The organism is Microbacterium paludicola, from assembly GCF_039529675.1.
GTDB classification, from domain to species: domain Bacteria; phylum Actinomycetota; class Actinomycetes; order Actinomycetales; family Microbacteriaceae; genus Microbacterium; species Microbacterium paludicola.
Genome location: NZ_BAAANG010000001.1, coordinates 110945 through 167946 on the forward strand (window position 1 = coordinate 110945; position 57002 = coordinate 167946).

Sequence of the window (57002 nt, forward strand, 5' to 3'; positions counted from 1 at the left end):
ATCGACTCGACGCCGCCGGTCAGGATGATCCGGTGATCGCCCGCCTCGATCGCGCGGGATCCCTGGATGACCGCCTCGACGGACGATCCGCAGAGCCGGTTGACGGTCACGCCGGGAACCGTGACCGGGAACCCGGCGAGCAGCGCGCCGAAACGCGCCACGTTGCGGTTGTCCTCGCCCGCCTGGTTGGCGTCGCCGAAGATCACGTCCTCGATGAGCGCGGGGTCGAGCCCGGTGCGCTCGACCGCGGCGCGCATCACCGTGGCGGCGAGGTCGTCGGGCCGCACGCCCGACAGCGCGCCGGCGGCCTTGCCGAACGGGGTGCGGACGGCGTCGTAGATGAATGTGCTTGTCATTGCTCTTCTCCTCTCCCCTCGTTCGTTGAGCGAGGGAGGAACGACCGAGTCGAAACGGCCCGGACTGCCTACGGTGTGGAAGTCGTTCGCGAGTGCTGCGTTTCGATACTTCGGCTCGCTCCGCTCGCTCAGAACGGCGCTCGCCTCTTCGCTCGCTCAACGACCGGTGGGGTGAGGGTCAGGCCGGTGAGCTGCTCGAGCCCGTCGACAGTGTTGTCGCCGAACAGCTCGCGCACGCGGAAGCCGTTCTCGGTCACGTCGAAGACGGCGTGATCCGTGTAGACGCGCGTCACGCATCCGACTCCCGTGAGCGGATACGTGCACTCGGCAACGAGCTTCGACTCGCCCTGCTTCGTGAGCAGGTCGGTCATGACGAACACCTGCTTCGCGCCGATGGCGAGGTCCATCGCCCCGCCGACGGCCGGGATCGCCCCGGGCGCGCCCGTCGACCAGTTCGCCAGGTCGCCGCCCTGCGACACCTGGAACGCGCCGAGCACACACACGTCGAGGTGACCGCCGCGCATCATCGCGAACGAGTCGGCGTGGTGGAAGTACGCCGCTCCCGGCTGTGCGGTGACGGGCTGCTTGCCGGCGTTGATGAGATCCGGATCGATGCGGTCGGGCTCCGGAGCCTGTCCCATCCCGAGCAGGCCGTTCTCGGTGTGCAGGATGATCTCCTGGTCGGCGGGAAGGAAGTTCGCGACAAGGGTCGGGGCGCCGATGCCGAGGTTCACGTACGACCCCTCGGGGATGTCGGCGGCGATGCGCGCCGCGAGGTCGTCGCGGCTGATCCGGGTGGACATGCTGCTCACGCCTCCTGCGTCTCGAGCGGGCGGCCCTCGATGTCGACGCCGCCGACGAAGGCGCCGTCACGCAGCCAGCGGCGCTGTCCGACCGCGACCACGCGGTCGACGAAGATCCCGGGCGTGATGACGGCCTCGGGGTCGAGCGCACCGAGCTCGACCGTCTCGTCGACCTGCACGATCGTGGTGGCGGCCGCGGTCGCCATGATCGGGCCGAAGTTGCGCGCGGTCTCGCGGTAGACGAGGTTGCCCCAGCGGTCGCCCTTGAGGGCGCTGATCAGCGCGTAGTCGGCGCGGATCGGATACTCGAGCACGTAGCGCCGGCCGTCGATCTCGCGCTCCTCCTTGCCCTCGGCGAGCTGTGTGCCCACACCCGTCGGCGAGAAGAACGCGCCGATGCCGGCCCCGGCGGCGCGGATGCGCTCGGCGAGGTTGCCCTGCGGCACGAGCTCGAGCTCGATCTCCCCCGCCCGGTACAGGCCGTCGAACACCCACGAGTCGCTCTGCCGCGGGAACGAGCAGATGATCCTGCGCACGCGCTTCGCCGCGAGCAGCGCCGCGAGGCCCGTGTCGCCGTTGCCGGCGTTGTTGTTCACGATGGTGAGGTCGGATGCGCCGTGCGCGATGAGTGCGTCGATCAGCTCGACGGGCTGCCCGGCCCGTCCGAACCCGCCGATCATGATCGTCGAGCCGTCCTCGATCCCCGCGACCGCGTCCTCGACGCTCGCGACGGTCTTGTCGATCATCCGGCTCCCTTGCTGGTTTCGCGTTGTTCGCTTTGCGAACACTCGTGCGCGTGACGCACACAGCGTAGCCCGCAAGGCCGGGGACGCGCCAGGGCGGGTCGCGTCGCACATTGTCAAGGCGGTTCCGGATGACACCGGGTCCGGATGGAATGCAGGGACACGCGATGCATCGAGCGAACGGAGTGAGCCGAAGTGACCAACGAGCCGACCACCGAACCCCTGACCTTCCAGCCGGGCACGGCGATCGTGACCGCATCCGACTCGGGCATCGGCCGGGCGACGGCCGTGGCCCTCGCCCGTGCGGGCCTCGACGTGGGCGTCACGTGGCACTCCGACGAGGAGGGCGCCCGCGAGACCGCCCGCCTCGTCGAGGCCGAGGGCCGCAAGGCCGTCGTGGCGCAGCTCGACCTGAGGAACGTCCCCGGCTGCGGCGACGTGATCGACCGGCTGGCCGAGGAGCTCGGCGGGGTCGACGTCTTCGTCAACAACGCCGGCACCGGCGACAGCGTGCCGTTCCTCGACGTGGACCTCGAGGGATGGCGCCGCGTCGTGACGACCGACCTCGAGGGCGCGTTCGTCGTCATGCAGCGCGCCGCGCGGCTGATGGTCTCGAAGGGCCGCGGCGGACGGATCATCGGCGTCACGAGCGTGCACGAGCACCAGCCGCTGATGGGATCCTCGGCCTACGACGCCGCCAAGCACGGCCTCGGCGGCCTGCTCAAGACCATGGCGATCGAGCTCGCCGAGCACGGGATCACCGTCAACGCCGTCGCACCGGGGCTCGTCGCCACGCCGATGACCGACATCGACCCGGCGCAGGCCGCGCAGACGCATCGCCCCGGCATCCCGCTCGGCCGCCCCGGCGTGCCCGAGGAGATCGCCGCCGTGATCGCGTTCCTGGCCTCGCCGGCCTCGTCCTATGTCACCGGCGCATCCTGGCCCGTCGACGGCGGCATGCTGCAGATGGGGCCGATGGCGGGCGCGGCCCTGGAGAGCGACGACTGGCGCCGGATCTGAGGCTCTACGCTGGCGGGCATGGCCATCCTGCACACCGTCGTCTTCACGCTCGCCCACGCCGCCGGTTCGCCCGAGGAGGCGCGCTTCCTGGAGGACGGACGGCGCATCCTGACCGGGATCCCCGGCGTGGAGGACTTCACGGTGCGCGAGCAGGTCAGCCCGAAGAGCGACCTGCGCTGGCAGTTCAGCATGCGGTTCGCCGACCGGGCCGCTTATGACGCCTACAACGCCTACCCCGCGCACGTCGGGTTCGTCGAGCAGCGGTGGACGACCGAGGTGGCGCGGTTCCAGGAGTACGACTTCGTCGACCACGCCTGACCGCACCGGCGGTCCCGGCGCGCCAGTGCCCGTGAGGCCGCCGCGACGCGGCTCATAGACTCGACGGAGGGCGCGCACCCGAGCGCCGGATCGGAGAGCGCCCCGACGGTGACAGCCCGCCCGACCCGCAGGTGGCAGCACCTGGCCGCACTCAGCTGGTGGCATCCGGCCGTCACCGGCTGGATCCGCCTGACCATCGCGGCGATCTGCGTGGTCGCGCTCGTGCACCGGCTGTTCTGGGGGCTGAGCTCCAACACGATCGCAGGAGCGAACTTCCTCGCCTACCTGACGATGGAGTCGAACATCCTGTTCGCGTGCGTCTGGATCATCTCGGGCGTCGACGCGCTGCACCGGATGACGGATCCGCCGTGGCTGACGATGGCCCGCACGATCGCCCTCAGCTGGACGACCACGGCGGGGATCGTGTTCGGGTTCCTCGTGTGGCAGGCGGGGGAACGCGCCATCCGGATCGACGTGCCCTGGTCGGACCAGCTGCTTCATTTCTGGGTGCCCGCGCTGGCCCTCGTCGACTGGGCCTTCGCCGCGGGTAGGCGTCCCGCGCCGTGGCGGGTGGTGCCGATCGTGCTGACGTATCCGGTGCTCTGGGGCGCGTTGACGATGTGGCGCGGCTCGGTGATCGGCTGGTACCCGTACTACTTCCTCGATCTGCGCCAGGTGAGCGGGCCTCCCGAGTTCCTGCTCACGAGCGGGGCCGCCCTCGGCGTCTTCGCGATCGTCTCGGTGACGCTCGTGCTGCTCAGCCGGCGCCACCATGCGCGGCGAAGGCGACGGGCCGCGGCAGGATCAGGCCGGGGGGCGGAACAGCTCGAGTGACGCGACCGCCCGCGCCACCGCATCCTCGTCGGACAGCTCCGCGAACTCGCGTGCCGCGGCCCCGCCGATCCGGCCGACGAGGATGTTCTCGCCGGTCGCGGGCTTCAGATTGATCCAGGTGCGGATGGCGGCGTCGCCGTCGACGACGTGCCAGAGCGCGGCGTCGGTCTGCCAGAAGTCCTCGTCGAACCGCAGCCAGATGGTCTCGATGTCGCCCATGCCGAGCGCCGCGATCGCCCCGCGGTGCGAGAACGGCAGCGGCGGCTCGAACTCGATCCCCTCGTCCTGCAGCACGCCGAGCGGCACGGTCAGCACGACCCGGTCGACGGAGATGGCCTCGCCCGTGCCGAGCCGCAGGCTCACACCCGAGTCGTCGTAGACGACGCCCACGACCGTGGTCGAGCGCGCGACCTGGATGTCCTGGACGAGCGACTCGATCAGGGCCGCGGCGTCGGACGTGATCGCGGTCGGCTCCCGGGCGGGAAGCTCGGGCGGGAACCAACTCGAGAGGTCAGCCGCATCGGCTCCGGTGGTCGCGGCGAGCAGCGCCAGGAAGGCGGCGGTGGCCGGCGCCTCGGGATCCGCCCCCGACTCGACGAGCGCCTCCGCGAGCGCGGGATCGGCGGCCCGCGGCTGCGCCCACGCGATCGCGGCCTCGACAGGACCCGCCGGCGGCGCGTCCACCTCTCCGTCGCCCGACATCGCCGCCTCCCCCTCGAGGGGCTCGGTCTCGATCTCGAGCGCCGCGAGCCTCGACGCGAGCTCGCCGTCCTCGTCGGTGAGCAGCCATCCGCCGAGCTGCGGGGGCACGGGCCAGGAGTCGTCGGCGAGCGCGTGGAGCCGGCCGCCCACCCGGCCGCGCGCCTCGATCACGCTCACCTCGAACCCGGACTGCACAAGACGGCGCGCGGCGACCGCGCCCGCGAGGCCCGCCCCGACCACGGCGATGCGCTCGCCCTCCGAGGCGGCCGCCCGCACGTCGTCGGCCACGCGCTCGCCCGAGCGCAGGGCCGCCGACAGCGTGCCGGGCTGGTGCCAGGTCGCCTCACCGGCGAAGAACACGCGGTCGGCCACGGGCTCGGCGAGCGTCGCGCGATCGTCGGTGCTCGCGCCGTGCGGCGTGAAGCTCGCCGCTCCGCGCGCGTACGGGTCGGCCGCCCACGCGCTGCGCGCGAACGCCGCCGGCACAAGCGGTGCGGCCGTCGGGATGGCGGAGCCCGTGGGCGTCGGCGCGGTCGTCGGGGGCGCGGACGAGGGCGGCGGCGCGGGCGTCTCGCCCGTGCAGGATGCGAGCAGGACGGCGACGGCACCGGCGCCGGCGCCGACGAAGAAGGTGCGTCGCGAGATCCCCATCGTCACGCCACCCTATCCGCAGGTCGCGCGCATGGCGCCCGGCCTCACCGGCTCAGCCCGCGCGCCTCCCGAGGCGCAGGAACCGGTCGCGGTGGCGATCTCGGCGGGACGAGGCGTGCTCCGCGGGCCCGGTGGGCCCCGCCACCCGCAGGATGGCGCGCGCGAGCACCGCATCCGGATCCACTCCCGTCCAGCGCAGCGAGCGGCGCGCGCTGTCGTCGGCGCGCATCTCCACGAGCGCGGCGACCTCGCTCTCGGCGCGGGCGGCGATCGGGAACCAGGGCAGCGCGTCGCGCCACGCCTTGAACGCGACGAGCAGCACCTCGTGACGCTGTTCGACGTGCGCCCGCTCGTGGGCGATGACGGCGGCGAGCTCGTCCTGATCCAGCCCGTCGAGCAGCCCCTGCGAGAGCACGGTGACGGATCCGATCCCGCGCGGAAGGCAGTACGCGACGGGGGCGGCGTCATCCAGCACGCGCGTGCGCGCCTGCGTGGGATGCGGCGCCGACAGCAGGTTCAGCAGCGCGAGGTGGCGACGGCGCTGGCGCTCGAACTGCACGACGGTGATCACGAGGTGCACGAGCAGGTACGCGGCGAGCGCGGCGGGCAGGATGTACGCCGCCCAGTCACACGGCAGCAGCGCCCCGCCGAGGAACAGCAGGGCGCCGATCATCGACAGGCCACCGGCGAGGGCGATCACCTGCCACAGCAGCAGCGCCCAGCCCGGCGCCCGGGCCGGCCACGCGGCGCGCGAGAGCAGGATCGGCACGGGCCAGGCGAGCAGGACGGCGATCGCCGCGGCCAGCAGCGCGATCAGCAGCACGGCGTCGATCTCGAAGGCCGCCGGCACGACGTCTCCGCCGACGAGGGGCCGGCGCCCGAGACCTGCCGTCATGCCATCAGGCTGCGCCGGCGAGGAGGCGCCGCAGCACTTCGGCATCCTCGGGCGTGACCCCGCCGACGAAGCGCGCGAGCACGGCGCTGCGGTCGCCGGCGTCGCCGAGCACCTCGTGCATCAGCTCGGCCACGTGGTCGACGCGGCTGGCGGTGGCGCGGTAGCGGTGCGGGCGGGCCGAGCGGTCGGAGGCGACGAAGCCCTTCTTCTCGAGGCGCGACAGCACGGTCAGCAGCGTGGTCGCCGCCAGCTGCCGGCCCTGCTCGCGCTCGAGGTGCTCCTGCACGTCGTACGCGGTGAGCGCGGCCTCGTCGCTGTCCCAGAGGACGTCCATGACGGAGCGCTCGAGTTCACCCAGACTGCTCATCCGCACCTCCACCCGCCGTTCGAGTCCTCTCCCAGGGTACGGGACTTCGCTGCGGCGTAGAACTAGTTCGACATCGAGACGAACTGATTCGACCCCCTGTAGAACTACTTCTACGGTTTGTAGAATCGCTTCGCCGGAGTAGCGTCGGCAACAGGCCGGGACCTCACTGCTCTCCCCCCATTCAGCCGAGGTCCTCGTGACAGGAAGGCTCCCGTGGATCCGCTCGACATCGCCCGCTGGCAGTTCGGCATCACCACCGTCTATCACTTCCTTTTGGTTCCCCTCACCCTCGGCCTCGGCGTCGGGGTCGCGCTCATGCAGACGGCCTGGGTGCGCACGGGCGACGAGCGCTGGCTCCGGATGACCAAGTTCTGGGGAAAGCTGTACCTGATCAACTTCATCCTCGGCGTGGCCACCGGCCTCGTGCAGGAGTTCCAGTTCGGGATGGCCTGGAGCGAGTACTCGCGCTTCGTCGGCGACGTGTTCGGCGCCCCGCTCGCCATGGAGGGCCTGCTCGCGTTCTTCGCCGAGTCGACCTTCCTCGGCGTCTGGATCTTCGGCTGGGGGCGCCTGCGCAAGGGCGTGCACCTCGCGGCGCTCTGGCTCGCCGTCACCGGATCCTGGTTCTCGGCGTACTTCATCATCGTCGCGAACTCGTGGATGCAGCATCCGGTCGGCGTCGAGCTCGACGCCGACGGCCGCCCCGTCATGACCGACATCTGGGCGGTGCTCGGCAACAACACCGCGATCGCCGCGTTCGCCCACGTGATCGCCGGGGCGCTGATGGTCGGCGGGATGTTCCTGCTCGGCATCGCCTGGTACCACCTGTGGCGCCGTCGCCACGACGGCATCGACACGGTGGGCAAGGATGGCCGCGTCGTCGTCGGATCGCATCCGGACATCGCCGGGCGCGACGAGAAGGACCATGGCGTGTGGCTGCGCTCGCTCCGGATCGGCGCGCTCGTCGCGATCGTCGGCTTCGGGGCGGTCGCCATCACGGGCGACATCCAGGGCAAGCTCATGTACGAGCAGCAGCCGATGAAGATGGCGGCCGCGGAGGCGGCGTGCCACACCGGCTCATCCTTCTCCGTGCTCTCGATCGGCGACCCGGGAGCCGTCGACTGCGCAGACGTGCAGACCCTGATCGAGGTGCCCGGCGTGCTGGGCTGGCTCGCCAAGGGAGACTTCGGGGCCGAGATGCCCGGCATCCAGGACCTCGAGCCGCAGTACGTCGAGAACTTCGGCGCTCAGCTTCCCGACGACCCGCGGCTCGGCGACCAGGCCGGCCGCGACATCGAGTACGTGCCGCTGATGTGGGTGACGTACTGGGGCTTCCGGCTGATGATCGGGCTGGGCGCGATCCCGGCCGGCGCGGCGGTGGTGGCGCTCTGGCTGACCCGCAAGGGCACGGTCCCCGCCTCGAAGTGGATCATGCGGCTCGCGCTGCTGGGCATCCTCGCCCCGTTCGCCGCGAACATCGCCGGCTGGATCTTCACCGAGCTCGGCCGGCAGCCGTTCGTCGTCGCCCCGAACCCCGACTACTGGGGGACCGGCGACGCGGTGTTCATGTTCACCGCCGCGGCGGTCTCGCCGGGCACCACCGTGGGCGAGCTGCTCTTCTCGGTGATCTCGCTGACCGCGGTGTACGGCATCCTGCTCGTCGTGCTGATCGGCCTGATGGTCAAGTACACGCGCGGCGGCGTCGCCGGGGCGATGCCCGACATGGAGCACGGGATCGAGCGGACCGACCGCGGACCGGATGAGCATCCGGACGACGACAGGTCTGATGATCGGCAGCCTCCGGCTTCCGATGGCGACAAGAAGAACGACGTCCTGTCGTTCGCCTACTGATCGCGAAGGAGAGTCGGAAATGGAACCTCTGGCAATCGTCTGGTTCATCGCGATCGGCCTGCTCTGGATCGGCTTCCTCGTGCTCGAGGGCTTCGACCTGGGCGTCGGGATGCACATGATCCTCCGCGCGAAGGACGACAAGGACCGCCGGGTCATGCTGAACACGATCGGGCCGGTGTGGGACGGCAACGAGGTGTGGCTCATCACCGCCGGCGCCGCCCTGTTCGCGGCGTTCCCCATGTGGTACGCCTCGCTGTTCTCGGCCCTCTACGTGCCGCTCACGATCGCGCTGCTCGGGCTCATCCTGCGCGCGGTCAGCATCGAGTACCGCGGCAAGGTGGCCGACCCGCGCTGGGCGCGGTTCTGGACGTGGACGCTCGGGATCGGATCGGCCGTCGTCGCGTTCTGCGTCGGCGCCGCGCTCGCCATCACGTCGACGGGTCTGCCGCTCGACGAGTACGGCGACCGCGTCGGGCATCCGTTCGTCTGGCTGACCGTCCCCGCGGTGATCGGCGGGCTCGCGCTCGTCGGGTTCGCGCTCACCCACGGCGCGACGTTCCTCGCACTCAAGAGCGACGGCCCGGTGCGCGAGCGGGCCGCCGCCTTCGCGGCGACCTGGGGACCGCTGGGCCTCCTTCCCGCCGCAGTGTGGGCGCTGTGGGTGCAGTTCCAGCACGGCGGGAACATCCTGTCGTGGGCCTTGGTCGTGCTCGCCGTCGCGGCCGCGGCGTTCGGCTGGTGGAACGCCCGCGCCCGGCGCGAGGGCTTCGCGTTCACGGGATACGCCGCGTTTATGGTGTTCGGCGCGGGATCGATCTTCGCCGGGATGTTCCCGTACGTGCTTCCCTCCACGCTCGACCCGGCCCACGGCCTCACGGTCGCGAACGCCTCCAACAGCCCCTACACGCTGGGAGTGATGACGGTCGTCGCGGCGATCGGCCTGCCGATCGTCATCGCCTATCAGGCGTGGTCGTACTGGGTGTTCCGCAAGCGCGTCGGCCCCGGCGCGATCCCCGAGGCGCACAGCTTCGTCCCCGCCATCCTGCGCGCCAAGTGATCGCGCAGGCTGGCCCCGCGGCTCCGGTGTCCGACGCGGTGTCCGACGCGGTGTCGAACGCGGTGTCGAACGACCCGTGGGAGATCGAGGCCGCGCGCCCGAAGCCGCCCGCCCGGCGGCCCGAGCTCGGCCCGGTGCGGCCGGTCGCGGTGCTGGGCCTCGGGCTGCTCGCGGCCCTGCGCGCCCTGGGTCTTGTCCTCGTCGCGGGCGCCGTCGCCGCCGGTATCGCGGGGCTGCAGCGGGGCGAGGTCGACGCGGGCGGCATCCTGCTGCTCGGCGCGAGCGGGGCGCTGCTGCGATCCGGATCGGGATGGGCGACGGACGTCGTCGCGCGGCGGGTCGCGATCACCGTCAAGCGCACGCTGCGCCGCGACCTGTGGCGCAGGATCGCCGACGGCGACCCCGGCGAGCGCGAGGGCGGGATCGCGGTGCTCGCCACGGACGGGCTCGAGGACCTCGACGACTACTACGTGCGCAGCCTTCCCGCCATGATCGCGGCAGTGGTCGTGCCGGCGATCGTTGGCCTGCGCATCCTCGGCGCCGACTGGCTGAGCGCCGCGATCATCGTGGTGACCGTTCCCCTCATCCCCTTCTTCATGGTGCTGATCGGGCGACACACGCAGGCCCGCACCGACGAGGCCCTCCGGGCGCTTGCCCGGCTCGCCGACCACCTCACCGAGCTCGCGCGCGGCCTTCCCGTGCTCGTGGGCCTCGGCCGTGTGGCCGAGCAGTCCCGCGCGCTCGACGACATCCAGCACGGCTACCGCACCCGCACACAGGAGACGCTGCGCTGGGCGTTCCTCTCCGCGCTCGCGCTCGAGCTGATCGCGACGATCTCGGTCGCGCTCGTCGCGGTCGTCCTGGGCCTGCGCCTGATGCACGGCACGGTCGGCCTGGAGGCGGCGCTGCTCGTGCTGATCCTCGCGCCCGAGTGCTACGCGGTGCTGCGCGATGTGGGCACCGCGTTCCACTCGTCGCAGAACGGCCTCTCGGCGCTCGAGCGCGTGCGGGCGATCCTGGGACGCGGAGAAGTGCCCGAGGCGAGGAGGAATGCGCCCGAATCCTCCTCGTCTCGCGGAGATCTCCTTGTCTCGGTGCGTGGCCTCACGGTCCGGTACGCCGATCGCGAGACCCCCACGCTCGTCGGCGTCGACGCGCGGCTCGAGGGGATCACCGCGATCACGGGCCCCAGCGGCGTCGGCAAGTCGACGCTGCTCGCCGCGCTCGCCGGCACCCTCCCGGCCGATGCGGAGGTGTCCGGATCCATCGAGGGGACGGATCCGGATCACGTCGCGTACGCCCCGCAGGCACCGCGCGGGTTCACCGACACCCCACGCGAGGAGCTCGCGCTGTTCGGCGCGCCGGATCCGGTCGCGGCGCTCGCCGAGCTCGGCCTCGCGCACGTCGCCGATTCGCGCATCGCCGAGCTGAGCCCCGGAGAGCTGCGGCGCCTGGCGGTGGCACGGACGCTCGCGCGGGTCGACCTCGGCGCGACGCTGCTGGTGCTGGACGAGCCGACCGCGCACCTCGACGCCGCCTCGGCCGAGCGCGTGCGCGGCGCGATCCGGGCCCGCGCCTCCCGCGCGACGGTGGTGCTGGCGACCCACGAGCCGGAGACCCTCGCCCTCGCGACCCGAAGGGTGGCGGTCGGGGCGGAGGGGCGTCCGGGCGGTTTCGACTCCCTCGCTGCGCTCGGTCGCTCAACCAGCAACAACGCCCCGATCGAAGCGCAGTCACTCCCGGTCGTTGAGCGGAGCGAAGCGGAGTCGAAACGGGTTGAGCGAGCGAAGCGAGTCGAAACCGACACCTCCCCCACCCCCACCCCCACGGCCCCGTGGCTCATCGGCATCGTGCTCGCGTTCCTCGCAGTGGGGCTCGGGCTCTCGCTCAGCGCCGTGTCGGGCTGGCTGATCGTGCGCGCGAGCGTCGAGGAGTACATCATGTACCTGCTCGTCGCGATCGTCGGCGTGCGGTTCTTCGGCATCGGGCGGTCGATCGCGCGGTATGCCGAGCGGCTGTTCACCCACGAGGCCGCGTTCCGGATGGTCGACGCGCTGCGTCTGCGACTGTGGCACGCGATCGCCGCGCGCGGGGCCGGGTCGCGCCGCCTGCTCGAGGGCGGATCGCCCGTCGACTACCTCGTTGTGCTCGCCGACGAGCTGCGCGACCTGCTGCCGCGCGTGATCCCGCCGCTCGTCGTCGGCGTGCTGTCGATCGTCGGCGTGACGATCACCACGGCCTTCGTCCTTCCACAGCTCGTTGTGCCGGTGCTCGCGACCCTCGTCGCCGCCGCGGGGATCGGCGCGGCCCTCGCGATCGGCGCCGCACGCAGCGCCCAGCGGACGAGGATCACCCAGCGCTCGGCGCTGGTGCGCGGTACGGCCGCCCTGAGCGCCGCGGCCGATGACCTGCGCGCGAACGGGGTCGCCGACCGCGCGCTGGCCGTGCTCGCCGACGCCGATGCGCGCCTCGCCCGCGCGGAGCGCCGTGTCTCGTGGGGCGCCGGCCTCGGGACGGCCGTCGTTGTCCTCGCCACCACGCTGCTCGCCATCGCGACACCGCTGCTGTCCGGGGGATCTCCCGCCGAGCTCGCCTGCGTCATCGCGCTGCTCGCCCTGGCGGCCCTCGAGCCGCTCGCCGACCTCGTCGCCGCCGCGCACCGCCTGCCGGCGCTCGGCGCCGTGCGGAGCCGGATCGCTCCCCTGCTCGAGGAGCCGCCCGTCGCGGTCTCGGGCACGGCGGTGCCGGCAGACCCGATCCGCGAGCTCGCACTGGACGGCCTCGCGGCCCGGTACGGGGAGACGGACGTGTTCGCCGGGCTCGACGGCGTCGCGCGCGCCGGCGAGTGGCTGGTGGTCGAGGGGCCGAGCGGATCCGGCAAATCGACGCTGCTGTCGATCGTGATGGGCGCGCTGCCGGCGGCGGGCGGCTCCGTCCGCGTCGACGGCGTCCCGCTCACCGAACTCGACGCCGCGGCCTGGCGCACCCGCATCGCGTGGTGCCCGCAGGACGCGTACGTGTTCGACTCGACGCTGCGCGGCAACCTGCTGCTGGCCCGCCCGCGCACCGACCGCCCCTCCGACGCGGAGATGACCGAGGTGCTGGAACGCGTCGGCCTCGGCCCGCTGCTGCGCACCCTCCCGCGCGGGCTCGACACCCGCGTCGGCGCGGGCGGGTCGGCGCTGTCCGGTGGCGAGCGCCAGCGCCTCGCGGTCGCGCGTGCCCTGCTGACGCGGGCTCAGGTCATCCTGCTCGACGAGCCGACGGCGCACCTCGACGCGCCGACCGCCGCCGCGATGATGGCCGACATCCGCCGCGCCACGACCGACCGCATCGTGCTGCTCGTCTCGCACCGCGCCGACGACCGGCGCCCCGGCGACCGCGTGCTCGCGCTGCGCTGAGCGAGCCGGAGCAGGCCGGCGCGCAAGCCGGAATCCCGCCGAGCGGGACGCGTAGAGGTACCCATGCCGGCGCGCACCCGGAGGCATAGCCTCCGGGCAAGTGCCGTCCCCCGGCCTTCGACGAAGAAGGGCAACGCATGACCATCTCCCCCACCTCACGACGCCGCGCGGGCATCGCCCTCGCCTCCACCATCGCCCTCGGGATCCCGCTCGCGGCCGGCGCCCCCGCGGTCGCCGATGCGACGTTCCCCTCCCCCGAGGGCCAGACCAACACGTCCGCGATCCTCACCTACGCCGACCTGATCGCCGCGCTCGACCGGATCGAGCGCACGTCGCGCTTCGGCGTCGACGTGACCACCCTCGCCGAGGTCGGCACCGCCGTGTCGACGTCCGAGCAGGGGCGCGACCTCTACGTCGCCACCGTCGGCGAAGGTGCCGAGCACGTGTGGCTGCAGGGACGCATCCACGGCAACGAGCCCTACGGCGTCGACTCGCTGCTCGCCGTGCTCAAGGAGCTGAGCTCCAACGGCTCGGCCGACTGGCAGCTGCTGCGCGAGAAGTACACGTTCCACGTCATCCCGATGTACAACCCCGACGGATCCGAGCTGAACATCCGGCACACGATCATCGAGGACGGCAGCCGGATCGACCTCAACCGCGACTGGCAGGAGGGCGACTTCCTCGCCGCCGAGTCGGAGGCGTTCTACGAGTACTGGACGATGGTCGATCCGGCGTTCGCGATCGACATCCACCATCAGGGCCTGAAGACCGAGTACGGGACGGGCGACCCGGTGACCATGTCGCTCGGCATCTCGCTCGCGCCGGGCGGCCCGACCCTTCCCGGCCTCGAGGGCGGCGCGTACGACGTGCTCACGCGCCAGATGCACGTGCACGCGTACGACGAGCTCGAGGAGGTCGGCTACACCAACGTCGACCGGTACCAGGTGGGCGGCAGCCTCGAGATCGACATCCACGGCGGCGTGGTGTCGGCGATGATGCTCGGCCTGAACCACGACGGTCTGAACCCCGAGGGGCACACCAACCCGGCGATCTTCTTCGAGACCAGCGGCAACACGAGCGAGGGCAGCCTCGGCCAGAAGGCCCGCGGCAAGTCGATCCAGCAGAACGTCCGGGCCATCGAGGCCGTGCTCGTCGGCATGGCCACCGGCGAGGTGCAGCAGGAGGACCCGGAGCGCTGGGACGACATCCCCCACGCCCCCACCACCGGCTACCAGACCGACGACGGGGTCGTGCCGATCGGGTACTGATCACCTCCGGGTCGTCGAGGTGTCGAAGCGGTCACGTCGCCCCGCGGGCCCGACCCGCGGCAGCGCGTGGCCGTTTCGACTCCTCGCTTCGCTCGTCGCTCAACGAACAAGGGGGGATGACGCTGGTCGCTCCATTGCTCGTTGAGCGAGCGAAGCGAGTCGAAACGACCCGGACGCACCGCGGGTCAGACCCGAGGCGGCGCGTGGCCGTTTCGACTCCTCGCTTCGCTCGTCGCTCAACGACCGGAGGGAAGCTCGCCGAAGACCTCGGTCGCGATGCGGAAGGCCGTGTTCGCGGCGGGGACGCCCGAGTAGATCGCCGACTGCAGGATGACCTCGCGGATCTCGTCCACGGTGAGGCCGTTGCGCAGGGCCGCGCGCAGGTGCATCGCGAGCTCCTCGTGGTGCCCGTGCGCGATGAGCGACGACAGCACCGCGACCGAACGCGAGCGGCGGTCGAGGCCGGGACGCGACCAGACATCGCCCCACGCGACGCGCGTGATGAAGTCCTGGAAGTCGGCCGTCAGCTCGGTCTGGTTCGCGGTGGCGCGGTCGACGTGCGCGTCCGAGAGCACCTCGCGGCGCACGGCCATCCCCTGGTCGTAGCGCTCCTCATCCGACAGGCCGGATCCGGCGGGCCTGGTCATCGCGCGCTCCGGAAGAAGTCGCCGAGCACGGCCGCCACCTCGTCGGGGTACTCGGCGGGCGCGAGGTGCGAGGCCCCGTCGATCCGCGCGATCCTGCCGTCGCGGACGCCGTCGGCGATCGTCCGTGCGTGCTCCTCGGGCGAGACGCCGTCGCGCTCGCCGTAGACCGCGAGCACGGGCGTCGCGATCTCCCCGAGCCGGGCCGTCACGTCGTAGGCGGCGAGCGCGTCGCAGCACAGCGCGTAGCTGGCGTCGTCGGCGTCGCGCAGCGCGTGGAGCAGGCGGCCGGTGAGCACCGGGCGTCGCTCGATCGATCCGGGGGCGAACCAGCGCTGGGCCGATCCGACGACCAGCGACGCGGTTCCCTGCGTGCGCACCTGCGCGGCGCGCTCGGCCCACGCCTGCGGCTCGCCGAACTTCGGCGAGGCGCACACGATCGCGGCCGCCGAGACGACATCCGGATGCCTCAGCAGCAGCTCGAGACCCGTCGCGCCGCCGAGCGAGACACCGGCGTAGAGGGCGGGCGCGCCGAGCTCGCGGATGGCCGCGGCGAGCGCGTCGGCGAGCTCGCCGATCGTGAACGGCTCCGTCGCGGGCTTCGCGGCGCCGTGGCCGGGGAGGTCCCAGGTCACCACCCGGAAGCTCTCGGCGAGGTCGGGGACGACGTCCTCCCACAGGATCGTGGAGGTGCCGAGGGAGGGACCGAGGACGAGAAGGGGCGCGCCGTCGGGTCCCACCGGGGCCGTGAACGCAAGCGTCGGCGTTGTCACGTGTCTTCCTCTCCCGAGCTGAAGTGGTCGGCGAACGGATCGAACCCGCGCGGCCGGGGCGGGGGCAGGCGCGAGCCGTCGTCGAACGGATCGTACGGCCCCGGAACGTCGTGCGACACCGGTGCGGTCGGATCGACGACCTCGACGTGCGGCGGGTCGCCGAGGTCGCCGTCGACGAGGCGGGCGGCGAGGCCCGTGTACGCGGCGGGGTCGAGCAGCTCGTCGAGCCCCGTGGGCAGGGCGGTGTTCGCGTCGTTGAGTGCGCTGTGGACGAGCAGCGCCAGGTCGCCACCGAGGGCGGCGCTCCGGACGATGTCCGCAACGCGCTCGGCACCGAGGATCGGCCCGAGGACGATCGAGAGCCGCTCGGAGACGACGAGACCGCGGGTCGACGCGAGGTTGCGGGCGATCGCGCTCGAATCGGCGTGCAGGCCGCCGGCGAGGTCGGCCGCGTGCGCCGCGGCGCCCAGGGCGAGGCGCAGCAGTTCGCGCAGCGTCGGCCATTCGGCGTGCCAGGCGCCGTCGGGGCGCTCGTCGACGGCGAGCGCCGCGGCGGTGTGCAGCGCGGCGCCGAGGTGCGGGGCGCGGATCGCGGCCGAGCGGATCAGCACCGAGCGCGCGGGATTCTGCTTGTGCGGCATCGCCGACGATCCGCCGCCGGACGACTCCGCGAGCTCGCCGATCTCGGTGCGCGACAGGGTGGCGACGTCCGCGGCGAGCACGCCGAGCGCATCCAGCGCCTGCACGAGCGCGTCGCCGAGCTCGGTGACGGGCCAGCGGGACGTGTGCCACGGTGCGTCGGGCGCGGCGAGGCCCGTCGCGTCGGCGAACGCGCCGGGCAGGCTCGCCGCGCGGTCGGGGCCGAGGATCTCCACGAAGGACGCGAGCGTGCCGCCGGCACCGCCGAGCTGCGCGGGAAGGGAGTCGCGCGCGCCGGCGAGGCGCCCGCGGGCGCGACGGATGCCCCGCAGCCAGTTGGTCGCGCGCAGGCCGGTCGTGGTCGGCACGGCGTGCTGGGTGAGGGTGCGGGCCGCGGCGACCTCGTCGCGGTGCTCGCGCGCGAACCGCTCGAGCGCATCGGCCGTGGCGTCGAGCCCCGCGAGCACGTGGCCCGCGGCATCCTTCGCGACGATCATCAGCGCGGTGTCGAGGATGTCCTGGCTCGTCGCACCGCGATGCACCCACGGCTTGGCGAGCGGCCCCGCGATGCGACGCAGCTGCGTCACGAGCGGGATGACCGGGTTGCCGCCGGCCACCGCGGCGAGCGCGAGCGCCCGCACCAGCGCCGCGTTCTCCGGAGATGCCGCGTTCTCCGGAGCGGATCCGCGATCCAGGTCCGGCGAAGCCGGCATCTCCGTCGAAGCCGTACGCAGCCCGCGCGCCTGGTCGAGCAGCGCGGCGCGGTCGGGCGCATGATCGAGGCCCCCGACGGCGCCGTACGCCTCGATCAGCGCGACCTCGGCGGTCACCAGCGCGGCGAGCACCGCGGCGTCCGTGATGGGTCCCTCGTGTCCGGCTGTCACCGGCGAGAGAAGCCCCAGATCGAGGTCGCCGGCGGCGGGCACGTCAGAACTCAAGGAACACGGTCTCCTTCTCACCCTGCAGGTGGATGTCGTGGCGAAGGTACCCGTCGGAGGTGCGCGTGGCGGTGAGCGACGCGCGCTCCGCCTCGCTCAGGCCGGAGAGGAACGGATCCGCGGCACGCAGTTCGTCGTGCTCGGGAAGGTAGATGCGCGTGTGCAGCTTGTCGGGAAGGCCGCGGGCGAACACGACGGCCGCGATGAACGGCGCCCTGCCGGCGATCGGCCCGGGGTTGCGCGTCCAGAAGTGGTAGCGCCCGTCGTCGGTGGTCATCGTGCGCCCGAAGCCGGTGAACGAGAAGCCGTCGCGCTTCAGCGAGCCGCGTGCATCCGGGATCGACCCGTCGACGTCGGCGCCGAAGATCTCGATCACCGCGTCGGGGATCGGGGCGCCCGCCCCGTCGTACACGGTGCCCGACAGGACGATCGCGCCGGGGCTGTGCGGGAACGCGACCTCGTTCATCCGCTCGTACTCGAGACCGAACGCGAAGAACGGGCCGACGGTCTGGCCGGCCGTGGGCTCCAGGACCTTCTCACCGCGCGGCATCAGTGCTCTCCCTCTTCCGGCTCGAACCAGGTGGCATCCGGACCGTCGACGACGATGTCCCAGCGGTAGCCCATCGAGAACTCGGGCACCGTCAGGTCGTGGTCGTAGGCCGCGATCATCCGCTCGCGGTCCTTCGGATCCCGGATCGTGTTGTAGATCGGATCGAGCGGGAACAGCGGATCTCCCGGGAAGTACATCTGCGTGATGATGCGCTGGGTGAAGCCCGAGCCGAAGACGGAGAAGTGGATGTGGGCGGGGCGCCACGCGTTGACGTGGTTCTTCCACGGGTACGCGCCGGGCTTGATCGTCGTGAAGTGATACTCGCCCGCGTCGTTCGTGATTGTGCGGCCGGCGCCGGTGAAGTTCGGGTCGAGCGGGGCCGGGTGCTGATCGCGCTGATGGATGTAGCGGCCCGCCGCGTTCGCCTGCCAGATCTCGATGAGCTGGTTGCGGATGGGGCGTCCCCAGCTGTCGAGGAGGCGGCCGGAGATCGTCATCCGCTCGCCCTGGGGCTCGCCCGAGTGCTGAAGCGTGAGGTCGGACTCGATCGCCGCGACGTCGCGCTGGCCGAACGCCGGCGAGTACAGCTCGATGGTCTCGGGGTCGACGAGCTTCGGGTTCTTGGTGGGATGGCGCAGGATGCTCGACCGGTAGGGAGCGAAATCGCGGATCGTCTTGGGCAGGGTCTCGCCGTCGGCGACGCGCTGCCCGTACTGCGCGTGGAAGTCCTGGATCTCGCGGGTGATCTGGGCCTGGGGCGGGAAGTCGGCCGAGCGCAGAAGCGACTCGGGCGCGGCCGCCTCGGAGGCGGTGTCGGTCATGACGTCTCCTTCGACGAGAGGTCGTCTCAGGGTGACATCGGGCACGAATGCCCTCCCGCGTCATTCCCATTCAGTGGGACACTTTGGTCTGTTTCTTCCACGGAGCGAGAGCCTTCCGGAAGGGCTCAGAAGGCGCGCAGCGCACGGCCCAGGTCGGCCGCCGTCTGCGTCACGAGGGCTCCGAGGCGACGGGTGTCGGCCCCGTCGATCCGCGTCACCACACCCAGCGCCGTGGGAGGCAGGCCGGCCACCGAGCCGACCGGCGCGGCGACCGAGACGTTGCCGAGGGTCATCTCCTCGCGCGTCGTCGCGTAGCCCCGAGCGCGGGCGCGGTCGACCTCGGCGCGCACCGCCTCGGGCTCGGTGATGGAGTGCATGGTCTCGCGCTCCAGCGGCTGCGACAGGAACCTGTCGAGCCAGTCGCCGGTCTGCGTGGCGAGCAGCGCCTTGCCCACGCCCGTGGTGTGAAGCGGCTGGCGGCCGCCCATCCTGCTCAGCGTCGGGATCGACGAGCGTCCCGTGAGGCGCCCGACGTACAGCGCCGTCGCCCGCTCGGGCGCCGGCGCATCCAGCACGGCGAGGTGCACGTTCTCGCCCGTCGCCTCGTACAGCCGCGACATGTACGGCAACGCGGTCTCGCGCAGACGCAGCGAGAGCGGCGACAGCTCGCCGAGCTCCCACAGGCGGGCGCCCACGGCGTAGCGGCGCCCGGGGGTGCGCGAGAGCAGACCGAGCTCCAGCATCTGCGCCAGGATCCGGTGCAGCGTCGAGGAGGACAGCCCGGTCAGCGCACCGAGGCGCGAGGCGGAGAGCTCCGGCTCGTCCGCGGTGAAGCAGCTCAGGATCCGCATGGTTCGCGCGAGCATCCCGTCGGCATCGACAGCCGTCGGCGCGATCTGAATGGTGTCAGTAATCGTGACGGTCGACATGGAGTAACCGTAGCCAGGGCCCATCCGATCCCAGCAGGGGGTTGACGTTTGGCACTTGCCCCGCAAGCCGGTATCTCGGTGTGCGGGACTCCGGACCGCGGTCCGCGACCCCTCGGGACGCCGCCGGAATGCCGCCGATCCGCGTCAGAACAGGGATCGCGGGGCCATCCGGCTACGATCGACGGATGCGGATCGACGGCTTCACCGACCACGCCTGCCTGATCGTCTCCGGGCCCGACAAGGAGGGGATCGTCGCGGCCGTGACGGCCCTGCTCGCCCGCCACGGCGGCAACATCGTCTCGCTCGACCAGCACTCCACCGACCCGATCGGCGGCGACTTCTTCCAGCGCGTCGTCTTCCACCGCGAGGGCCTCGGCGAGAGCCTCGGCGAGCTCGAGGCCGACCTGGCGAGCACCCTCGAGCCGCTCGGGATGACCTGGATCCTGCGCGACGTGTCCATCCCGAAGCGGATGGCCATCCTCGCCTCGATCGAAGACCACTGCCTGCTCGATCTGCTCTGGCGCCACCGTCGCGGGTCGCTGCCCGTGGAGATCCCGCTCGTCATCTCGAACCACACCCACACGGCCGAGGACGTTGCCGCATTCGGCGTTCCGTTCGTCCACGTGCCGTCGCAGAAGGGTCCGGACAAGAGCGAGTCGGAGGCAGAGATCCTGCGCCACCTCGCCGAGGCCGATGTCGACTTCGTTGTGCTCGCCCGCTACATGCAGATCCTGTCGGGCGATTTCCTGCAGAAGGTCGGCGTGCCGGTGATCAACATCCACCACTCGTTCCTGCCGGCCTTCATCGGCGCCAACCCGTACCAGAAGGCGAAGGACCGGGGCGTGAAGCTGATCGGCGCGACCGCCCACTACGTGACCGAGGACCTGGATGAGGGCCCGATCATCGAGCAGGACGTCGTGCGCGTCACCCACGCCGACAGCACCCCCGAGCTGCGCCGCCGCGGCGCCGACGTCGAGCGCGCCGTGCTCTCGCGCGCCGTGCTCTGGCACGCGCAGGACCGGGTGATCCGCAGCGGCAACCACACGATCGTTTTTTAGGAGAGGCTCGCACGCTCGCGCCGACGCTCCGCGCCGGCACTCTCGAGCGAGGCGCTGTCGCTGACGCTCCATCGCGGCGTGCGCTCCGCGCCCGCGTGGTCGCTTCGCTCCACGCTCCCTTCGGTCGCAGCGCTTCGCGCTCCTCGGGACCTCTGAACCTCGATTCGCCGCAATGAGGCTCGGGCGACGGCTTCGACTCGTCGCTGCGCTCCTCGCTCACCCCGTTTCGACTGCGTTCGCAAGCTCACTCCGCTCAACGACCGGTGAGGTGTCACCCCCCACCCGGTCGTTGAGCGAGCGCCAGCGAGTCGAAACGGTACAAGCGTCCCGGCGGCCTGCACCGGATCAGCGCGCGGGCTGCAGCTCCGCCTCGGCGAGCGGCGTCTCCACGAGCACCTCGGTCGCGGCGCTCGCGGCCGGGCGCGACATCAGCGCGATGACGGCGGCGACCGCGGCGAGCACCGCCAGCACCAGGAAGCCGGTGGTGTAGCCCTGCTCGCTGGGCTGACCGCCGTCGGCCCCCGCCGATCCGGTGATGATCGCGGTCGTGAGCGCGGTGCCCACGGCCGAGCCGATCGTCCGCAGGTTGGTGATCATGCCACCAGCGACCCCGGTCTGGTGCGCGGGGACGCTGCCGATGACGAGATTCGTCAGCGCGGCGAAGGTGACACCGAGGCCCAGGCCGAACACCGCGGCCTCGATGGTGAGCAGGGCGAGGCTGCCGTGAAGCAGCGCGATGCCCGCGGTCGCCAGCGAGATGAGCGCCGTGCCGGCGACGAGCTGCGCGCGCAGCGACAGGATGCGCGTGAGCGGTCCGGTCAGGAACCCGGCGACGGCCATCAGCACGAGCATCGGGAGCATCACGAGGCCGGCGGTCGTGACCGTGCCGCCGAAGCCGTAGCCGGTCGAGACCGGCTCCTGGATGAACCGGGCGAAGAAGGCCCACACGCCGAACATCGCCGCGCCGACGAGGATCGCGGCCACGTTCGCGTTCCAGACGCCCGGCAGACGCATCATCCGGACGTCCACGAGCGGTTCGGCGGCGCGCAGTTCGACGGTGATCCAGGCGGCGAGCAGCACGGCGGCCAGGGCGAACAGGCCGATCACCAGCGGCGACCCCCAGCCCCAGGCCGAGCCGGTGCTGAGCGGCAGCAGCAGCGCGACGAGCCAGCCGGACAGCAGGATCGCGGAGGGCACGTTGATCCGTCCGACCCCCACGCGGTCGGCGGCGGGAACCCCGCGCAGCAAGAGGATCGCTCCGATCGTCACGCCGGCGAGCGGCACGATGAACAGCCCGCGCCAGCCGATGGCGGTCGCGAGGGGGCCGGCGAACACCGTGCCGATGCCGGAGCCGACCGCGAGCAGGGCCGACAGGATGCCGATTCCACTCGCGACGCGCTCGCGAGGCAGGACGTCGCGCACGAGCCCGAAACCGAGCGGGAACATCGCGCCGCCGATTCCCTGGAGCGCGCGGCCGACGAGCAGCGTTCCGAGGTTCGGGGCGAGGGCGGCGACGATGCTTCCGACCGCGACGCCCGCGAGGGCGACGAGGAAGATGCGGCGCTTTCCGTGCAGGTCGCCGGCGCGGCCCAGCAGCGGAGTGGCCACCGCGGCGACGATGAGCCAGGTGGTGAGGGCCCACGTGACGCCGACGGCGTCGGTGCGGAGGTCGGTCTGCATGATCGGCAGGACCGGGACGAGCAGCGACTGCAGGGAGGCGAAGGAGCCGATGGAGACGCCGAGCGCGGTGAGCGCCTGGCGGGGCGTGGTCGTGCGGGGTTCGGCCGCGCGGCGGCGGGCGACGCGGCCGGATCGCGACTTCGATGCGCTCCTCAGCGCCGGACGGGACGCGTTCGCCGAGCACGGCCCCGGCGCCTCGCTCGAGGACATCGCGCGGCGCGCGGGCGTCGGCATCGGCACGCTGTACCGCAACTTCCCCACGCGCGACGCGCTGATCGGGGCCGTCTACGTGGCCGAGGTCGAGAAGCTCGTCGCCGCGGCCGACGACGTCGCCGGCCTCGAGCCGTGGTCGGCGATCGAGCAGTGGGTGCAGCACTTCATCGGCTTCATCGGCACCAAGAAGGCCCTGATCACGAGCCTCAACCGCGAGTCGGATGCGCTCATCAGCTGCCGCGGCGCGATGTACAGCGCCGGCGCTCCCCTGCTCGTCCGCGCGCAGGATGCGGGCATCGTCCGCGACGACGTCTCGATCGAGGACGTCATCCGGCTGATCTCGGGCGTCGCCGGGGTCGCGTACGCCGACGAGGCGCAGCGCGCCCGCGTCACCGGCCTCGCGCTCGACGGCCTTCGCACGCGCTGATGCACCCGAGACCGCACGATAGAGTCGCGGCTCGTGGGCGATGACGCGCGGACCGTGGCCGAGGAGCGCACCGAGCGCCGCGTCTCGCTCGGCTTCCTGCTGCTGACGCTCTGCCTGATCGCCGTCAACATGCGCGCGACGATCACCGGGATCGGCCCGCTGCTCGAGCAGCTGACGGCCGACACGGGGGCGCACCTGGCCACGCTGAGCGCGCTGACCTCGGTGCCGCTCGTCGCATGGGCGCTGTGCTCGCCGCTCGCGCACACCGCAGCGCAGCGGTGGGGCCTCAACCGGGTGCTGACCGTCTCGCTCGTCCTGCTCACGGCGGGCACGGTCATCCGGTCGCTGCCCTTCGTGTCCGCCGAGGGCTGGCCGGTCGCGACGCTCTGGATCGGCACGGCCCTCATCGGCGTGGCGCTCGCGGCCGCGAACGTGCTGCTTCCGGCGGTCGTGAAGCAGTCGTTCGGCACGCGCGTGCCTCTGGTCACCGCGATCTACACGGCGCTGCTCGCGGGCTGCGGCGCGCTCGCGTCCGGCCTCGTCGTTCCGATCTCGCACGTCGAGACCGGTGGATCGCCGTGGGGCTGGCGGATCGCCCTGATCGCCGTGTGCGCGACGCTGCCTGTCGCCGCCGCGCTCTGGATGATCCACCACCGGCGGGCAGGGCACGGTCGCGGCGAGAGCCGCGCGGCCGGATCCTCGCGCGGACCCAGCGTCTGGGGCGACAGTGTGGCGTGGCAGGTGGGCGCGTACTTCGGCGTGCAGGCGTCGCTGTTCTATGTGCTGCTGACGTGGATCGCACCGATGGCCATCTCGTACGGCCGGGGCGAGGCGCAGGCGGGCGTGGACACCATGATGTTCCAGCTGACGGGCGTGATCAGCTCGCTCGCGCTGCCCGTGGCGCTGCGGGGGCGCCTGGAGCGCTGGGTGCCGGCACTGCTGCCGGCACTCGCCCTCGTCGCCGTCGCGGGGATGATCCTGGTCCCCGGCGGCATCCTGTGGTGGGGGCTCGCGGGACTCACCAGCGGATCCTCGCTCGCCATGTCGCTGACGCTCATGGCGTCGCGCGCCCGCGACCACCACACGGCATCGGCCCTGTCGGGAATGGGTCAGTCGGTGGGCTACGCGTTCGCGGCGTTCCCGCCGATCGTGTTCGGCCTGCTTCACACCGCCGTCGGCGGCTGGGTCGCGCCCCTCGCGTTCAGCGGCCTGCTCCTGGTCGCCCAGGTGCTGCTTGGCCTCCTGGTCGGCCGCGACCGCTACGTGCTCGACCGCTGAGGGCGTCCGCGGCCCCGCCACATACCTGGGCCGCGCGTGTATCAGGATCGCGGCCGGGTGCTCTGACACCTCGAGACCCGCCGTCGCCGCCGGGTGCCATCCCATCCCCCGGAGGTGCCATGCGACGCGATGCGCCGATCGAGTTCGCCTCCCGGCGGCGGCGGCCCGGTCATTCGAGCTCGGCCATGACGCTCCTCGTGGTGATCGCCACGATCGGCATCGTCGCGTACGCGGGCTTCCTGCTCGATCCCCGTCACCGCGGCGACTGGATCCCGTACATCCTCGTGATCGCGGCCGAGACGATCCTCATCTGCCACGCGCTGCTGTCGATGTGGACGATCCTCGCGGGCGGCGGGGATCCGCGCGACTTCGCGTACCACGTGGCGCAGGGCCGGCTGCTGACGCGCGAGTCCCGGGGCGACGACACCATCCGGCTGCACGGGAAGGAGGTGCTCGTCGACGTCTTCGTGACGGTCTACGGCGAGGACCTCGACACCGTGCGGCGCACGGTGACCGCGGCCGTCGCGCTGCGGGGCAGGCACCGCACGTGGGTGCTCGATGACGGCCACTCGGATGAGGTGCGCGCGATGGCCGCCGAGACCGGGGCCTGGTACGTGCGGCGACTGACCTCGACCGGCGCGAAGGCGGGCAACATCAACCACGCCCTGTCCCTCGCGAAGGGCGACTTCTTCGTCATCTTCGACGCCGACTTCGTGCCGTCGCGGCAGTTCCTGTTCGAGACGCTGCCGTTCTTCGCCGACGAGTCAGTCGCCTTCGTGCAGACGCCGCAGGCCTACGGCAACCTCCACACGGTCATCGCCCGGGGCGCGGCCTACATGCAGACGGTCTTCTACCGCTTCATCCAACCCGGCCGCAATCGCTTCAACGCGGCGATGTGCGTGGGCACGAACGTGGTGTTCCGTCGCACCGCGATCAACGAGATCGGCGGGATGCACACCGACTCAAAGTCGGAGGACGTGTGGACCTCGATCCTTCTCCACGAGCGCGGCTGGCGCTCGGTGTTCCTGCGCGACGTGCTCGCCATCGGCGAGGCGCCCGAGACGATCGAGGCCTACAGCAGGCAGCAGCTGCGCTGGGCGACCGGCGGCTTCGAGATCCTGTTTCAGCACAACCCGCTGAGCCCACGCCGGCGCCTCACGGTGGATCAGCGGATCCAGTACTTCGTCACCGCGACGTTCTACCTCACGGGCATCTGCCCGCTCCTGCTGCTGGTGGTGCCGCCGCTCGAGATCTACTTCGAGCTGCGCCCGATGCACCTCGACATCACGGTGCTGACGTGGTTGCTCTACTACGCCGGCTTCTACGTGCTGCAGATCGGACTCGCGTGGTTCGCGGTCGGATCCTTCCGGTGGGAGACGCTCACCCTCGCGACCGTGTCGTTCCCGATCTACACGAAGGCCCTCGTCAACGTGATCGCCGGACGCGACGAGGGGTGGCACGTGACCGGCCGGTCGACGACACGCTCGCCCTTCAACTTCATCATCCCGCAGACGCTCTTCCTGGTCTTCCTCGCGCTCACGACCCTGGTGGGCATCTGGCGCGACATCGACAACGGCACGCCCACCCTCGCGACCGCCTGGAACGCGACGAACACCGTCATCCTCGCGGCGTTCATCGCGACCGCCTGGCACGAGGCGCGCGCCGGCATCCGGCGCACCGGCGTCGTCGCGATCGAGGCCGAGACCGAATCGGCGCCGCTGACCGTGATCGCGCGCCCGCCGGCACCGGAGCCCGTGCGCTCCGCGGCCGCCTCCGTGTCGCCCGCGGAGTCCCCGCTGCGGGTCGGGGCGGCCGCGCCGATGGCGGCCGCGACCCCGGTCGACCCCCGGAGACTGAGCCGCGCCGACATCAGAGCCAAGCGGCGAGCGCTGGGAGGCAGGACATGACCTGGGCCAACCGACTCCGGCTGCTGCTGGGCCTGATCGTCACGCTGGCGATCGTCGCCGCATGCACGTACGTCTTCACGCAGCGCCAGCAGAGCGCCGTGAGCACCACCGCGACGATCATCGCGCAGGAGTACCCCGTGGGCACCGACTACGGCGGTCTCGTGGTGAAGGAGCACGTGCAGGAGGGCGACGTCGTGCGGGCGGGCGACGCGCTGTTCGACGTGCAGAGCCTGCAGCTGCAGCGCGATGTGGCCGCGGGGATCGTCGCGGGCACCACCGGCTCGGAGCGCGTGACGCCCGAGGGAGTGTCGACCGTGGTGGCGAGCGTCGACGGCATCGTCGCCGACGTCGGCGTCGCGCAGGGCGGCTACGCCCAGGCCGGCGGGCTGCTGGCGGTGATCCACCGCGCCGACTCGCTGCGCGTCGAGGCCTCGTTCGTGCTCACCCCGCGCGACTACGCCCGCATCGCGGCGGGAAGCCCCGCGGAGATCCGGCTGCCGGATCAGACCACAATGCCGGGCACCGTCACCCACATCGACGTCGCCACCCTCGACGGCCAGGCGCTCACGAAGGTGCAGATCGTCAGCGCCGCGCTCGGGGACGGGCCCGCCACGGGCCTGCGCCAGCCGGGAACCCCGCTCTCGGTCACCGTCACGCTGCGGGACGACGGCCCGCTGGCCGGCGTGGTGGTCGCGGTCGAAGACCTGCTGCGCCGGATCGGGCTCTGATGCGCACTCCCCGTCGCCCGACCGCCGCGGCGGCGCTGCTGCCGCTGCTCGCCCTCTCCGCCTGCGTCGGAGGGCAGCCGGTGGCCGCGGACCCCGAGGACGGGCCGGCGACGGCCGACTGGGCCGCCCCGGACGCGATCGGGCACGCCCCCGAGTTGCCGGTGCAGAGGATCTCGGACGTCGCTCCGTCGCGCCTGGCCGACGGCCTGCTGCCGCCGACGAACCGGTGGTTCTCGGGGCTGGTGTTCGGCGCCGAGCCGCAGACGGTCCATCCGTATCCCCTCGCCTTCCGCCTCACCGACTCGGGCTTCGCGTTCGACCTGCCGGACGTCGTCGCCTCGGCGGACGCGATCCTCGCGCCCTTCGACGGCGGGATCACCGTCGACGCCGGCGCGACCGGTGCCGAGGTGGTGCGCTACGACGAGGTGTCGGTGACGATCCGGCTGTCGGACGACGACGGCGCGATCGGCGACCTCACCCTCGCGGAGGGATGGCCCGTCGTGGCCTTCACCGCCGCCCGCGAGACGGCGCTCGGCTTGGACAAGCCGCTGACCGCCTACGGCGACGACCTGTGGACGACCGCGGCCGACGACGTCGTCTACGGCCTCACCGCCCCCGGGGCCGGCATCGACGGCGGCACCGTGACGATCGCCGCGGGTTCCACCGCGCAATGGTGGCCGGTGCCGCACGGGTCCGCCCCCGAGGAGTGGGCCGCGGCGATCGGCGACCCGGTCACCGGCGTCGAGACGGCGTACGCGCTCACCGACGACTCGGCCCTCACGAGGCTGACGTACGCGGGCACCGACCGCACGATCGTCGTGCCGTTCCCCGGGAGCGCACCCGCCGACGGCTGCACGAGCGGGGCGTACGAGACGGCCTTCGGCGCGGCGGCGGCCTGCCGGGCGACGACCCTCTCGTGGGGTGTGCCGCGCATCCGTCCCGCCGCGGGCTTCGACCTCCCGGACTCGGCCGACCTCGAGGGCATCCGCGCCCAGCTGGCGGAGGACCTCGCCGCGACGCTCCCCACGGCCGCCGACACGTACTTCGGCGGAAAAGGTCTCGCCCGCCTGGCGTCGCTGCTGCTGCTCGCCCGCTCCCTCGGCGACCGGCCGCTCGAGGACGAGGCGGCGGCGCTGCTCGAGCGCGAGCTCGGCCCCTGGACGGACCCGGATGGCTGCCTGCTGCGCGAGGAGCGCTGCCTCGCCTACGACGATCGGCTGCAGCTGGTGGTCGGCCGGGCTCCGTCCTTCGGCTCGGAGGAGGGGAACGACCACCACTTCCACTACGGCTACTTCCTGTTCGCCGCGGCGGCGCTCGCCGAGGCGAGGCCCCGCGCGCTCGAGCGGATGACCCCGGCGATGGACGCGCTCGCCGCCGACATCGCGGGCGGGGCACGGGATGCGCTTCCCTCCCTGCGGACGTTCGACCCCCACCGCGGGCACTCGTGGGCATCCGGCACGGCCCCGTTCGCCGACGGCAACAACCAGGAGTCGTCCTCCGAGGCCGTCGCCGCCTGGAACGGCCTCGCCCTGTGGGCGGCCGTCCGCGGCGACGACGCCCTGCGCGCGCGGGCCGAGTGGCTGCTGTCGGCCGAGGCGCACGCCGCCCGCACCCTCTGGCTCGAGCCGGATGGCCTCCCGGCGCCCTACGCGCACGGCATCGTGTCGCTCACCTGGGGCGGCAAGCGCGACTACGCGACGTGGTTCAGCCCCGAGCCCTCGGCGATCCTCGGCATCCAGCTGCTGCCCGTCGGCCCGGTCGGGCTCCAGTACCTCGGGCAGGATCCCGAGCGCGTGGCGGCCAACGTCGCGGCGACCGGCGGCGAGGCGGCCTTTGATGGGGAGCTCGGCGAGTACGTGCTGCTGTATTCGGCGCTCGCGGGCGACGAGGAACGGGCGCGGGCGGCCGCTCTGGTGCACGAATGGGATCCGGCCGACCTCGACGACGGCCTGGCCGCGTCCGTGGCGATGGCGTGGCTCGCCGCCATCGGGGACGACTGACCGGGAATCCGTCGTCACCTATGGACATTCCCTATCGCCATAGGTAACGTCGCGTCTGCGCAACGAAGCGCGGCCGACCGGAAGGAACGCATCCCGTGGCACCCCTCACCTCGCCGCAGGCGACGCTCGCCGCCGACTACTCGCTCGAGATGACCGGCAAGGACATCCCCGGCCTCCACGAGGCACAGGATGTGATCCCTCCCGGCACGCGCGTGAACGTCACGTTCCTCGGCAACGAGGATCTCGAGATGCGGGTCGCCGCCGCCAAGGCCGTCGTCGACGCGGGATTCATCCCGGTCCCCCACATCTCGGCCCGGCGGCTGTCGTCGCAGGCGCAGCTCGAGGAGTTCCTCGACCGCCTGCAGCAGGTCGGCGCGACCGAGCACGTGTTCGCGGTCGGCGGCGACCCCGCTACCCCCGAGGGGCCCTACGACAGCGCGTACGACGTGATCCGCTCCGGCGTGCTGCAGTCGTACGGCGTGCGCGAGGTGTCGATCTCCGGCTACCCCGAGGGGCACCCCGACATCGCCACCGAGGTGCTGTGGGAGCACCTCGAGAAGAAGACCGCCTCCCTGCGCGATCAGGGGCTCGGCGCCGTGATCCTCACCCAGTTCGCGTTCGACACGGATCCGGTCACCACCTGGATCGGCGACGTCCGCGACCGCGGGATCGACGCGACGATCCGGATCGGCACCCCGGGCCCCGCGGGGATCAAGCGACTGCTGAGCTTCGCGCGCCGCTTCGGCGTCGGCGCCAACGCGATGATCGTGAAGAAGTACGGCTTCTCGCTGACGAATCTGCTCGGCACCGCCGGCCCCGACACCTTCGTCACCGAGCTCGGCGACCTGCTCGCCGCCGACCCGCGCGCGGGCGACGTGAAGCTCCACATGTACGCGTTCGGCGGCCTCCGCGCCACGGCGGAGTGGGCGCGCGACTATCAGCGGAGGGTGTCGTGAGCCTTCACAACCCCGCGCTCCGCGACCGCGCCTGCCTCATCGTCCACGGCCCCGACCAGCCGGGGATCGTCGCCGCGGTCGCGGCCCTCGTCACCCGCAACCGGGGGAACATCGTCTCGCTCGACCAGTACTCGTCCGACCCGGTCGAGGGCGACTTCTTCCAGCGGGTGGTGTTCCACCGGCCGGATCTCGTCGCCGCGATGGCCGAGATCGAGGCCGACCTCACCCAGACCCTCGGGCCGTTCGGACTCGAGTGGACGCTGACGGATCAGTCGGTCCCCAAGCGGATGGCCATCCTGGCCTCGAAGAGCGACCACTGCCTGCTCGACCTGCTGTGGCGCCACCGCCGAGGCGAGCTGCCGGTGACGGTGCCGATGGTGATCTCGAACCACACGAACACCGCCGAGGACGTCCGCACGTTCGGGGTGCCGTTCTTCCACGTGCCCTCGCAACCCGGGCCCGACAAGAGCGAGTCGGAGGCGCAGATCCTGACGCTGCTGGAGGGCAACGTCGACTTCGTTGTGCTCGCCCGGTACATGCAGGTGATCTCGGGCGACTTCCTCGAGCGGGTCGGGGTGCCGGTGATCAACATCCACCACTCGTTCCTTCCCGCCTTCATCGGCGCGGGCCCCTACCGCAAGGCGAAGGAGCGCGGCGTGAAGCTCATCGGCGCCACCGCGCACTACGTCACCGAGGACCTGGACGAGGGACCGATCATCGAGCAGGACGTCGTCCGCGTCACCCACGTCGACACGGCGGAGGAGCTGCAGCGCCGCGGCGCCGACGTCGAGCGCGCGGTGCTCTCGCGCGCCGTCGCCTGGCACGCCGAGGACCGCGTCATCCGCCAGGGCAACCACACGATCGTGTTCTAGCACCACGGCCCGCACATCGCCGCGGGCGCTCATCCCCTCCGGTCGTTGAGCGAGGGAGCGAAGCGACCGAGTCGAAACGGCGGAATCGGCTGACGGCTCCCACCGACCACAACAACAACCCACCACAGACAGAGAGGTTCATACCGTGGGACACAAGAACCTGCAGGAAGTGCTCGACGCCAAGGGATCGGCGGTCGAGCTGCTGCGCAACTCCCAGATCGGCTCGTACATCTACCCCGTCGTGCCGGCCGACTTCCAGAACTGGATCAAGGAGCAGCGCGCCTGGCGCGAGACGGCCGTCCTGTACGACCAGTCGCACCACATGGACAACCTGTTCATGAAGGGGTCCGACGCGATCAGGCTGATCAGCGACACGGCGATCAACTCGGTCGCCAACTTCCCGGTCGACAAGGCGAAGCAGTACGTGCCGACCAGCTCGACGGGCGGCGTCATCGGCGACGGCATCCTGTTCCGCGAGGCGGAGGACGAGTACGTGTACGTCGGCCGCGCCCCGGCGGCGAACTGGCTGCTGTTCCACGGTGAGACCGGCGGCTACGCGAACCTCGACATCGAGGTCGACCGCCGCTCGCCCTCGCGCCCCTACGGCGACGCCGTCTCGCGCAAGTACTACCGCTTCCAGATCCAGGGCCCCCGCGCGTGGGACGTCATCGAGAAGCTCAACGGCGGCCCGCTCGAGCAGCTGAAGTTCTTCAACATGTCGACCATGAAGATCGGCGGCAAGACCGTGCGCACGCTGCGTCACGGAATGGCCGGGGCGCCCGGTCTCGAGATCTGGGGCCCGTACGCCGATCACCACGAGATCCGCGACGCCATCGTCGAGGCGGGCGCCGAGTTCGGCCTCGTCCCGGTCGGATCCCGGGCGTACCCGTCGAACACGCTCGAATCCGGATGGATCCCGTCCCCGCTTCCCGCGATCTACTCGGGCGAGGCCGAGCGCGCGTATCGCGAGTGGCTGCCCGCCGACAGCTACGAGGCGAGCGGCACGCTGGCCGGATCCTTCGTCTCGGACGACATCGCCGACTACGAGCTCACCCCGTGGGAGCTGGGATACGGGTCGTTCGTGAAGTTCGATCACGACTTCATCGGCCGCGACGCGCTCGAGAAGGTCGACCCGGCGACGCAGCGCAAGAAGGTCACCCTCGCGTGGAACGCCGAGGACCTGGGGAAGGTCTGGACCTCCCTGCTCGATGTGGAGGGCCCGCAGTACAAGTTCTTCGACCTGCCACTGGCGAACTACGGGTCGGCGAACTACGACAAGGTCGTCGACGCCGACGGCACCATCGTGGGCTTCTCGATGTTCACCGGCTACAGCGCCAACGAGAAGCGCGGCCTGTCGCTCGGCACGGTCGACGCGGACGTGCCGGAGGGCACCGAGTTGAAGGTCGTGTGGGGCGAGCCCGACGGCGGGTCGAGCAAGGCCTCGGTCGAGCCGCACGAGCAGTTCGAGGTGCGCGTCGTCGTCAGCCCGGTGCCGTACTCGACGGTCGCGCGCCAGGAGTACCACGGCGGATGGCGCACCGGCTACACGGGCTGAACGGGCGGATGTGACGCGAGGGGTCCGGGAAGTTGGTGTCCCGGGCCCCTCGTCCGATAGAAGTGGATCAGACCGAGGGGATGACCGGATGAGTGCACCGAGCGGACGGAGCGCGGCGGGATGAGTCTCCGCTACGCGCTCATGGCGCTGCTGCGCGTGGGCCCGCTGTCGGGCTACGACCTGCAGAAGCAGTTCCAGGTCTCTGTCGGGCATCTGTGGCACGCGCCCGACAGCCAGATCTACCCCGAGCTGCGCAAGATGGAGAGCGAGGGGCTCGTGGTCGGCGAGGACCAGCCCCGCGGCGAGCGCGGCACCCGCCGCGTCTACCACCTCACCGACGAGGGCGACCAGGCGTACGCGGCCTGGATGGAGGGGCCGCTGAGCTACGCGAGGGCGCGCGAACCCGCGAACCTGAAGGCCGCGTACCTCGAGTCGGCGTCTCCTGCCGCGGCCCGCTCCTTCCTCGCGGATCACATCCGGCACTGGCGCGGCGAGCTCGAGCAGTGGGAGGCCGAGCTCGAGCGCATCGACGCCCGCGCGAACCCGATGCTGCAGCGTCGCCTCGCGGCGACCCACCCGCGCGACCACGACCGCACGGTCGCCTTCAAACGGTTCGGCTACGAGGGCCTTGTGGACCGCGCGCGTGCGGAGATCGCGTGGGCCGAGCGGGGCCTCGCCCTGGTCGACGACCTCTACGGCCCGGAGGACACGGTCGCCGGTCACGCGTAGCCGCCCGCGTCACATCATCCGGGCCGAGCACCCATCCCCGCCGTCAGATCACCTCCCGGAGGATGCGCCGCCGCGCGCTGGATGTGCGCTCGCGCCGGATCCGCGCGCGTCAGGTCGCGTACTCGAGCAGGTCGCCGCCGAGCGCGTGGAACGCCTGGTGCACACGGTGCCGGTGAAGCAGCGAGAGGTCGTCGAACGCGACGATCAGCGCATACGCGAAGGCGCCCCGGCGCCCCGCGAGCACGCCCGCATCCGCGCGGACCCCGCGCTCGCGTCCGGTCTTCGCGAAGTGGACGAGGCCGTGGCCGTCCGGCTCGTGCGAGAACGGATCGCCGCCCACGGCGGCGGCGACGAGCCCGGCGTCGGTGACGGGGCTGAGCCATCCGACGACGCGCTCGCTCACGGCCGGGCCGACCGCGGTGCCCGCGGCGAGGGAGGCGAACAGCTCGGCGAACTCGCGCGCGATGTACGGGGCGTCATCCGGCCCCCGCTCGCAGCGGAAGCCGTCGAGCAGCGCCGATCTCGGCATCCCGAGGTCGACGATCCGGCGTGTGACGTTCTCGTGCCCGACCTGCTCGAGCAGCGCGTTCGTCGCCGCGGCGTCTCCCGCGGCCGCCGCGAGCACCGCGAGATCCACGATCGGCAGGGTCGGCGCGGCCATCGAGCGCCACACGCCCGTGGGCGCGACGGTCCCCGCCTCGCGTTCGGCGAGGGCGTGGGGATCGAGCGTGCCGGCCTCGATGCGCGCCGCGGTCTCGATCAGCAGCGGCACGACCCCGAGCCCGCCGATCGGCAGGGGCAGGTGGTCATCGCCGGCGAGCACGACATCGCCGCGGTCGAGGTCGGTCACGTGGACGGCCACGCTGGCGCCGGCGAGCGACAGGCCCTCGAGGGCGCTCGTCGTCGCACGGAAGTCCCTCGTCTGCCTTCCGCGCCCACGGCGCGTTCCACGCCGCGTCGCCTGCGGCGCGTTCATCGCTTCGGCGCGCTCCGCGTGCTCAGTGCGCCGCACTTCGGCGCCCTCCGCACGGCGCTCGCTCCGGGGATCTGATCCCACGTCGACCCTTCGATCCGCCCTCCGAGTCCCTCTCCCGTCGTCCATTGTGCGCCTTCGCGGAGGCGCCGACGAACGGGCGAAGGCGTCGATCCGGTGAAGATTCGCCCTCAGCCCTCGATCAGGCCGCGGAAGTCGGTGGCGCTCAGCGCGCCGACGGACGACGGGTCGTCTCCCGCCAGCACGTCGCGGAACAGCCGCGACTTCTTCTCCTGCATCGCCACGACCTTCGACTCGATCGTGCCCTTCGAGATCAGGCGGTAGACGACGACCGGACGCGTCTGCCCGATCCGGTGCGCGCGGTCGGTCGCCTGAGCCTCGGCGGCGGGGTTCCACCAGGGGTCGAGCAGGATGCAGTAGTCGGCCTGAGTGAGGTTGAGGCCGAACCCGCCGGCCTTGAGCGAGATGAAGAACACCGGCACGTCTCCCCCGGTGAACCGCTCGATCATCCGCTTCCTGGCGCTCATCGAGACGGATCCGTCGAGGTAGGCGTACGGGATCCCTCGCGCGTCGGCGACCGCCGCCGCGCGGCCGAGGAACTGCGTGAACTGGCTGAACACCAGCACGCTGTGCCCGTCGCCGACGATCTCCTCGAGCAGCTCGCCGAGCTTCTCGAGCTTCGCGGAGGGGGCCGATCCGGCGCCGTCGACGAGATCCGGATCCAACGCGAGCAGCCGCAGCGTCGTCAGGGAGCGGAGGATCTCCATCCGGTTCGCCTCGACGTCGTCGAGGAGCCCCAGCACCTTCTGCCGCTCGCGCTGCAGGCGCGTCGCATACGCGCGCCGGTGCGCGGGATGCAGCTCGACCTCGAGCAGCTGCTCGGTCTTCTCTGGAAGGTCGGAGGCGACCTCCTCCTTCGTGCGGCGCAGCATGAACGGCCGCAGGCGGCGGCGCAGGCGATGCAGCCGCTCGCCGTTGCGCTCGCGCTCGATGGGCTTCCGGTACTGGTCGGTGAACGACCGCTCCCCGCCCAGCAGTCCGGGCGCCACGAGCGAGGCGAGCGCCCACAGCTCGAGCAGGTTGTTCTCGAGCGGGGTGCCGGTGATCGCGAACTTGCTCGGCACGTCCATCACGCGCGCGCAGCGGTGGGTCTGGGCGCGGTGGTTCTTGATCTGCTGTGCCTCGTCGAGCACGAGCACCCGGAATCCCATCGCCTGGTACTCGTCGAAGTCAAGGCGGAACAGCGCGTAGCTGGTGACGACGAGCCGGGCGTCGCCGACCGCCTCGGCGAGCGCGGTTCCCCGCTTGCCGCTCGTCTCGTCCATGCCGACCGTCGGGAGCGCGGGGGCGAAGCGCGCGGCCTCCGACACCCAGTTCGACACGACGCTCGTCGGCGCGACGACGAGATAGCGGCCCGACGGATCCTCCTGCCGGGCACGCTCCAGAGCCGCCAGCACCTGCACGGTCTTGCCGAGGCCCATGTCGTCGGCGAGGATCCCGCCCAGGCGGTGCCGCCGCAGGAAGTCGAGCCACGCGAGGCCGGCCTTCTGGTAGTCGCGCAGCTGCGCCCGGAAGCCCGGGGGCACCTCGACGGGCTCCAGCCGATCGGCCTCGGTCAGACCCCGGAGGCGGTCGAGCCAGTCGTTCGCCTGCGCCTGGACGAGCCCGATCCCGACGAGCTCCTCCCACAGGTCGGTCTGCCACCGGCTGATCCGCAGCGGGCCGGTCGGGCGGTCCTGCAGCGACCGCGCCTCCTCGAGCAGCTCGCGCAGCGGATCGAACTGGGTCGCGTTGAGGGTGAAGACCGTGCCGCTCGGCAGCACGACGTAGCGGTCGCGGGCGACGAGCGCGGTCAACAGCATCCCGAGCGGCACCGCCTCGCCGCCGACGTCGACGCTCACCTCGAGGTCGAACCAGTCGTTCCCGTGCGGCGCGGTCGACACGTGGACGACGGGCGGATCGGCCGCGAACCGGTACTCGGGCTGCTCGTCGGTCTCGTCGACGCGCACCCCGTCGACGCCGCGCAGGGCGGGCAGCACGCCCGTGCGGAACTCGACCGTCTCGTCCTTCGTCAGCATCGCCGCGCCGAATCCGGTGCCCTGACGCGCACCCAGCAGCTCGCGCCGCTCGCCCGCGGCGGCCTCGACGGCGTCGCCGATCGCGCGCTCCTCGGCGGGAAGCCGCAGGCCCGACGCATCCGGATACTCCCACCGCCAGGAGAGCGTCGCGCGCGCCTCGGCCTGCGCGAGGGTCAGGACGAGCGTCGGCCGCGCCGGGGCCGGGATGTCGTACGTGCCCGCCTCGGACCGCAGCGGGGCGACGCGGCGCAGCTTCGGCAGGTAGTCGCGCTCGAAGTCGGCGACCGCCTCGTCGGGGATGGTGAACGCCTCGCCCTGCATCAGCCGCGTGAACGCGTCGGCGAGCGGTTCGCGCAGCGGCACGAGCTCCCGCACGCCGTCGTCGTCCGCGATCGCGAGGGCCGCGACGGGGACGCCGACGGGCAGGATCCGCACGTCGTCCTCCGTCTGCAGGTCGATCACCGGCTTCACGTGGAGCGCGCCGTCGCGGCGGTCGAGCGAGAGGTGATGGGCGGCGGGCTCCGCACGCAGCGCGACGGGCGGCTGCGCCTTGGTGTCGGCGACGAGGTGGACGCCCGCGTCGCGGAGGTCGGCGAGCACTCCCCACAGCCCGCGGCTGGGGAGCTCGTCCAGCCGGATCCACTGCGGCGCCCGATCGTACGAGCCCCACCGGCTGCGGTACACGGGGCGGGTCGAGCCGGGGAAGTGCTCGCGCGCCTCGTGCAGCGCCTCGAGCTCGCCGAGCGCGCGACGCTGCTCGGCGGTGATCCCCTTGCCGTCGAGGTCGCGCCAGCCGATGCCGGTGCGGATCCACGTGCCCCGCGTTCCGCGCAGTCCCGGCCGGATCTGCACGCCCTCCCGATCGAGCCCGATCAGCAGGGCGACGTCGGTCGGCTCGGCGACGCCGGGGTCGTCGAGCGCGCGCTCGAGCGCGCGTCGCCACGGCTCGACGAGCCCCGATGGCGGCCGCAGGCCCGTCGCGGACGTCGCCCCGTGGGCGATGAGGTGCAGGATGGCCGCCGCGTGCACGCAGCCGTCCTTGCCGCACTCGTCGCAGTCGACGCTCACGCCCTCGCGCTCGCTCAGGTCGACGTAGATCGTCCAGCGCCCCACGCGCCCCTCGTACGAGGTGGTGCCGCCGAGGTCGTACCGCTCGACGATGCGCGCGACCCCCTGCTCGGCGAGATGGGCGCCGTGCTGCACCATCCACGCCGGCAGGATCCGCGGAAGGTCCGCAGGGCTCAGCTCGAACGGCACCCCTCGAGCCTAGGCGCGGCATCGGACATGGGCACTCCCCGGGTGCTGAGCGAGCGGAGCGAGCCGAAGCGACCGCGCCACGCGACCGGTCGGGGCAACCCTCCAGCATCGCTCCGGCAGAATTGCTGTCCGTGCCGATAGATCCCGCCCCGCTCGCCAAGGTCGTCCTCATCGGAGGGCCGAGCGGATCCGGCAAGTCGCGGCTCGCCGAGCAGTCGGGTCTGCCGCTGCTGCGACTGGACGACTTCTACCGGTCGGGCGACGACCCGGCACTGCCCCGTCTGGAATCCGGCGAGGTCGACTGGGACGACCCGGCCTCCTGGCACCGCGACCGCGCTCTCGCCGCGCTCGACGAGCTCGCCCGCGAGGGGCGCACCGAGGTGCCGATCTACGACATCGCCGCCAACGGCCCCGTCGGCACCCGCATGCTCGACCTCGGCCGGCACGCCAGGTTCGTCGCCGAGGGAGTGTTCGTCGCGGAGGTGGCGCAGGATGCGCGCGAGCGCGGCATCCTGGCCGACGCCGTGTGCGTGCACCGGTCCCGCTGGCTGACTCTGCTGCTGCGTTTCGTGCGCGACGTGCGCGAGCGCCGCAAGCCGCTGCCCATCCTCATCCGCCGCGGCCTGCGGCTGGCGCGTCAGGAGCCGCAGATCCTCACGCACCTGCGGGCCGCCGGCTTCCGGGCGGTCCGCGTCCGCGGCATCCGCCGCCTGCTCAGCACGTAGCCCACCCAACTGCTGTGCGAGCGCAGCGAGCGTGCGTGCGAGCCGCGAGCGAAGCGAGCTACCAGATGGTGACGCGCTGGTCCTCCGGCAGCCACAGCGCATCCTGCTCTGTCACGTCGAACGCCGCGTAGAACGCGTCGATGTTGCGGACGATCTGGTTGCAGCGGAACTCGTTCGGCGAGTGCGGGTCGATCGTCAGCAGGCGGATGGTCTCGGCGTCGCGGCCCTTCTGCTGCCACACCTGAGCCCACGACAGCAGCAGCCGCTGCACGCCCGTGTAGCCGTCGATCACGGGCGCCTCGCCGCCCCCGAGCGAGAGCTCGTAGGCCTTCAGCGCGATGCCGAGCCCGCCGAGGTCGCCGATGTTCTCGCCGATCGTGAGCGCGCCGTTGACCTTGTGCGACTCGTCGAGGCCGACCGGCGTGAGCGCGTCGTACTGCGCGATGAGCGCCTTCGTGCGCTCCTCGAACGCGGCGCGATCCGCCTCGGTCCACCAGTCGTTGAGGGCGCCCTGATCGTCGTAGCGCGAACCCTGGTCGTCGAAGCCGTGGCCGATCTCGTGCCCGATCACGGCGCCGATGCCGCCGTAGTTCGCGGCGTCGTCGCGCTCCGGGTCGAAGAAGGGGTACTGCAGGATCGCGGCGGGGAACACGATCTCGTTCATGAGCGGGTTGTAGTAGGCGTTCACGGTCTGCGGCGTCATGAACCACTCGTCGCGGTCGATGGGCTTGCCCACCTTGCCGATCTGGCGGTCGTGCTCGAAGGCGCTCGCACGGCGCACGTTGCCGAGAAGGTCCGTGGCGTCGATCTCGAGCTCGGAGTAGTCCTTCCATTTCACGGGGTAGCCGATCTTGGGGACGAACGAGTCGAGCTTCTTCAGCGCGCGCTCGCGGGTCTCGGGACCCATCCACTCGAGCTTCGTGATGCTCTGGCGGTACGCCTCGATGAGGTTCGCGACCAGCTCATCCATCGCCGCCTTCGCGGCCGGCGGGAAGTGACGGTCGACGTAGACCTTGCCGACGGCCTCGCCGAGGGCGCCCTCGGCGAGGGCGACGCCGCGCTTCCAGCGCTCGCGGATCTCGGGCACGCCCGTCAGCTCGGTGCCGTTGAACGCGAAGTTCTCCTGCACGAACGGCTCGGGGAGGTACGGGGCGGCGGCGCGCACGATCTTGAACCGCAGCCACGCCTTCCAGTCCTCGATCCGCTCCTCGGTCAGCAGCGTGCCGAGGCCCTCGAGGAACGAGGGCTGGTAGGCCACGACCTCGGTGAACGCCGCCGGGTTGCCCGGCGCGACACCCTCGAGCCACGGGGTGAGGTCGAGGCCGATGAGCTTCTGGACCTCGTCCCACGACGTCAGGTTGTAGGTCGCGACCGCGTCTCGGCTGCGCACGTTGTCCCAGTGGTGCGAGGCGATCTCCGTCTCGAGAGCGACGACGCGATCCGCCTGCCCTGCCGCATCCGGGATCCCGGCGAGGTCGAGCATCTTCTCGACGTGCTCGCGGAACGTCGCGCGCGTGCCGGCGAAGTTGTCGAGGCGGTAGTAGCTCTCATCCGGCAGCGAGATGCCCGACTGGACGAGGAAGGGGACGTACCGCGTGGGGTTTCCCGGGTCGGGCTCGACGAACACGCCGATCGGGTTCGCGACGCCCTGGCGGTCGAGCGCGCCGACCGTCCCGAGGAACGTGGCGACGTCGGTCACGGCGTCGGCCTGCGCGAGCTGGCCCTCGAGCGGAGCGGTGCCGAGCTGCGCGATCCGCTCCTCGTCCATGAAGCTCGCGTACGCGTCGCCCACCTTGCGAGCGTCGGTGCCCGGCTCGGCCTGCTGCGACTCCTCGATGATCGCGTGCACGTGCTTCTCGGCCTGCTCGTCGAGCAGGTGGAACGACCCCCAGCGGGCCTTGTCGCCGGGAATCTCGGTGCGCTCGATCCACGCGCCGTTGACGTGACGGTAGAGGTCGTCCTGCGGCCGGATCTCGGAGCTGAGCTCCTCGATGGCGATGCCGGAGCGGAGGGCGGTCGTGGGCGCGGCGTCGGTCATGGCTCCACCCTAAGCACCGGGCGTCGACGCGCAGGCGACGGCGGAGCCGCGTTCGCCGTGGGCGCACATCCATCCCGTCACTGCACACTCTCGGGGATGCGCCGTGACCGGATGCATGTGCGTTTTTTCAGTGCCGGCTCAGGGCCGGATGCCGAAGCGCTCGAGCCGCTGGCGCAAGGTGTCCACCGTGTGGATGTGCCTGTCCATCCAGCGGACGTAAGGATCGCGCGAGCGACCGCGGATCCAGTCGCCGCGTTCCTTCTCGTCGAGCAGCGCCTGCCGTGGCGTGCGGCCGCTGAGGAACGCCGGGTCGCTGTACTTCACCTCGCCATCGAACTCGCCGAGGTTCCGGTCGAAACGCAGATCCACCTCGTAGACCTGGCCGTCCGGCCCGTCGAACGGCACCTGCAGCTCGAAGTCGCGGAATCCGATCACCCGCAGCGACCAGCGGCTCGCGCTCTCTCCTGCGGATCCGGACCGCCCGTCGGCGAACGCGAGCACAACCCGCGCTCGCCGCACGCCTCGCGCGCCCGGCGAGCGCTCGAGGCGCTCGGTGACCTTCGCCCGCAACTCGTCCGCACCGCCCGATCGGATCTCCGCTGCCCTGCGAAGTGCGGCGTCCGCCACGGCCACGCCCGCGTCGTACGGAAGCTTCCGGATCAGGTCGAAGACGGTTCGCGACAGGGAGGTGACATGGATGCCGTCGGCCATCACGACATCCGCATCGTCCACCGCGACGCGATGGCGCATGACGTTCTTGGTGGAGGACGCGGCACGACCCAGAGTCACAGTCTGCAGTCGCTCCTCCTTGACACGGAACAGCGGCAGCTTGTGCTGCGCCGCGGCCGTCTCGAGGGCGAAGATCGTCTCGGGTGATCGCGATGCGTAAGCGCGGGCACGGGCACGATGTCGCCCCTCGATGTACTGCGCGTCCCACTCGGCCGCGTCGACGAACGTCCCGCGCCTCACTCGCACGAGCATCCTGGCGGCGACCTGCCGCCGGACGTCGTCGCGCGAGCTGCCGCGCAGCTCGAGGTCATCGAGGGTCAGCAGCCGCACCGTCTTCTCGCTCGCGCGGATCGCGTCATCCTGGTTCGCCATCCCAGGAGTGTCCCGTTCCGCCGGGGCCCGCACGCGCCCGATCTTGGCGATGGGCACAACGGAACCTTCGATCCACGCTGTGGACGGTTCATCCCGAGGTTCCGGGAATGCGCCCGGCGCGCCGAGTGCACATCCTCCCCTCGAACGGGCACCCCGGGGGATGGCGTATCGCGACGCGAATGTGACCTGGCGAGACACGACGGGCGCTCGGCGCGCGGAAGCCTCAGCCGCGGACGAGGAACACGTCGACCGGGTCCTCCGTCTCGAGGCGGAAGCCGTGCCGCCCGTAGAGCCGGCGGGCCGGGCTGCCCTGCAGCACGTTGAGCCGCACCGGTCCTTCGCACTCGCCGAGCACCGCGGCGAACACGGCCGACCCGATCCCGCGGCCCTGAAGGTCGGGGCGCAGGCAGAAGTGCTCGATCCACCATCCGTCGGCAGCGCTGCGGAGAGCGATCGACCCGACATCCCTGCCGCCCACGACGATGATGCGGGTCGCGGCGGGGGCGAACGCGGACAGGAACCGCTCGCGCACGCGCACGGGGTCGAACCGATCGAGCCGCTCGAGGTCCGGGCGCATCACCTCGGCGCGCAGCTCGGCGATCCACCCGGCATCGGCGGGCGTGCTCGGGCGCAGCGTCCAGGTCATCCGTCAATCCAAGCGCAGGATGCGCGGTGCGCGTAGCGTGTCGAGGGGATCGGGACGAGGCCGGAGCGCCGATCCAGCACATCCGTTGCTCGCCCGCCGCTGACCGCGCCCAGTGCACATCCTGTCCGCGACCGGACACCCCGAAGCATGCGCCCTCGCGTGCAGGATGTCGCGCCGCCGGGCGGGATGTGACCTCGGGCCCGCCCGCGCGACCCACCCACCGCCGCGACGCAGGCACTCATCCGAGCGCGCCGACCTACCCGACCCGACGGCGTCGGAGGGCCGCACTAGCCTCGAGTCGTGACCCGGACGCGCACGCTCAACCGCGACATCCTGCGGCTGGCGGTGCCGGCGCTGGGGTCGCTCGTGGCCGAGCCGCTGTTCCTGATGGTCGACGCGGCGCTCGTCGGGCACCTGGGCATCGAGCCGCTGGCGGGGCTGGGGATCGCGTCGGCGGTGCTGAGCACGATCGTCGGGCTGATGGTCTTCCTCGCGTATGCGACCACGCCGGGCGTCGCGCGCCGGTTCGGCGCGGGCGACATCCGCGGAGCCGTGTCGGTCGGCATCGACGGGATGTGGCTCGCGCTGGGGCTCGGCGCCGTGCTCGCCGTCGCCGGGTACCTCGCGACGCCGGCCCTCGTCGCGGCGTTCGGACCGGCCACCGAGGTTGCGGCCCACGCGACCATCTACCTCGGCATCTCGATGTGGGGCCTCCCCGCGATGCTCATCGTCTTCGCGGCGACCGGGCTGCTGCGCGGGCTGCAGGACACGGTCGTGCCGCTGTGGATCGCGGGACTCGGCTTCCTCTCGAACGCCGTGCTCAACGCGCTGTTCATCTACGGCTTCGGATGGGGGATCGCCGGGTCGGCGGTGGGAACGGTCGTCGCCCAATGGGGGATGGTCGCCGCGTACGCCGTTGTGGTCGGCCGCCTCGCGCGCCGGCACGACGCCCGCTTGCGGCCCCAGCGCGACGGCATCCGCGGCTCGGCCCTCGCCGGCGGCTGGCTGTTCGTGCGCACGGTGAGCCTGCGACTCGCGCTGCTGCTGACCGTGGCCGTCGCGACCGGCCTCGGCACCCGCGAACTCGCCGGATGGCAGGTGGTCTTCACGATCGCCTCGACCGCCGCCTACGCGCTCGACGCCCTCGCGATCGCCGCGCAGGCCCTGATCGGAAAGCACCTCGGTGCGGGAGACCCGGATGCGGTGCGCTTCGTCCTGCGCCGCACCCTCGCCTGGGGCGGATGGTTCGGCGTGGCCATCGGCATCCTGATCGCGGCTCTCTCCGGTGTGCTCGGGCTGGCGTTCACCGGCGATCCCGCGCTGGCGGCGCTCATCCAGCCGGCCCTGATCCTGATGGCGATCGGCCAGCCGCTCGCGGGCATCGTCTACGTCCTCGACGGGGTGCTGATGGGCGCCGGCGACGCGCGCTTCCTCGCGATCGTGGGCGTGGCGAACCTCGTGCCGTTCCTGCCGGCGCTGTGGCTGATCGCATCGCTCGAGCCGACGGGCGCCGCCGGGCTCGCGTGGCTCACGGTCGGCTTCTTCGGCGTGCTGATGCTCGCGCGGGCCGTGGGCCTCGGGGCCCGCGTGCGCGGCAGCCGCTGGATGACCACGGGCGACCGGATCGCGGCGCGCCCGTCCTGATCGGGCCCGCGCGGCTCCTTTCCCCTTGACTTCTGCCGCGGCGGAGGCCAGCGTGGAGAGGGCCGATCGTGGGAGCGCTCCCACGACGGCGAATCGACATCCGACACCGCCGTCGCCTCATCGTCGAGCGACGGCCCCGCCACAGGAGAAGCACATGCCCCACGCCTCGACGACGAGGCGAGCGGGAGCGGTCACCGCCGCTGCGCTCGTCCTCGCATCCCTCGCCGGCGGCTCGCCGGCCTTCGCCGCGAACGACGTCCTCGATCCGAGCGCGACGCTCTGGACGAACCCCGACAGCACGACCCTCGAGGCCGCCGAGAGCCTCACCGGGCAGGCACGGGAGGATGCCGAGTACCTCGCCCAGTTCCCCACCGCGACGTGGTTCACGGCCGGAACCCCGATCACCGTCAAGCAGGACGTGAAGGAGGCGGTGGTGCGTGCCCACGCGGCCGATGAGATCCCCGTGCTCGTCGCCTACAACGTCCCGTTCCGCGACTGCGCGCAGTACTCCTCCGGCGGCGCCACGACCCTCGCGGAGTACACCGCCTGGATCGACGGCTTCGCGAAGGGGATCGGCAACAAGGAGGCGGTCGTGATCCTCGAGCCCGACGGGCTCGGCATCATCCCCCACTACACCTCCGTGGAGGGCACCCAGGAGTGGTGCCAGCCGGCCGAGGCGGAGGCGGCGACGGCCGCGAGCGAGCGCTTCGCCATGCTGAACCACGCCGTCGACACCCTCGCCGCCCTGCCGAACACGGCGGTCTACCTCGACGGCACGCACAGCGGATGGCTGAACGTCGGCGACATCAGCGACCGGCTGATCAAGGCCGGCGTGGAGAAGGCCGACGGGTTCTTCCTGAACGCCTCGAACTACCACTTCACGGCGAACCTCACCGCGTACGGCCACTGGATCTCGTCCTGCATCGCACTCGTCACCGAGCTCGACGGGGCCTTCGCCGACTGCGGCAGCCAGTACTGGAACGGCGGGCCGGCGAACAACTGGTCGGGGGTCGCGATGGACAACTACGGCGAGTGGAGCGCGGGCAACCCCGATCCAGCCCTCGACACGTCGGGCGTCGACTCGCGCTACGCCTCGCAACTGGGCGACGTCGAGCCGACGACGCATTTCGTGCTCGACACGAGCCGCAACGGCCAGGGCGCGTGGGAGGTCGCGACCGACTACGAGGACTGGTGCAACCCGCTCGACCGCGGCCTGGGCCTGCGTCCCACGACCGACACCGGCGACGAGCTGATCGACGCCTACCTGTGGATCAAGGTGCCCGGCGAGTCGGACGGCGAATGCCTGCGCGGCACCGCCGGCCCCGAGGACCCGGCACGCGGCGTCGTCGACCCGCGCGCCGGCGGCTGGTTCCCCGACATGGTGCGCGAGCTCATCGAGAACGCGGTGCCTGCCGTCGGCTGATCCCATCCGCTCCGCTCAACGGCCGGCGACCCCGGCCGTTGAGCGGACAGCGGGGGATGCGCGAAGGTCGTCAGGCGAGCGAGCGCAGCTCGGCGATGTCGATCTTCTTCATGCGCATCATCGCCTGCACCTGCTCGGGCGTCTCCATGAGGGCATCCATCTCGGCGGGAACGATCTGCCAGCTGACGCCGAAACGGTCCTTGCACCAGCCGCACTGCTCCGACTCGGGCACGGCCGACAGGCGAGCCCAGTAGTAGTCGATCTCCGCCTGGTCCCGGCAGGCGACGACGAACGAGATCGACTCGTTGAAGGTGAACAGGGGGCCGCCGTCGAGGCAGCCGAACTTCACCCCGCCGAGGGTGAACTCCCCGTTGATGACCTTCCCCGACATCCCCTCGAAGTGGCTGTCGAGACTCTCATCCGGGTACTCGTCGACGCGGTCGATCCGGCTCTCGGGGAACACCTCGCAGTAGTACTCCATCGCTTCGCGGGCGTTGCCGTCGAACCAGAGGAACGGGCGGATGAGCGGTGCGCTGATCATGTCTGACCTCCTCGTCGCGCGTCACGTTACGCCCGGCGCGGGGGTGCGTCGATACCCCCGGCCAGCGGGAAAATCCGCCCCAGGGGTTCCCTCCGCGGGGTTTCACGCGCACGATGGGTCGGGGGACTCCATATGCATGCACCGATCGCCAAGCCCGTTCAGCATCCCGTGACGCCGCATCCGCGTCACGTCTTCGCTGTACGCGCGGGACGATCGACGGCGGTCCTGGCGCTTCTCGGCCTGTCCGTCGCCGCCACGGGAGCCGCCTTCCCCACCCCCGCGGAGCAGACCGCAGCGCCGGTCTCGATCGTCGCCGAGCCGGCCATGGCGGGCGGCTCCGACGAGGAGCAGACCGGTTTCGGCGCCCCGGATGTCGGTCTGCCGCGCTTCGTCGGCGAGGGCCTCCCCGAGGAGACCGCCGATCTCGCGGCCGAGGTGCAGGCGGCCGCCTCGCTCGTCGCGCCGAGCACGTACGAGGCGACGACGCCCGAGGAGCTGGCCGAGGCGCGCCGCGAGGCACGCCTCAAGCTCGTGCGCGCGGCGATCGCCGCGGACATCCCGGTGGATCTCACGGGCTTCGCCGAGGACCTCGATCTCTCGCAGGTCGGGCAGCTCGCCTGGCCCGTCAGCGGCGGTGGATCGATCACGGATGTCTTCGGCGCGCGCGGCGGGCGTCACATGGGCCTCGACATCGCCGCGGCCTCCGGCACCCCCATCGGGGCGGCGGCGCCGGGAATCGTCATCCTGTCGAGCGAGGGCTACTTCGGCTACGGCGTCGCGGTGATGATCCTTCACGTCGACGGCATGGTCACGCTCTACGGGCACATGGTGCACGGCAGCCGCGTGGTCGATGCGGGCGACTGGGTCGAGACCGGCACGCCGATCGGCCTCGTGGGCAACACCGGCCGCAGCTTCGGCCCCCACCTTCACTTCGAGGTGCGCGTGGGAGGAGTCCCGGTCGACCCCCTGGGGTACCTCGGCGGCAGCTCGAAGCGCCCGGACATCAAGGGCTGGACGCCCAAGGACGTGCCGGCACCCGGCCAGCCGGCCGCGCTGCCCGAAGACCCCGCGCCGACGCCCACGCCGAGCAGCACGCCGAGCGGCACGCCCACGCCGAGCCCGTCCGGCACCCCCACCGGCACGCCGACGCCCAGCCCGACCGGCACCCCCACCGGCACGCCGACCCCGAGTCCGACCGGCACCCCCACCGGGACCCCGACCCCGACGCCGAGCGGCACCCCGTCGGGCACCCCCACGCCCAGCACCAGCCCGACGCCGACGTCGCCGGCACCCACGACGCCCGCACCCACGACACCGGCGCCCACCACCCCGGCACCGGCGCCCACAACGCCGCCCGCGACGTCCGAGCCGACCCCGAGCTCGCCCGCACCGAGCCCGAGCACCTCGACGAGCACTCCCGCTCCGGCCCCGACGACGTCGACCACGGTGGCGCCCACCAAGGCGTCGGTGACGACGACCCCGACGCCGACGGAGCCCGCACCGACCCCCACCTCGACGTCCGTCGTCGGCAGTGTGGTCGACTCGCTGCTGTGACGCGGCCCGGGCGATCCTGACTCAGCCGGCGTGGCGGCGGCACCACTCGTACATCACAACAGCCGCCGCGGCCGAGGCGTTGATCGAGCGGGTCGAGCCGTACTGGGTGATCTCGATGTGCCCGGATGCCGCGGCGAGCGCCTCATCCGACAGCCCCGGCCCCTCCTGACCGAACAGCAGGACGCACCGCTCGGGCAGCTCGGCACGATCGACCGGCACCGCCTCCCCCACGTTGTCGACGGCCAGGATCGGGATGCCCTCCGCGCGCGCCCACGCGGCGAACGCCGCGACATCCTCGTGGTGCACAACGTGCTGGTATCGGTCGGTCACCATCGCCCCGCGGCGATTCCAGCGGCGGCGCCCGATGATGTGAACGGTGTCGGCGAGGAACGCGTTGGCGCTGCGCACGATCGATCCGATGTTCATGTCGTGCTGCCAGTTCTCGATCGCGACATGGAACGGATGCCGCCGCGCGTCGAGGTCGGCGACGATCGCCTCCATGCGCCAGTACCGGTAGCGGTCGATGACGTTGCGGGTGTCGCCGTGCGCGAGCAGCTCGGGGTCGTAGACGGGGTCCTCGGGCGGATCGCCCTCCCACGGGCCGACGCCGTGGCCGCGCACTTCGTCCATCGGGGCGTGGGTCTCGGGGGTCGGATCCGTCACTCGAGAAGGTTACCCGTCGGCAGTTTTCGGTGCGCCTAAATCTCTGGCACACTGTCGGCATGACGACGACGGAGACCCGGATGACGCGCCCCCCGCGGGTCGCGTGGCTGCTCGGCCCGGCGCTCGTGGCGGGCGTCGCCTACCTCGATCCCGGCAACGTCGCCAGCAACATGACGGCCGGGGCGCGCTACGGCTACCTGCTCGTCTGGGTCGTGGTGATCGGCAACGCGATGGCGTGGCTCATCCAGTACCTGTCGGCCAAGCTCGGCGTCGTCACGGGCGAGAGCCTGCCCGAGGTGCTGGGGAGGCGCATCCGCAACCGCTGGGGGCGGCGCGCGTACTGGCTGCAGGCCGAGCTCGTCGCGATGGCCACCGACATCGCCGAGGTGATCGGCGGCGCGGTGGCGCTCAACCTGCTGTTCGGCGTGCCGCTGCTGTGGGGCGGCCTCATCACCGGGGCCGTGTCGCTCGCGCTGCTCGTCGTGCAGTCGACCCGGGGCGCGAAGCCGTTCGAGTTCGTGATCATGGGACTGCTGATCATCATCGCGATCGGCTTCGCCGTCGGCGTGTTCGTCGGCCCGCCCGACGGCGGATCGGTGCTCGCGGGGCTCGTGCCGCGGTTCACGGACAGCGGATCCGTCCTGCTCACCGCGTCGATCCTGGGGGCGACGGTCATGCCCCACGCGATCTACGCCCACTCGGCGCTCGCGCGGGATCGGTTCGCCCCGCGCGGATCCGCGCACCTCGTGCAGGGCGACGGATCACTCCGCGAGGGAGGGGTGAGCGTCACCCGGATCCTCCGCGCGACGAAGTGGGATGTCACCATCGCGCTCGCCGTCGCCGGGTCGGTGAACCTCGCCATCCTGCTGCTCGCCGCGGCGAACCTGCCGGGCGTCGCCGGCACCGACAGCCTCGAGGGAGCGCACGCGGCGATCGCCGCCGGCCTCGGCCCCGCGATCGCGACGCTCTTCGCCGTGGGCCTGCTCGCCAGCGGCCTCGCCTCGACCTCGGTGGGCGCCTACGCCGGCGCCGAGATCATGCAGGGGCTGCTGCGGGTGCGGATCCCGCTGATCGCGCGGCGCCTGATCACGCTCGTCCCGGCCCTCGCCATCCTGGGCGTGGGCTTCGACCCCACGCTCGCGCTCGTGCTGAGCCAGGTCGTGCTGTCGTTCGGCATCCCGTTCGCCCTCGTGCCGCTTGTCGTGCTCACCGCCCAGCGACGCACCCTCGGCGAGCACCGCAACCGCGTCTTGACGACCGCCCTCGGCGCCGTCGCCGCCGCGTTCCTCATCACGCTGAACGCCCTGCTGCTGTGGCTGGTGGCGACCGGGGCGTAGGCCGTCAGGGGGCACGCCCTAGCCTGGAGGGGTGCCGCACTCGCCCGCGATCGACGACTACCTGAAGACGGTGTACGCCCACACCGAGTGGCAGGACGCGCCCATCACGCCGTCGGTGCTGGCCGCCAAGCTCGGGATCGCCCCGTCCAGCGTGACCGAGATGGTCAAGAAGCTCAGCGCGCTGGGGTTCGTCGCGCACGAGCCGTACCGGGCCGTGCGACTGACGCCCGAGGGCGAGCGGCGCGCGCTCGAGATGGTGCGGCGGCACCGGCTGATCGAGACCTGGCTCGTCGAGGAGTACGGCTACGCCTGGGACGAGGTGCACGAGGAGGCAGAGGTGCTCGAGCACACGATCAGCGACCGCCTGCTCGAGAAGATCGACGAGCGGCTGGGGCGTCCGAGGTTCGATCCGCACGGCGATCCGATTCCGGATGCCGCCGGGCTCGTCGAGCGGGTGCGGTTCGTGCTGCTCGCGGAGGCGCGCGAGGGCCACGCCGGACGGATCCTGCGCGTCAGCGACCGCGACCCGGGACTGCTGCGGCTCATCGAGGCCGCCGGGATCGCCGTGGGACAGGATGTGCGCGTCACCGCGCGCGGACTCGACATCGCCGGTGAGAACGTCGAGCTGCCCTCGGGGGCGGCGGAGGTGATCTGGCTCAGCGCCTGAAGGTGGCGGCTGGGGTGGCGGCTGGGGCGGTGGCTGGGGCGGTGGCTTCGACTCCGCTCCGCTCAACGACCGGTAAGACGACGGATCCCGCACGGCCGGGGGCCGCGCGGGATCCGAAGGGGCGAGTGGGTCAGCCCATGTAGGTGCCGTACTCGGCCATGAGCGCCGCGAAGAACGCCCACATCGCGATGGCGCCGATGATCCACAGCACGATGAACACGATGCTGACGATGAGGCCGATGGTGCCGAGCTTGCCGTCGAAACCGGCCTGCTTCGACTTGTTGCGACCGATGATCGACAGGATCAGGCCCACGACGGGAACGAGCACGCCGCAGATGATGCCCGCGATCGACATTCCGCGACCCGGGTCGACGGGGCCGGCGGCCGGGTAACCCGGCTGCTGGGGGTACTGAGTGGTCATCCGAATCTCCTTGGTTGTCGCGCGGGGAGCCCTCCCCCCGACGGTGCAATACAACCAGCAGCCCCGAGTCCGCGCGAGGGCAGTTTTCCCCCGGCCGTCCTACTGGTTGCTGAAGGCCGCGTCGAACGACGCCTCCGGGCGCTTCCACAGCAGCGACCGGATGCGGCCCACCGCCTCGGCGGCGCCGTGCAGGCGGTCCATGCCGGCGTCCTCCCATTCGATCGAAATCGGACCCTCGTAGCCGATCGCGCCGAGGGCGCGGAACGCGTCCTCCCAGGGGATGTCGCCGTGCCCGGTCGAGACGAAATCCCACCCGCGGCGCGGGTCGCCCCACGGCAGGTGCGAACCGAGGATGCCGCTGCGGCCCGTCTGCGGGCGCAGGCGCGTGTCCTTGCAGTCGACGTGGTAGATCCGGTCGGCGAAGTCGGTGATGAAGCCGATCGGGTCGACGCCCTGCCAGAACATGTGGCTCGGGTCCCAGTTGATGCCGAAGGCCTCGCGGTGATCGATGGCCTCGAGCGTGCGGACGGTCGTCCAGTAGTCGTAGGCGATCTCCGACGGGTGCACCTCGTGCGCGAACCGCACCCCCTCGGCGTCGAAGACGTCGAGGATGGGGTTCCAGCGGTTCGCGAAGTCCTCGTAGCCGGCGTCGATGCGCTCGGCGGGGACGGGCGGGAACATCGCCACGTACTGCCAGATGCTCGAGCCGGTGAACCCGACGACCGTGTCGATGCCGAGCTTCCGGGCGACGCGGGCGGCGCGCTTCATGTCCTCCGCCGCGCGCTGGCGCACTCCCTCGGGGTCGCCGTCGCCCCAGATGTAGGGGCGCACGATCGCCTGGTGGCGGAAGTCGATCGGGTCGTCGCAGATCGCCTGACCGCCGAGGTGGTTCGAGATCGCCCACGCCTTCAGCCCGTGCTTGTCGAGGATGTCCAGGCGCGACTGCACGTACGCGTCGTCCTCGTCGGCCCGCTGCAGGTCGAGGTGATCGCCCGAGGCCGCGATCTCGAGACCGTCATAGCCCCACTCGGCCGCGAGCTTCGCCACCTCCTCGAACGGCAGGTCGGCCCACTGGCCGGTGAACAGGGTGACGGGGTGCGATGCCTCGCTCATGTCGTGAGTCCTTCCGTAGGGATGTCGATCCAGCGGTCCTCGGCCGCGGCGGCGAGCACCGCCTCGGTCAGCACGGCGGCGCGGGCGCCGTCGGCGAAGCGCGGCAGGCCATCCGGCCGCTCGCCGCGGATGGCGGCGTAGGTGTCGCGCGCGAACCCGGTGAACGCGTCGAGATAGCCCATCGGATGCCCCGACGGCACCACCGAGAGCCGGGCGGCGTCCGCCGACAGGATCGCCGCATCGCGCGAGACGACCGACGAGGCGTCCCGCCCGCCGAGCCACAGCTCATCCGGATGCTCCTGGTCGAACGCCACGGCGCCCTCGCTGCCGGACACCTCGATCGTCAGCGCGTTCTTGCGCCCCGCCGCGACCTGCGACACCAGCAGCGAGCCGATCGCGCCGCTCGCGGTCTCGACCACGACGGCGACGGCATCCTCGGTGCGCACCTCGGCTCCTGCCCGCTCGGGATGCGCGGTCTGCGTGCGCGCGGCGATCCGGGTGATCCGGTCTCCCGTGACGAATTCAAGCAGGTCGACGAGGTGTGAGCCGATGTCGCCGAAGGCGCGGGACGCGCCCCCCGCCACCGGGTCGACGCGCCAGTTCTGCTCGCCGGGCCCGAGCAGCCAGTCCTGCAGGTACGAGCCGCGCAGCGTCAGCAGCCGGCCGATGCCGCCGGCCGCGACCCGCGCCCGGGCCTCGCGCGCCATGGGGTGGAAGCGGTAGACGAACGGCACTGTCGCCACGAGCGACCCGGCCGCCTCGACAAGGCGCGACGCGTCGGCCGCCGTTGTCGCCAGCGGCTTCTCGCACACCACGTGCGTCCCCGCGGCGAGCACGGCGAGCGACTGCTCCAGGTGCCAGCGGTTGGGCGAGCAGACGTGGACGACGTCGACCCGGTCGATCAGCTCGTCGAGCGAGGCGGCCGCGTGCGGCACCGCCAGCTCCGCCGCCGCCTGCGCCGTGCGATCCGGCGCCGACGACAGGATCGCCGCCACCTCGGCGCCCGCGGCCCGCGCCGCGTGCGCATGTGTGCGGGCCATGAAGCCCCCGCCGACGATCCCGACGCGCAGCGCGCCCGATCCATCCGTCACGGCCCCCGACGTCACTTGACCGCTCCCGCCGACAGGCCTGAGATGAGCTGCCGCTGCACGATAAGGAAGCCGATCAGCACGGGCAGCGACACGACGATCGACGCCGCCATCATCTCGTTCCAGTAGACGTCGGTCTGCGAGGCGTAGGCGCGCAGACCGATCGACAGGGTCCTCGTGCCCTTGTTCGACAGCACGCTCGCGAAGAGCACCTCGCTCCACGCGGTGATGAAGCAGTAGACGCTCACGGCGATGATCCCGGGGCGGGCGACAGGGATCACGATGCGCCACAGCGCGCCCCAGCGGCTCAGGCCGTCGATCATCGCGGCCTCCTCCAGTGCGGCGGGCATCGCGGCGAAGAAGCCGGTCAGCATCCAGATCGAGAACGGGAGCGAGAACGTCAGGTACGTCAGGATGAGCCCGAGATAGCTGCCGTTGAGCTGCACGCCGATGGTCTTCTGCACCTGCGTGAAGATGAGGAACAGCGGCAGCAGGAAGAGGATGCCGGGGAACATCTGCGTCGACAGCACCACCAGGCGGAACAGCCTGTTGCCGCGGAACGAGAATCGCGACACCGCATAGGCGGCGAGGATCGCGAGGACCACCGAGCAGATGGTCGCCACGACCGTCACGATGAGGCTGTTCGTGAAGTACCGCGCCAACGGCACGGTCGACCACATGTCGATGTACGGCTGGATCGTCAGCACCGACGGCCACCATTCGAAGGTGCCGGAGACGTCCTGCAGCGGCTTGAACGAGGTGACCACCATCACATACAGCGGCACGATCACCAGCATCGACAGGACGGCCAGACCCACCGCCCGGAGGATCTTGAATCCGCGCGTCTCAATCATCGAGCGTCCGTCCCTTCGGCATCACGAGCCGCACGTAGAAGGCCGAGGCGATCAGCAGCACGATGAGCAGCACGAAGCTCAGGGCGCTTCCGACGCCGAAGTTCCATGCCGAGAACGACTGCTGGTAGATCAGCGGCGACACGAGCATCGACTCGTCCGGCTGGGCGGCCCCGAACAGCAGGTAGGGGATGTCGAACTGGTTGAACACCCACAGGCTCAGCATGAGCAGCAGCACGACGTTGGCGTGCTTGATCATCGGCAGGGTGATCTGCGTGAACTGCTTCCACAGGCTCGCGCCGTCGAGCGCCGCGGCCTCGTAGGTCTCGTGCGGGATCGACTGCAGTGCGGCGAGCAGCATGAGGAACGCGAACGGCCAGAACTGCCAGACGGTGATCACGATCACCACGATCATCGAGTTCGCGCCGAGCAGCCAGAACGGGCGGTCATCGAGGATGCCGAGGTCATCGACGAGGAACCGGTTGATCACGCCGTCGCGCTGATTGAACATGAACTGCCACACGATCGTCGTGACGAAGCCGGGCAGGGCGTAGGGGACGAGGAAGAGTGTGCGGAAGAACCCATTGCCGCGGAACTTGTTCGCGAGCATGACCGCGGCGAAGATCCCGATCCCCCAGATGAGGGCGACCGAGACGACGGTGTACCAGCTGGTGCGCAGAAGCGCGGCGTAGAACTGCTCGCCGATGGGTCCGGAGGGATCCAAGGCCGTGATGAAGTTCTTGATGCCGACGAACGGCGCCTTGAGCCAGTTGGCGATCGTCAGCTGCGTCAGCGCCAGGTAGGCGACGTAGATGCCGAGCAGCATCGGGATGATGTGGATCAGCAACTCCATGATGCCCGCGGGGGCGATCAGGAGGTAGGGGAAGACCCCGTCCTTGCGTCGGCGGCCGGCGCGCCGGGCGCCTGGCGCGCGGCCGCGCTGACCGGTGACCACCACTTCGGTGTGGGTGGCCGCTTCGGGTGACTGCATTCCGCGTCCTCTCTGAGACGGAGGGGGTGCCCGGCCCATCACGGGCCGGGCACCCCGGTGCGTCAGGCGGCGGGCATCTGGGCCTGGGCGTCTTCCAGGGCCGCGCGGACGTCGTCCTCGGTGACTTCCCCACCCTGTGCGATCGTCGCGAACAGCTCCGCGACGGCGGCGCCGATCAGCTCCTCGGCCTGGCTCTCCGAGGCGAACAGCGGCATCGGCTGTGCGTGGTCGGCGAGGACGCCCTTCAGCACCTCCATCTCGGGAGTGTTGAAGGCCTCGGCGTCGAGGGCGTCGGTCACCGGCGGCAGTGCGCCGAACTCGGCCCCGAGCACCTCCTGCTCGTCGGCGCTGAGCAGGTGGTTCACGAACGCGATCGCGGCATCCTTGCTGTCCGAGTTCTCGAACACTGCGATGTTGATGCCGGCGACGTGCGACTGCGTGGCGGCCTCGCCGGTCGCATCCGCGGACTGCATCGGAATCGGCGCGACGCCCCAGTCGCTGAAGTCAAGGGACTCGAGCGTGCTGCCGGCGGCCTGGTCGAACATCATCGCCGCGCGACCGTTCGCGACCTCCTGCGCCATCAGCGATCCGTCGTCGAGCTCGGCGTTCGAGGGCGACACGATGCCGTTCTCGCCCATGAGCTGCACCCAGTCGTTCACCGCCGCCACGATGGCGTCGTTCGTGAAGTCAGGGTTGCCGTCGGCGTCATACAGGTCGCCACCGTGCTGCTTGCCGAGGATGAACGTGGCGTGCGCGTTGTTCGACGTGCGCTGTCCCGCGAGAGCGTGACCCCACTGGTCGATCTCGCCGTCGCCGTCCGTGTCCTTGGTGAGCTTCTCGCCGGCCTCGAGGAACTCGTCCCAGGTCGCCGGGGGCGCCTCGATGCCGGCCTCGGCGAACATCGCCTTGTTGTAGTACATGGCGTATGCGAGCGAGTACAGCGGCAGCGAGGTGGGCGTCGCGCCCTCGGATCCGCCGGTGGCCAGCGCCGCCTCGGTGAACCGGTCGGCCCCGCCGACCTTCTCCATGGCCGCGTCGTCCCACTCCATGAACGCGCCGGTGGCCTCCATCGAAACGGCCCACGTGTTGCCGATGTTGAGCACGTCGGGACCCTCGCCCGACGACACCGCGCCGAGGATGCGGTTCAGCAGGTCGCTCCACGGGATGACCTCCAGCTCGACCTCGACACCGGTCTCCTCGGTGAAGCGCTCGATCGAGGCGCCGAGCACCTCCTCGTCGTGGCTGACCGAGGAGCCCTGGTTGCTTGCCCAGTAGGTGATGGTCTGGCCCTCGAGGGATTCCGGGTCGACGGCACCGCCCCCGGTGCCGCCACCTCCCCCGGCACAGCCTGCGAGCGTGGCGGCCGCGAACGCGGTCGTGGCGGCGAGCGCCGCCCATCGGATGGTGCGGGACTTCTTCATCTCTGTACTCCTTTGAACTCTTCGTCGAGGTGGGGTGCTGCAGGGGATGAGATTGCTGTCACAGCGTCGCGACGGACGGATCCCAATCGGGTTCCAGCGACGCTGCGGGGGTGAACTCGGAGGTGACCTCGACCGGCTCGCTCGCCTCGGCGGACTGTGCGATCGCGACCATGACCTCGAGCACGTGGAAGGCCAGCTCGCCCGGGACGCGCTCGGGGCGGCCCGCGCGGATCGCCTGAGCCAGCTCGAGCACGCCGGTGCCGCGCGTGTAGAACGAGCCCTGCGGCTGGATGGTGCGCGCCTCGTCGCCCTCGTCGTGGATCAGGGTCTCGCCCTCGAAGGTGTTCGGGTCGGGGAACACCGCGGTTCCCTCGGTGCCCGCGATCTCGACGAAGCCGGTGCGGCGCAGCTTCGAGTCGAAGCTGAAGACGATCTGCGCGCTGGCGCCCGAGCGGAACTCGAGCAGGGCGCTGACGTGGGTCGGCACCTCGACGGGGAACTCGGTGCCCGCCTTCGGGCCGCTGCCGATCACGCGGGTCTCGCGCGACTTGGAGCCGTGCGCGTACACGCGGCTCACCGAGCCGAACACCTGCACGAGCGTCGTCAGGTAGTACGGGCCGATGTCGAACAGCGGGCCGCCGCCCTTGGCGTACAGGAACTCGGGGCTCGGGTGCCACGACTCGGGGCCGGGGGCCTGGAACAGGGCGAGGCCGGTCAGCGGGGCCCCGATCTCCCCCTCGCGCACGGCGCGGAAGGCGGTCTGCAGGCCGGCGCCGAGGATGGTGTCGGGCGCGACCGCGACGCGGACGCCCTTCGCCTGCGCGGCCTCGAGCAGCACGCGGCCGCTGGCGACGTCGAGCGCGTAGGGCTTCTCGCCCCAGACGTTCTTTCCGGCCTCGACGGCCTTCAGCGCGACCTCGACGTGCACCGCCGGGATCGTGAGGTTCACGACGATCTCGATCTCCGGGTCGGCGAGCAGCTCGTCATACGTGCCGGATGCCGCCACTCCCCACTTCTCCGCCTGCGACGCCGCCCGCGCGGTGTCGATGTCCGCGACGAAGCGGACATCCAGATCCGGGAAGGCGGTGAGGTTCTCGAGGTACTGGTCGCTGATCGTGCCGGCGCCGACGACGCCGACTCCGACCTTGCCGGTGCCGCTCACGCCTTCGCCCCCGTCAGGAAGGCGAAGCTGCGCTCGAGCGCCTCGAAGACGTCGCCGGAGTGGTCGTCGAGCTCGACGACGCGCAGCGCGCCGGGCGCCGCCGCGAGGATCTCGGCGATCGGCAGCACGCCGTCGCCCACCGCGACCTGATCCTTGTCGACCTTGGTGCGCGGGCCGTCCTTGACGTGCAGGGCCTGGACGCGGTCGCCCAGGCGACGCAGCAGCTCGACGGCCGGCTCCCCGCCGACCTCCGCCCAGTACGTGTCGACCTCGAGCACGACCGACTCGGGCGCCGCGGCGGCGAAGACCTCGAGGGCCGAGACG

The 57002-nt window shown here is 71.6% G+C and carries 51 protein-coding genes (2 of these 51 running past the window's edge); 23 read left to right on the forward strand and 28 right to left on the reverse strand.

From position 1 onward, the window contains the following. From ABD161_RS00560 to ABD161_RS00570, 3 genes are all read right to left on the reverse strand, one after another. Nucleotides 1-356, reverse strand: the 5' portion of a protein-coding gene (locus ABD161_RS00560) for a thiolase family protein (protein WP_343998688.1). It extends 811 nt beyond the left edge of the window; only the first 356 of its 1167 coding nucleotides appear in the window; the start codon lies at nt 354-356; the stop codon falls past the left edge of the window. A gap of 128 nt (nt 357-484) precedes the next feature. Then, on the reverse strand, nt 485-1159 hold the full coding sequence (locus ABD161_RS00565) for a 3-oxoacid CoA-transferase subunit B (RefSeq protein WP_343998689.1): 675 nt from the start codon (nt 1157-1159) through the stop codon (nt 485-487). A gap of 5 nt (nt 1160-1164) precedes the next feature. Continuing rightward, nucleotides 1165-1905 (reverse strand): 3-oxoacid CoA-transferase subunit A, encoded by a 741-nt coding sequence (locus ABD161_RS00570; RefSeq protein WP_343998690.1) that lies wholly within the window; start codon nt 1903-1905, stop codon nt 1165-1167. A 192-nt stretch (nt 1906-2097) separates the two neighbouring features. On the opposite strand from ABD161_RS00570, the gene ABD161_RS00575 reads away from it, so the two are divergent. The 3 genes from ABD161_RS00575 (at nt 2098) to ABD161_RS00585 (ending at nt 4074) form a co-directional block, all read left to right on the forward strand. Next, nucleotides 2098-2922: an SDR family oxidoreductase gene (locus ABD161_RS00575; protein WP_343998691.1), complete on the forward strand. Its 825-nt coding sequence runs from the start codon at nt 2098-2100 to the stop codon at nt 2920-2922. An 18-nt stretch (nt 2923-2940) separates the two neighbouring features. Beyond that, complete coding sequence (locus ABD161_RS00580) at nt 2941-3240, forward strand: Dabb family protein (protein WP_343998693.1); 300 nt, start codon at nt 2941-2943, stop codon at nt 3238-3240. A 108-nt stretch (nt 3241-3348) separates the two neighbouring features. Continuing rightward, nucleotides 3349-4074 (forward strand): Pr6Pr family membrane protein, encoded by a 726-nt coding sequence (locus ABD161_RS00585; protein WP_343998695.1) that lies wholly within the window; start codon nt 3349-3351, stop codon nt 4072-4074. Here ABD161_RS00585 and ABD161_RS00590 read toward each other — a convergent pair. From ABD161_RS00590 to ABD161_RS00600, 3 genes are read right to left on the reverse strand one after another with little or no spacing between them, the layout of a single operon-like run. Next, nucleotides 4045-5427 carry a flavin monoamine oxidase family protein gene (locus ABD161_RS00590; protein WP_343999104.1) on the reverse strand — a complete coding sequence of 461 codons (1383 nt, stop codon included), beginning with the start codon at nt 5425-5427 and terminating at the stop codon, nt 4045-4047. The two genes, ABD161_RS00585 and ABD161_RS00590, sit on opposite strands and share 30 nt — an antisense overlap. A 52-nt stretch (nt 5428-5479) precedes the next feature. Next, nucleotides 5480-6322 carry a M56 family metallopeptidase gene (locus tag ABD161_RS00595; protein ID WP_343998697.1) on the reverse strand — a complete coding sequence of 281 codons (843 nt, stop codon included), beginning with the start codon at nt 6320-6322 and terminating at the stop codon, nt 5480-5482. A gap of 4 nt (nt 6323-6326) precedes the next feature. Beyond that, a complete protein-coding gene (locus ABD161_RS00600; RefSeq protein ID WP_343998699.1) occupies nt 6327-6689 on the reverse strand; it encodes a BlaI/MecI/CopY family transcriptional regulator in 363 nt (120 codons plus the stop codon). Nucleotides 6690-6902: 213 nt separating this feature from the next. Between ABD161_RS00600 and ABD161_RS00605 the strand changes: the two genes are divergently transcribed. The 4 genes from ABD161_RS00605 (at nt 6903) to ABD161_RS00620 (ending at nt 14266) form a co-directional block, all read left to right on the forward strand. Then, nucleotides 6903-8540 carry a cytochrome ubiquinol oxidase subunit I gene (locus ABD161_RS00605; RefSeq protein ID WP_135114649.1) on the forward strand — a complete coding sequence of 546 codons (1638 nt, stop codon included), beginning with the start codon at nt 6903-6905 and terminating at the stop codon, nt 8538-8540. 19 nt (nt 8541-8559) lie between these two features. Beyond that, nucleotides 8560-9597, forward strand: coding sequence for a cytochrome d ubiquinol oxidase subunit II (gene cydB / locus ABD161_RS00610; protein ID WP_343998702.1), 1038 nt, complete (start codon nt 8560-8562; stop codon nt 9595-9597). Then, entirely contained in the window at nt 9594-12998 is a 3405-nt protein-coding gene (gene cydC / locus ABD161_RS00615; protein WP_343998704.1) for a thiol reductant ABC exporter subunit CydC, read from the forward strand. The genes cydB and cydC overlap by 4 nt, the downstream gene beginning before the upstream one ends. 137 nt (nt 12999-13135) lie before the next feature. Then, complete coding sequence (locus tag ABD161_RS00620) at nt 13136-14266, forward strand: M14 family zinc carboxypeptidase (RefSeq protein WP_343998707.1); 1131 nt, start codon at nt 13136-13138, stop codon at nt 14264-14266. A gap of 236 nt (nt 14267-14502) precedes the next feature. Here ABD161_RS00620 and pcaC read toward each other — a convergent pair whose 3' ends face one another. The 6 genes from pcaC to ABD161_RS00650 form a co-directional block, all read right to left on the reverse strand. After that, nucleotides 14503-14913 (reverse strand): 4-carboxymuconolactone decarboxylase, encoded by a 411-nt coding sequence (pcaC, locus tag ABD161_RS00625; protein WP_343998709.1) that lies wholly within the window; start codon nt 14911-14913, stop codon nt 14503-14505. After that, entirely contained in the window at nt 14910-15683 is a 774-nt protein-coding gene (locus ABD161_RS00630) for an alpha/beta fold hydrolase (protein WP_343998711.1), read from the reverse strand. Before ABD161_RS00630 ends, pcaC begins: the two co-directional genes overlap by 4 nt. Continuing rightward, the gene (locus tag ABD161_RS00635; RefSeq protein WP_343998713.1) at nt 15680-17260 is read right to left on the reverse strand and encodes a lyase family protein; all 1581 of its coding nucleotides are present in this window, start codon (nt 17258-17260) and stop codon (nt 15680-15682) included. The genes ABD161_RS00630 and ABD161_RS00635 overlap by 4 nt, the downstream gene beginning before the upstream one ends. Continuing rightward, entirely contained in the window at nt 17250-17810 is a 561-nt protein-coding gene (gene pcaG / locus ABD161_RS00640; protein WP_343998715.1) for a protocatechuate 3,4-dioxygenase subunit alpha, read from the reverse strand. Before pcaG ends, ABD161_RS00635 begins: the two co-directional genes overlap by 11 nt. Beyond that, entirely contained in the window at nt 17810-18631 is an 822-nt protein-coding gene (gene pcaH, locus ABD161_RS00645) for a protocatechuate 3,4-dioxygenase subunit beta (protein WP_343998717.1), read from the reverse strand. Before pcaH ends, pcaG begins: the two co-directional genes overlap by 1 nt. A gap of 125 nt (nt 18632-18756) precedes the next feature. Next, the gene (locus ABD161_RS00650; RefSeq protein WP_135114937.1) at nt 18757-19560 is read right to left on the reverse strand and encodes an IclR family transcriptional regulator; all 804 of its coding nucleotides are present in this window, start codon (nt 19558-19560) and stop codon (nt 18757-18759) included. A 185-nt stretch (nt 19561-19745) separates the two neighbouring features. Here ABD161_RS00650 and purU (ABD161_RS00655) point away from each other — a divergent pair, with 185 nt between their 5' ends. Continuing rightward, nucleotides 19746-20618: a formyltetrahydrofolate deformylase gene (gene purU / locus ABD161_RS00655; protein WP_343998720.1), complete on the forward strand. Its 873-nt coding sequence runs from the start codon at nt 19746-19748 to the stop codon at nt 20616-20618. 345 nt (nt 20619-20963) lie between these two features. Here purU (ABD161_RS00655) and ABD161_RS00660 read toward each other — a convergent pair whose 3' ends face one another. Next, entirely contained in the window at nt 20964-22454 is a 1491-nt protein-coding gene (locus tag ABD161_RS00660) for an MFS transporter (RefSeq protein ID WP_343999106.1), read from the reverse strand. Between ABD161_RS00660 and ABD161_RS00665 the strand changes: the two genes are divergently transcribed. From ABD161_RS00665 to ABD161_RS00705, 9 genes are all read left to right on the forward strand, one after another. Further along, a complete protein-coding gene (locus tag ABD161_RS00665; protein ID WP_343998722.1) occupies nt 22348-22938 on the forward strand; it encodes a TetR/AcrR family transcriptional regulator in 591 nt (196 codons plus the stop codon). The genes ABD161_RS00660 and ABD161_RS00665 overlap by 107 nt on opposite strands. Nucleotides 22939-22971: 33 nt before the next feature. Next, complete coding sequence (locus tag ABD161_RS00670; RefSeq protein ID WP_343998724.1) at nt 22972-24216, forward strand: MFS transporter; 1245 nt, start codon at nt 22972-22974, stop codon at nt 24214-24216. Between the two features lie 185 nt (nt 24217-24401). Further along, a complete protein-coding gene (locus ABD161_RS00675) occupies nt 24402-26123 on the forward strand; it encodes a glycosyltransferase (protein ID WP_343998726.1) in 1722 nt (573 codons plus the stop codon). Then, nucleotides 26120-26851: an HlyD family secretion protein gene (locus tag ABD161_RS00680; RefSeq protein WP_343998728.1), complete on the forward strand. Its 732-nt coding sequence runs from the start codon at nt 26120-26122 to the stop codon at nt 26849-26851. Before ABD161_RS00675 ends, ABD161_RS00680 begins: the two co-directional genes overlap by 4 nt. Further along, nucleotides 26851-28851: a glycosyl hydrolase gene (locus ABD161_RS00685; RefSeq protein WP_343998730.1), complete on the forward strand. Its 2001-nt coding sequence runs from the start codon at nt 26851-26853 to the stop codon at nt 28849-28851. Before ABD161_RS00680 ends, ABD161_RS00685 begins: the two co-directional genes overlap by 1 nt. 149 nt (nt 28852-29000) lie before the next feature. Beyond that, nucleotides 29001-29807, forward strand: coding sequence for a methylenetetrahydrofolate reductase (locus tag ABD161_RS00690; RefSeq protein ID WP_343999108.1), 807 nt, complete (start codon nt 29001-29003; stop codon nt 29805-29807). After that, nucleotides 29804-30679: a formyltetrahydrofolate deformylase gene (purU, locus tag ABD161_RS00695; protein WP_343998732.1), complete on the forward strand. Its 876-nt coding sequence runs from the start codon at nt 29804-29806 to the stop codon at nt 30677-30679. Before ABD161_RS00690 ends, purU (ABD161_RS00695) begins: the two co-directional genes overlap by 4 nt. Before the next feature lie 145 nt (nt 30680-30824). After that, the gene (gene ligM, locus ABD161_RS00700) at nt 30825-32234 is read left to right on the forward strand and encodes a vanillate/3-O-methylgallate O-demethylase (RefSeq protein WP_343998733.1); all 1410 of its coding nucleotides are present in this window, start codon (nt 30825-30827) and stop codon (nt 32232-32234) included. 120 nt (nt 32235-32354) lie between these two features. Further along, entirely contained in the window at nt 32355-32963 is a 609-nt protein-coding gene (locus ABD161_RS00705) for a PadR family transcriptional regulator (RefSeq protein WP_343998735.1), read from the forward strand. Nucleotides 32964-33072: 109 nt separating this feature from the next. Here ABD161_RS00705 and ABD161_RS00710 read toward each other — a convergent pair whose 3' ends face one another. Continuing rightward, on the reverse strand, nt 33073-33975 hold the full coding sequence (locus tag ABD161_RS00710; protein WP_343998737.1) for a serine hydrolase: 903 nt from the start codon (nt 33973-33975) through the stop codon (nt 33073-33075). Nucleotides 33976-34127: 152 nt separating this feature from the next. Further along, nucleotides 34128-37292, reverse strand: coding sequence for a DEAD/DEAH box helicase (locus ABD161_RS00715; protein ID WP_343998739.1), 3165 nt, complete (start codon nt 37290-37292; stop codon nt 34128-34130). A 131-nt stretch (nt 37293-37423) separates the two neighbouring features. On the opposite strand from ABD161_RS00715, the gene ABD161_RS00720 reads away from it, so the two are divergent. Then, nucleotides 37424-38017, forward strand: coding sequence for an ATP-binding protein (locus ABD161_RS00720; protein WP_343998741.1), 594 nt, complete (start codon nt 37424-37426; stop codon nt 38015-38017). A 58-nt stretch (nt 38018-38075) separates the two neighbouring features. Here ABD161_RS00720 and ABD161_RS00725 read toward each other — a convergent pair whose 3' ends face one another. The 3 genes from ABD161_RS00725 to ABD161_RS00735 form a co-directional block, all read right to left on the reverse strand. After that, nucleotides 38076-40055: a M13 family metallopeptidase gene (locus ABD161_RS00725; RefSeq protein WP_343998743.1), complete on the reverse strand. Its 1980-nt coding sequence runs from the start codon at nt 40053-40055 to the stop codon at nt 38076-38078. A gap of 138 nt (nt 40056-40193) precedes the next feature. Then, entirely contained in the window at nt 40194-41156 is a 963-nt protein-coding gene (locus tag ABD161_RS00730) for a hypothetical protein (protein ID WP_343998745.1), read from the reverse strand. Nucleotides 41157-41379: 223 nt separating this feature from the next. After that, nucleotides 41380-41802, reverse strand: a complete 423-nt coding sequence (locus ABD161_RS00735; protein ID WP_343998747.1) for a GNAT family N-acetyltransferase — start codon at nt 41800-41802, stop codon at nt 41380-41382. A gap of 300 nt (nt 41803-42102) precedes the next feature. On the opposite strand from ABD161_RS00735, the gene ABD161_RS00740 reads away from it, so the two are divergent. Both ABD161_RS00740 and ABD161_RS00745 read left to right on the forward strand, forming a co-directional pair. Continuing rightward, nucleotides 42103-43446 carry an MATE family efflux transporter gene (locus tag ABD161_RS00740; RefSeq protein ID WP_343998749.1) on the forward strand — a complete coding sequence of 448 codons (1344 nt, stop codon included), beginning with the start codon at nt 42103-42105 and terminating at the stop codon, nt 43444-43446. A 154-nt stretch (nt 43447-43600) separates the two neighbouring features. Then, nucleotides 43601-44869: a glycoside hydrolase family 6 protein gene (locus tag ABD161_RS00745; protein ID WP_343998751.1), complete on the forward strand. Its 1269-nt coding sequence runs from the start codon at nt 43601-43603 to the stop codon at nt 44867-44869. A gap of 70 nt (nt 44870-44939) precedes the next feature. Here the strand turns inward: ABD161_RS00745 and ABD161_RS00750 are convergent, their stop codons facing one another. Next, nucleotides 44940-45410, reverse strand: coding sequence for a VOC family protein (locus ABD161_RS00750; protein ID WP_343998753.1), 471 nt, complete (start codon nt 45408-45410; stop codon nt 44940-44942). A 132-nt stretch (nt 45411-45542) separates the two neighbouring features. Here ABD161_RS00750 and ABD161_RS00755 point away from each other — a divergent pair, with 132 nt between their 5' ends. Next, the gene (locus ABD161_RS00755; protein ID WP_343998755.1) at nt 45543-46964 is read left to right on the forward strand and encodes a M23 family metallopeptidase; all 1422 of its coding nucleotides are present in this window, start codon (nt 45543-45545) and stop codon (nt 46962-46964) included. 21 nt (nt 46965-46985) lie between these two features. Here ABD161_RS00755 and ABD161_RS00760 read toward each other — a convergent pair whose 3' ends face one another. Next, the gene (locus ABD161_RS00760; RefSeq protein WP_135115694.1) at nt 46986-47594 is read right to left on the reverse strand and encodes a TrmH family RNA methyltransferase; all 609 of its coding nucleotides are present in this window, start codon (nt 47592-47594) and stop codon (nt 46986-46988) included. Between the two features lie 92 nt (nt 47595-47686). On the opposite strand from ABD161_RS00760, the gene ABD161_RS00765 reads away from it, so the two are divergent. After that, nucleotides 47687-48964, forward strand: a complete 1278-nt coding sequence (locus ABD161_RS00765; RefSeq protein WP_343998757.1) for an Nramp family divalent metal transporter — start codon at nt 47687-47689, stop codon at nt 48962-48964. A 31-nt stretch (nt 48965-48995) separates the two neighbouring features. Next, complete coding sequence (locus tag ABD161_RS00770; protein WP_343998760.1) at nt 48996-49631, forward strand: metal-dependent transcriptional regulator; 636 nt, start codon at nt 48996-48998, stop codon at nt 49629-49631. 130 nt (nt 49632-49761) lie between these two features. Here ABD161_RS00770 and ABD161_RS00775 read toward each other — a convergent pair whose 3' ends face one another. From ABD161_RS00775 to ABD161_RS00810, 8 genes are all read right to left on the reverse strand, one after another. Next, entirely contained in the window at nt 49762-50052 is a 291-nt protein-coding gene (locus tag ABD161_RS00775; protein WP_343998762.1) for a hypothetical protein, read from the reverse strand. A gap of 99 nt (nt 50053-50151) precedes the next feature. Then, nucleotides 50152-51165, reverse strand: a complete 1014-nt coding sequence (locus ABD161_RS00780; protein ID WP_343998764.1) for a sugar phosphate isomerase/epimerase family protein — start codon at nt 51163-51165, stop codon at nt 50152-50154. Beyond that, the gene (locus tag ABD161_RS00785) at nt 51162-52271 is read right to left on the reverse strand and encodes a Gfo/Idh/MocA family protein (protein ID WP_343998766.1); all 1110 of its coding nucleotides are present in this window, start codon (nt 52269-52271) and stop codon (nt 51162-51164) included. Before ABD161_RS00785 ends, ABD161_RS00780 begins: the two co-directional genes overlap by 4 nt. After that, nucleotides 52268-53071, reverse strand: coding sequence for a carbohydrate ABC transporter permease (locus tag ABD161_RS00790; RefSeq protein WP_343998768.1), 804 nt, complete (start codon nt 53069-53071; stop codon nt 52268-52270). Before ABD161_RS00790 ends, ABD161_RS00785 begins: the two co-directional genes overlap by 4 nt. A gap of 28 nt (nt 53072-53099) precedes the next feature. Then, complete coding sequence (locus ABD161_RS00795) at nt 53100-54095, reverse strand: carbohydrate ABC transporter permease (RefSeq protein ID WP_135115496.1); 996 nt, start codon at nt 54093-54095, stop codon at nt 53100-53102. A 62-nt stretch (nt 54096-54157) separates the two neighbouring features. After that, a complete protein-coding gene (locus ABD161_RS00800) occupies nt 54158-55516 on the reverse strand; it encodes an ABC transporter substrate-binding protein (protein ID WP_135115497.1) in 1359 nt (452 codons plus the stop codon). A 58-nt stretch (nt 55517-55574) separates the two neighbouring features. After that, nucleotides 55575-56678 (reverse strand): Gfo/Idh/MocA family protein, encoded by a 1104-nt coding sequence (locus tag ABD161_RS00805; RefSeq protein ID WP_343998772.1) that lies wholly within the window; start codon nt 56676-56678, stop codon nt 55575-55577. Next, a protein-coding gene (locus ABD161_RS00810; RefSeq protein ID WP_228067323.1) for a sugar phosphate isomerase/epimerase family protein crosses the window boundary here: on the reverse strand, nt 56675-57002 show its 3' end. Its footprint extends 428 nt past the window's final position; 328 of the gene's 756 nt are visible here — the last part of the coding sequence; its start codon lies beyond the right edge, outside the window; the stop codon is at nt 56675-56677. Before ABD161_RS00810 ends, ABD161_RS00805 begins: the two co-directional genes overlap by 4 nt.

Excerpts from the sequence above, each read along its gene's own strand:
- ABD161_RS00565 (WP_343998689.1), bottom strand. The coding sequence starts at position 1,159 with ATGTCCACCCGGATCAGCCGCGACGACCTCGCGGCGCGCATCGCCGCC.
- ABD161_RS00570 (WP_343998690.1), bottom strand. The coding sequence starts at position 1,905 with ATGATCGACAAGACCGTCGCGAGCGTCGAGGACGCGGTCGCGGGGATC.
- ABD161_RS00580 (WP_343998693.1), top strand. The coding sequence starts at position 2,941 with ATGGCCATCCTGCACACCGTCGTCTTCACGCTCGCCCACGCCGCCGGT.
- ABD161_RS00590 (WP_343999104.1), bottom strand. The coding sequence starts at position 5,427 with ATGGGGATCTCGCGACGCACCTTCTTCGTCGGCGCCGGCGCCGGTGCC.
- ABD161_RS00595 (WP_343998697.1), bottom strand. The coding sequence starts at position 6,322 with ATGACGGCAGGTCTCGGGCGCCGGCCCCTCGTCGGCGGAGACGTCGTG.
- ABD161_RS00600 (WP_343998699.1), bottom strand. The coding sequence starts at position 6,689 with ATGAGCAGTCTGGGTGAACTCGAGCGCTCCGTCATGGACGTCCTCTGG.
- cydB (WP_343998702.1), top strand. The coding sequence starts at position 8,560 with ATGGAACCTCTGGCAATCGTCTGGTTCATCGCGATCGGCCTGCTCTGG.
- ABD161_RS00620 (WP_343998707.1), top strand. The coding sequence starts at position 13,136 with ATGACCATCTCCCCCACCTCACGACGCCGCGCGGGCATCGCCCTCGCC.
- pcaC (WP_343998709.1), bottom strand. The coding sequence starts at position 14,913 with ATGACCAGGCCCGCCGGATCCGGCCTGTCGGATGAGGAGCGCTACGAC.
- pcaG (WP_343998715.1), bottom strand. The coding sequence starts at position 17,810 with ATGCCGCGCGGTGAGAAGGTCCTGGAGCCCACGGCCGGCCAGACCGTC.
- pcaH (WP_343998717.1), bottom strand. The coding sequence starts at position 18,631 with ATGACCGACACCGCCTCCGAGGCGGCCGCGCCCGAGTCGCTTCTGCGC.
- ABD161_RS00650 (WP_135114937.1), bottom strand. The coding sequence starts at position 19,560 with ATGTCGACCGTCACGATTACTGACACCATTCAGATCGCGCCGACGGCT.
- purU (WP_343998720.1), top strand. The coding sequence starts at position 19,746 with ATGCGGATCGACGGCTTCACCGACCACGCCTGCCTGATCGTCTCCGGG.
- ABD161_RS00665 (WP_343998722.1), top strand. The coding sequence starts at position 22,348 with ATGGAGACGCCGAGCGCGGTGAGCGCCTGGCGGGGCGTGGTCGTGCGG.
- ABD161_RS00675 (WP_343998726.1), top strand. The coding sequence starts at position 24,402 with ATGACGCTCCTCGTGGTGATCGCCACGATCGGCATCGTCGCGTACGCG.
- ABD161_RS00680 (WP_343998728.1), top strand. The coding sequence starts at position 26,120 with ATGACCTGGGCCAACCGACTCCGGCTGCTGCTGGGCCTGATCGTCACG.
- ABD161_RS00685 (WP_343998730.1), top strand. The coding sequence starts at position 26,851 with ATGCGCACTCCCCGTCGCCCGACCGCCGCGGCGGCGCTGCTGCCGCTG.
- ABD161_RS00690 (WP_343999108.1), top strand. The coding sequence starts at position 29,001 with ATGACCGGCAAGGACATCCCCGGCCTCCACGAGGCACAGGATGTGATC.
- ABD161_RS00705 (WP_343998735.1), top strand. The coding sequence starts at position 32,355 with ATGAGTCTCCGCTACGCGCTCATGGCGCTGCTGCGCGTGGGCCCGCTG.
- ABD161_RS00725 (WP_343998743.1), bottom strand. The coding sequence starts at position 40,055 with ATGACCGACGCCGCGCCCACGACCGCCCTCCGCTCCGGCATCGCCATC.
- ABD161_RS00730 (WP_343998745.1), bottom strand. The coding sequence starts at position 41,156 with ATGGCGAACCAGGATGACGCGATCCGCGCGAGCGAGAAGACGGTGCGG.
- ABD161_RS00735 (WP_343998747.1), bottom strand. The coding sequence starts at position 41,802 with ATGACCTGGACGCTGCGCCCGAGCACGCCCGCCGATGCCGGGTGGATC.
- ABD161_RS00745 (WP_343998751.1), top strand. The coding sequence starts at position 43,601 with ATGCCCCACGCCTCGACGACGAGGCGAGCGGGAGCGGTCACCGCCGCT.
- ABD161_RS00750 (WP_343998753.1), bottom strand. The coding sequence starts at position 45,410 with ATGATCAGCGCACCGCTCATCCGCCCGTTCCTCTGGTTCGACGGCAAC.
- ABD161_RS00755 (WP_343998755.1), top strand. The coding sequence starts at position 45,543 with ATGCATGCACCGATCGCCAAGCCCGTTCAGCATCCCGTGACGCCGCAT.
- ABD161_RS00760 (WP_135115694.1), bottom strand. The coding sequence starts at position 47,594 with ATGGACGAAGTGCGCGGCCACGGCGTCGGCCCGTGGGAGGGCGATCCG.
- ABD161_RS00765 (WP_343998757.1), top strand. The coding sequence starts at position 47,687 with ATGACGACGACGGAGACCCGGATGACGCGCCCCCCGCGGGTCGCGTGG.
- ABD161_RS00775 (WP_343998762.1), bottom strand. The coding sequence starts at position 50,052 with ATGACCACTCAGTACCCCCAGCAGCCGGGTTACCCGGCCGCCGGCCCC.
- ABD161_RS00780 (WP_343998764.1), bottom strand. The coding sequence starts at position 51,165 with ATGAGCGAGGCATCGCACCCCGTCACCCTGTTCACCGGCCAGTGGGCC.
- ABD161_RS00795 (WP_135115496.1), bottom strand. The coding sequence starts at position 54,095 with ATGCAGTCACCCGAAGCGGCCACCCACACCGAAGTGGTGGTCACCGGT.
- ABD161_RS00800 (WP_135115497.1), bottom strand. The coding sequence starts at position 55,516 with ATGAAGAAGTCCCGCACCATCCGATGGGCGGCGCTCGCCGCCACGACC.